Annotated in this window: 62 protein-coding genes, 1 tRNA gene and 2 pseudogenes (1 of these 65 cut by a window edge); 40 read left to right on the forward strand and 25 right to left on the reverse strand. The window is 69.9% G+C overall.

The features are described from left to right. Positions 1-93, forward strand: the final stretch of a protein-coding gene (locus ABZV38_RS08065; protein WP_356325755.1) for an N-acetyltransferase family protein. 447 nt of this gene lie to the left of the window's left edge; the window shows 93 of its 540 coding nt (coding positions 448-540); the start codon falls outside the window, past its left edge; its stop codon occupies positions 91-93. A gap of 70 nt (positions 94-163) precedes the next feature. Next, positions 164-1,243 carry a questin oxidase family protein gene (locus ABZV38_RS08070; RefSeq protein WP_356325757.1) on the forward strand — a complete coding sequence of 360 codons (1,080 nt, stop codon included), beginning with the start codon at positions 164-166 and terminating at the stop codon, positions 1,241-1,243. 4 nt (positions 1,244-1,247) lie between these two features. On the opposite strand, the gene ABZV38_RS08075 is transcribed toward ABZV38_RS08070, so the two are convergent. After that, positions 1,248-2,030, reverse strand: a complete 783-nt coding sequence (locus tag ABZV38_RS08075; RefSeq protein ID WP_356325759.1) for a class III extradiol ring-cleavage dioxygenase — start codon at positions 2,028-2,030, stop codon at positions 1,248-1,250. A gap of 142 nt (positions 2,031-2,172) precedes the next feature. Here ABZV38_RS08075 and ABZV38_RS08080 point away from each other — a divergent pair, with 142 nt between their 5' ends. Further along, complete coding sequence (locus ABZV38_RS08080; RefSeq protein WP_356325761.1) at positions 2,173-2,685, forward strand: MarR family transcriptional regulator; 513 nt, start codon at positions 2,173-2,175, stop codon at positions 2,683-2,685. Positions 2,686-2,838: 153 nt separating this feature from the next. Here the strand turns inward: ABZV38_RS08080 and ABZV38_RS08085 are convergent, their stop codons facing one another. Together ABZV38_RS08085 and ABZV38_RS08090 are read right to left on the reverse strand one after the other, a co-directional pair. Continuing rightward, complete coding sequence (locus tag ABZV38_RS08085) at positions 2,839-4,371, reverse strand: MFS transporter (protein ID WP_356325763.1); 1,533 nt, start codon at positions 4,369-4,371, stop codon at positions 2,839-2,841. A gap of 224 nt (positions 4,372-4,595) precedes the next feature. After that, on the reverse strand, positions 4,596-5,258 hold the full coding sequence (locus tag ABZV38_RS08090) for a helix-turn-helix domain-containing protein (protein WP_356326072.1): 663 nt from the start codon (positions 5,256-5,258) through the stop codon (positions 4,596-4,598). A 328-nt stretch (positions 5,259-5,586) separates the two neighbouring features. Here ABZV38_RS08090 and ABZV38_RS08095 point away from each other — a divergent pair, with 328 nt between their 5' ends. Next, complete coding sequence (locus ABZV38_RS08095) at positions 5,587-6,864, forward strand: M6 family metalloprotease domain-containing protein (protein WP_356325765.1); 1,278 nt, start codon at positions 5,587-5,589, stop codon at positions 6,862-6,864. 14 nt (positions 6,865-6,878) lie between these two features. Here the strand turns inward: ABZV38_RS08095 and ABZV38_RS08100 are convergent, their stop codons facing one another. Further along, positions 6,879-8,633: a class I adenylate-forming enzyme family protein gene (locus tag ABZV38_RS08100; protein WP_356325767.1), complete on the reverse strand. Its 1,755-nt coding sequence runs from the start codon at positions 8,631-8,633 to the stop codon at positions 6,879-6,881. A 195-nt stretch (positions 8,634-8,828) separates the two neighbouring features. On the opposite strand from ABZV38_RS08100, the gene ABZV38_RS08105 reads away from it, so the two are divergent. Beyond that, positions 8,829-8,904 (forward strand) — tRNA-Arg (locus tag ABZV38_RS08105). A 94-nt stretch (positions 8,905-8,998) separates the two neighbouring features. On the opposite strand, the gene ABZV38_RS08110 is transcribed toward ABZV38_RS08105, so the two are convergent. Then, positions 8,999-10,564, reverse strand: coding sequence for a tyrosine-type recombinase/integrase (locus ABZV38_RS08110; protein ID WP_356325769.1), 1,566 nt, complete (start codon positions 10,562-10,564; stop codon positions 8,999-9,001). A gap of 422 nt (positions 10,565-10,986) precedes the next feature. Here ABZV38_RS08110 and ABZV38_RS08115 point away from each other — a divergent pair, with 422 nt between their 5' ends. Beyond that, positions 10,987-11,946, forward strand: coding sequence for a recombinase zinc beta ribbon domain-containing protein (locus ABZV38_RS08115; RefSeq protein WP_356325771.1), 960 nt, complete (start codon positions 10,987-10,989; stop codon positions 11,944-11,946). Between the two features lie 16 nt (positions 11,947-11,962). Here ABZV38_RS08115 and ABZV38_RS08120 read toward each other — a convergent pair whose 3' ends face one another. Next, positions 11,963-12,937: a hypothetical protein gene (locus tag ABZV38_RS08120; protein ID WP_356325774.1), complete on the reverse strand. Its 975-nt coding sequence runs from the start codon at positions 12,935-12,937 to the stop codon at positions 11,963-11,965. A 201-nt stretch (positions 12,938-13,138) separates the two neighbouring features. Between ABZV38_RS08120 and ABZV38_RS08125 the strand changes: the two genes are divergently transcribed. The 8 genes from ABZV38_RS08125 to ABZV38_RS08160 all read left to right on the forward strand — a co-directional run bounded on the left by ABZV38_RS08125 (position 13,139) and on the right by ABZV38_RS08160 (position 17,631). After that, positions 13,139-13,537 carry a hypothetical protein gene (locus ABZV38_RS08125; RefSeq protein ID WP_356325776.1) on the forward strand — a complete coding sequence of 133 codons (399 nt, stop codon included), beginning with the start codon at positions 13,139-13,141 and terminating at the stop codon, positions 13,535-13,537. Positions 13,538-13,711: 174 nt separating this feature from the next. Beyond that, a complete protein-coding gene (locus ABZV38_RS08130) occupies positions 13,712-13,891 on the forward strand; it encodes a hypothetical protein (RefSeq protein WP_356325778.1) in 180 nt (59 codons plus the stop codon). Positions 13,892-14,057: 166 nt separating this feature from the next. Then, on the forward strand, positions 14,058-15,122 hold the full coding sequence (locus tag ABZV38_RS08135) for a ParB/RepB/Spo0J family partition protein (RefSeq protein WP_356325780.1): 1,065 nt from the start codon (positions 14,058-14,060) through the stop codon (positions 15,120-15,122). A 65-nt stretch (positions 15,123-15,187) separates the two neighbouring features. Beyond that, positions 15,188-15,388, forward strand: a complete 201-nt coding sequence (locus tag ABZV38_RS08140; protein ID WP_356325782.1) for a hypothetical protein — start codon at positions 15,188-15,190, stop codon at positions 15,386-15,388. Positions 15,389-15,648: 260 nt separating this feature from the next. Beyond that, positions 15,649-16,020, forward strand: coding sequence for a hypothetical protein (locus ABZV38_RS08145; protein ID WP_356325784.1), 372 nt, complete (start codon positions 15,649-15,651; stop codon positions 16,018-16,020). A 113-nt stretch (positions 16,021-16,133) separates the two neighbouring features. Next, positions 16,134-16,433 carry a hypothetical protein gene (locus ABZV38_RS08150; protein ID WP_356325786.1) on the forward strand — a complete coding sequence of 100 codons (300 nt, stop codon included), beginning with the start codon at positions 16,134-16,136 and terminating at the stop codon, positions 16,431-16,433. Beyond that, on the forward strand, positions 16,430-16,762 hold the full coding sequence (locus ABZV38_RS08155) for a hypothetical protein (protein ID WP_356325788.1): 333 nt from the start codon (positions 16,430-16,432) through the stop codon (positions 16,760-16,762). Before ABZV38_RS08150 ends, ABZV38_RS08155 begins: the two co-directional genes overlap by 4 nt. A 185-nt stretch (positions 16,763-16,947) precedes the next feature. Then, on the forward strand, positions 16,948-17,631 hold the full coding sequence (locus ABZV38_RS08160; protein ID WP_356325790.1) for a hypothetical protein: 684 nt from the start codon (positions 16,948-16,950) through the stop codon (positions 17,629-17,631). A gap of 12 nt (positions 17,632-17,643) precedes the next feature. On the opposite strand, the gene ABZV38_RS08165 is transcribed toward ABZV38_RS08160, so the two are convergent. The 5 genes from ABZV38_RS08165 to ABZV38_RS08185 form a co-directional block, all read right to left on the reverse strand. Continuing rightward, a complete protein-coding gene (locus ABZV38_RS08165; protein WP_356325792.1) occupies positions 17,644-19,572 on the reverse strand; it encodes a copper resistance protein CopC in 1,929 nt (642 codons plus the stop codon). Positions 19,573-19,792: 220 nt separating this feature from the next. Further along, complete coding sequence (locus ABZV38_RS08170; protein ID WP_356325793.1) at positions 19,793-20,002, reverse strand: hypothetical protein; 210 nt, start codon at positions 20,000-20,002, stop codon at positions 19,793-19,795. A gap of 14 nt (positions 20,003-20,016) precedes the next feature. Then, positions 20,017-20,274 (reverse strand): thioredoxin family protein, encoded by a 258-nt coding sequence (locus ABZV38_RS08175; protein ID WP_356325795.1) that lies wholly within the window; start codon positions 20,272-20,274, stop codon positions 20,017-20,019. After that, positions 20,271-20,948: a peroxiredoxin family protein gene (locus ABZV38_RS08180; protein WP_356325798.1), complete on the reverse strand. Its 678-nt coding sequence runs from the start codon at positions 20,946-20,948 to the stop codon at positions 20,271-20,273. Before ABZV38_RS08180 ends, ABZV38_RS08175 begins: the two co-directional genes overlap by 4 nt. Continuing rightward, positions 20,945-21,907 carry a cytochrome c biogenesis protein CcdA gene (locus ABZV38_RS08185; RefSeq protein WP_356325800.1) on the reverse strand — a complete coding sequence of 321 codons (963 nt, stop codon included), beginning with the start codon at positions 21,905-21,907 and terminating at the stop codon, positions 20,945-20,947. The genes ABZV38_RS08180 and ABZV38_RS08185 overlap by 4 nt, the downstream gene beginning before the upstream one ends. A gap of 141 nt (positions 21,908-22,048) precedes the next feature. Between ABZV38_RS08185 and ABZV38_RS08190 the strand changes: the two genes are divergently transcribed. From ABZV38_RS08190 to ABZV38_RS08210, 5 genes are all read left to right on the forward strand, one after another. Then, the gene (locus ABZV38_RS08190) at positions 22,049-22,327 is read left to right on the forward strand and encodes an SHOCT domain-containing protein (protein ID WP_356325802.1); all 279 of its coding nucleotides are present in this window, start codon (positions 22,049-22,051) and stop codon (positions 22,325-22,327) included. 233 nt (positions 22,328-22,560) lie between these two features. Continuing rightward, positions 22,561-22,716, forward strand: coding sequence for a hypothetical protein (locus ABZV38_RS08195; protein WP_356325804.1), 156 nt, complete (start codon positions 22,561-22,563; stop codon positions 22,714-22,716). Between the two features lie 14 nt (positions 22,717-22,730). After that, positions 22,731-23,012 carry a hypothetical protein gene (locus ABZV38_RS08200; RefSeq protein ID WP_356325806.1) on the forward strand — a complete coding sequence of 94 codons (282 nt, stop codon included), beginning with the start codon at positions 22,731-22,733 and terminating at the stop codon, positions 23,010-23,012. A gap of 50 nt (positions 23,013-23,062) precedes the next feature. Then, complete coding sequence (locus ABZV38_RS08205; RefSeq protein WP_356325808.1) at positions 23,063-23,416, forward strand: hypothetical protein; 354 nt, start codon at positions 23,063-23,065, stop codon at positions 23,414-23,416. After that, positions 23,331-24,116 (forward strand): hypothetical protein, encoded by a 786-nt coding sequence (locus ABZV38_RS08210; RefSeq protein WP_356325810.1) that lies wholly within the window; start codon positions 23,331-23,333, stop codon positions 24,114-24,116. Before ABZV38_RS08205 ends, ABZV38_RS08210 begins: the two co-directional genes overlap by 86 nt. A gap of 21 nt (positions 24,117-24,137) precedes the next feature. Here the strand turns inward: ABZV38_RS08210 and ABZV38_RS08215 are convergent, their stop codons facing one another. The 3 genes from ABZV38_RS08215 to ABZV38_RS08225 are packed head-to-tail and all read right to left on the reverse strand — an operon-like array spanning position 24,138 to position 26,774. Next, positions 24,138-25,394 carry an MFS transporter gene (locus tag ABZV38_RS08215; RefSeq protein ID WP_356325812.1) on the reverse strand — a complete coding sequence of 419 codons (1,257 nt, stop codon included), beginning with the start codon at positions 25,392-25,394 and terminating at the stop codon, positions 24,138-24,140. A 1-nt stretch (position 25,395) separates the two neighbouring features. Beyond that, positions 25,396-26,586, reverse strand: coding sequence for an MFS transporter (locus ABZV38_RS08220; protein ID WP_356325813.1), 1,191 nt, complete (start codon positions 26,584-26,586; stop codon positions 25,396-25,398). 41 nt (positions 26,587-26,627) lie between these two features. Continuing rightward, positions 26,628-26,774 (reverse strand): hypothetical protein, encoded by a 147-nt coding sequence (locus ABZV38_RS08225; RefSeq protein WP_356325815.1) that lies wholly within the window; start codon positions 26,772-26,774, stop codon positions 26,628-26,630. A gap of 103 nt (positions 26,775-26,877) precedes the next feature. On the opposite strand from ABZV38_RS08225, the gene ABZV38_RS08230 reads away from it, so the two are divergent. Beyond that, entirely contained in the window at positions 26,878-27,285 is a 408-nt protein-coding gene (locus tag ABZV38_RS08230; RefSeq protein WP_356325817.1) for a heavy metal-responsive transcriptional regulator, read from the forward strand. Positions 27,286-27,544: 259 nt separating this feature from the next. Here ABZV38_RS08230 and ABZV38_RS08235 read toward each other — a convergent pair whose 3' ends face one another. Genes ABZV38_RS08235 through ABZV38_RS08245 form a run of 3 tightly spaced genes read right to left on the reverse strand, consistent with a single transcriptional unit; the run spans position 27,545 to position 29,583 of the window. Then, positions 27,545-28,522, reverse strand: coding sequence for a M56 family metallopeptidase (locus ABZV38_RS08235; protein ID WP_356325819.1), 978 nt, complete (start codon positions 28,520-28,522; stop codon positions 27,545-27,547). Next, positions 28,519-28,893 (reverse strand): BlaI/MecI/CopY family transcriptional regulator, encoded by a 375-nt coding sequence (locus tag ABZV38_RS08240; protein WP_356325821.1) that lies wholly within the window; start codon positions 28,891-28,893, stop codon positions 28,519-28,521. The genes ABZV38_RS08235 and ABZV38_RS08240 overlap by 4 nt, the downstream gene beginning before the upstream one ends. A 45-nt stretch (positions 28,894-28,938) precedes the next feature. Continuing rightward, positions 28,939-29,583, reverse strand: a complete 645-nt coding sequence (locus ABZV38_RS08245; RefSeq protein WP_356325823.1) for a class I SAM-dependent methyltransferase — start codon at positions 29,581-29,583, stop codon at positions 28,939-28,941. 117 nt (positions 29,584-29,700) lie between these two features. Between ABZV38_RS08245 and ABZV38_RS08250 the strand changes: the two genes are divergently transcribed. The 4 genes from ABZV38_RS08250 (at position 29,701) to ABZV38_RS08265 (ending at position 32,311) form a co-directional block, all read left to right on the forward strand. Next, positions 29,701-30,462, forward strand: a complete 762-nt coding sequence (locus tag ABZV38_RS08250) for a cytochrome c biogenesis protein CcdA (protein WP_356325825.1) — start codon at positions 29,701-29,703, stop codon at positions 30,460-30,462. A gap of 35 nt (positions 30,463-30,497) precedes the next feature. Beyond that, positions 30,498-30,908 (forward strand): hypothetical protein, encoded by a 411-nt coding sequence (locus tag ABZV38_RS08255; protein ID WP_356325827.1) that lies wholly within the window; start codon positions 30,498-30,500, stop codon positions 30,906-30,908. 84 nt (positions 30,909-30,992) lie between these two features. Next, a complete protein-coding gene (locus ABZV38_RS08260) occupies positions 30,993-32,054 on the forward strand; it encodes a sulfite exporter TauE/SafE family protein (protein WP_356325830.1) in 1,062 nt (353 codons plus the stop codon). After that, positions 32,051-32,311, forward strand: a complete 261-nt coding sequence (locus ABZV38_RS08265) for a cation transporter (protein ID WP_356325832.1) — start codon at positions 32,051-32,053, stop codon at positions 32,309-32,311. Before ABZV38_RS08260 ends, ABZV38_RS08265 begins: the two co-directional genes overlap by 4 nt. Before the next feature lie 55 nt (positions 32,312-32,366). Here the strand turns inward: ABZV38_RS08265 and ABZV38_RS08270 are convergent, their stop codons facing one another. Together ABZV38_RS08270 and ABZV38_RS08275 are read right to left on the reverse strand one after the other, a co-directional pair. Further along, a complete protein-coding gene (locus ABZV38_RS08270) occupies positions 32,367-34,565 on the reverse strand; it encodes a heavy metal translocating P-type ATPase (RefSeq protein WP_356325834.1) in 2,199 nt (732 codons plus the stop codon). A gap of 17 nt (positions 34,566-34,582) precedes the next feature. After that, positions 34,583-35,293, reverse strand: a complete 711-nt coding sequence (locus tag ABZV38_RS08275; RefSeq protein ID WP_356325836.1) for a tRNA-dependent cyclodipeptide synthase — start codon at positions 35,291-35,293, stop codon at positions 34,583-34,585. A 77-nt stretch (positions 35,294-35,370) separates the two neighbouring features. Here ABZV38_RS08275 and ABZV38_RS08280 point away from each other — a divergent pair, with 77 nt between their 5' ends. From ABZV38_RS08280 to ABZV38_RS08345, 14 genes and pseudogenes are all read left to right on the forward strand, one after another. Continuing rightward, the gene (locus ABZV38_RS08280; protein WP_356325838.1) at positions 35,371-35,778 is read left to right on the forward strand and encodes a heavy metal-responsive transcriptional regulator; all 408 of its coding nucleotides are present in this window, start codon (positions 35,371-35,373) and stop codon (positions 35,776-35,778) included. A 43-nt stretch (positions 35,779-35,821) separates the two neighbouring features. Further along, entirely contained in the window at positions 35,822-36,157 is a 336-nt protein-coding gene (locus ABZV38_RS08285; RefSeq protein ID WP_356325840.1) for a metalloregulator ArsR/SmtB family transcription factor, read from the forward strand. Continuing rightward, on the forward strand, positions 36,157-36,852 hold the full coding sequence (locus ABZV38_RS08290) for a cation transporter (protein ID WP_356325842.1): 696 nt from the start codon (positions 36,157-36,159) through the stop codon (positions 36,850-36,852). Before ABZV38_RS08285 ends, ABZV38_RS08290 begins: the two co-directional genes overlap by 1 nt. Before the next feature lie 72 nt (positions 36,853-36,924). Further along, positions 36,925-37,113 (forward strand): hypothetical protein, encoded by a 189-nt coding sequence (locus ABZV38_RS08295; protein ID WP_356325844.1) that lies wholly within the window; start codon positions 36,925-36,927, stop codon positions 37,111-37,113. Positions 37,114-37,134: 21 nt separating this feature from the next. Then, a pseudogene (locus tag ABZV38_RS08300) lies at positions 37,135-37,401 on the forward strand (class I SAM-dependent methyltransferase); the annotation flags it as partial. After that, positions 37,397-37,674 (forward strand): annotated as a pseudogene (locus ABZV38_RS08305) (heavy metal translocating P-type ATPase); the annotation flags it as partial. The pseudogenes ABZV38_RS08300 and ABZV38_RS08305, both read left to right, overlap by 5 nt. A gap of 911 nt (positions 37,675-38,585) precedes the next feature. Next, positions 38,586-39,323 (forward strand): ParB/RepB/Spo0J family partition protein, encoded by a 738-nt coding sequence (locus ABZV38_RS08310; protein ID WP_356325846.1) that lies wholly within the window; start codon positions 38,586-38,588, stop codon positions 39,321-39,323. Further along, positions 39,320-40,768: a ParB N-terminal domain-containing protein gene (locus ABZV38_RS08315; RefSeq protein WP_356325849.1), complete on the forward strand. Its 1,449-nt coding sequence runs from the start codon at positions 39,320-39,322 to the stop codon at positions 40,766-40,768. The genes ABZV38_RS08310 and ABZV38_RS08315 overlap by 4 nt, the downstream gene beginning before the upstream one ends. 34 nt (positions 40,769-40,802) lie before the next feature. Further along, entirely contained in the window at positions 40,803-41,318 is a 516-nt protein-coding gene (locus ABZV38_RS08320) for a hypothetical protein (RefSeq protein WP_356325851.1), read from the forward strand. Between the two features lie 102 nt (positions 41,319-41,420). Next, entirely contained in the window at positions 41,421-41,969 is a 549-nt protein-coding gene (locus ABZV38_RS08325) for a hypothetical protein (protein ID WP_356325853.1), read from the forward strand. Beyond that, positions 41,953-43,506, forward strand: coding sequence for a terminase family protein (locus ABZV38_RS08330; RefSeq protein ID WP_356325855.1), 1,554 nt, complete (start codon positions 41,953-41,955; stop codon positions 43,504-43,506). Before ABZV38_RS08325 ends, ABZV38_RS08330 begins: the two co-directional genes overlap by 17 nt. A gap of 65 nt (positions 43,507-43,571) precedes the next feature. Continuing rightward, positions 43,572-43,898: a hypothetical protein gene (locus ABZV38_RS08335; RefSeq protein ID WP_356325857.1), complete on the forward strand. Its 327-nt coding sequence runs from the start codon at positions 43,572-43,574 to the stop codon at positions 43,896-43,898. 87 nt (positions 43,899-43,985) lie between these two features. After that, complete coding sequence (locus tag ABZV38_RS08340) at positions 43,986-45,092, forward strand: TIGR02391 family protein (RefSeq protein WP_356325859.1); 1,107 nt, start codon at positions 43,986-43,988, stop codon at positions 45,090-45,092. Between the two features lie 59 nt (positions 45,093-45,151). Beyond that, on the forward strand, positions 45,152-47,056 hold the full coding sequence (locus ABZV38_RS08345; protein ID WP_356325862.1) for a hypothetical protein: 1,905 nt from the start codon (positions 45,152-45,154) through the stop codon (positions 47,054-47,056). A gap of 376 nt (positions 47,057-47,432) precedes the next feature. On the opposite strand, the gene ABZV38_RS08350 is transcribed toward ABZV38_RS08345, so the two are convergent. From ABZV38_RS08350 to ABZV38_RS08360, 3 genes are read right to left on the reverse strand one after another with little or no spacing between them, the layout of a single operon-like run. Further along, positions 47,433-48,662, reverse strand: coding sequence for an MFS transporter (locus tag ABZV38_RS08350; protein ID WP_356325864.1), 1,230 nt, complete (start codon positions 48,660-48,662; stop codon positions 47,433-47,435). Beyond that, positions 48,659-49,126 carry an ArsI/CadI family heavy metal resistance metalloenzyme gene (locus ABZV38_RS08355; RefSeq protein ID WP_356325866.1) on the reverse strand — a complete coding sequence of 156 codons (468 nt, stop codon included), beginning with the start codon at positions 49,124-49,126 and terminating at the stop codon, positions 48,659-48,661. Before ABZV38_RS08355 ends, ABZV38_RS08350 begins: the two co-directional genes overlap by 4 nt. Before the next feature lie 57 nt (positions 49,127-49,183). After that, the gene (locus ABZV38_RS08360; RefSeq protein WP_356325868.1) at positions 49,184-50,575 is read right to left on the reverse strand and encodes an NAD(P)-binding domain-containing protein; all 1,392 of its coding nucleotides are present in this window, start codon (positions 50,573-50,575) and stop codon (positions 49,184-49,186) included. Between the two features lie 104 nt (positions 50,576-50,679). Between ABZV38_RS08360 and ABZV38_RS08365 the strand changes: the two genes are divergently transcribed. After that, entirely contained in the window at positions 50,680-51,045 is a 366-nt protein-coding gene (locus tag ABZV38_RS08365; protein ID WP_356325870.1) for a metalloregulator ArsR/SmtB family transcription factor, read from the forward strand. Between the two features lie 452 nt (positions 51,046-51,497). Next, entirely contained in the window at positions 51,498-51,764 is a 267-nt protein-coding gene (locus tag ABZV38_RS08370) for a hypothetical protein (RefSeq protein WP_356325872.1), read from the forward strand. Between the two features lie 25 nt (positions 51,765-51,789). Here the strand turns inward: ABZV38_RS08370 and ABZV38_RS08375 are convergent, their stop codons facing one another. The 3 genes from ABZV38_RS08375 to ABZV38_RS08385 are packed head-to-tail and all read right to left on the reverse strand — an operon-like array spanning position 51,790 to position 54,271. Beyond that, positions 51,790-52,851: an ArsO family NAD(P)H-dependent flavin-containing monooxygenase gene (locus tag ABZV38_RS08375; protein WP_356325875.1), complete on the reverse strand. Its 1,062-nt coding sequence runs from the start codon at positions 52,849-52,851 to the stop codon at positions 51,790-51,792. Beyond that, complete coding sequence (arsB, locus tag ABZV38_RS08380) at positions 52,848-53,966, reverse strand: ACR3 family arsenite efflux transporter (protein WP_356325877.1); 1,119 nt, start codon at positions 53,964-53,966, stop codon at positions 52,848-52,850. The genes ABZV38_RS08375 and arsB overlap by 4 nt, the downstream gene beginning before the upstream one ends. After that, positions 53,963-54,271: a metalloregulator ArsR/SmtB family transcription factor gene (locus tag ABZV38_RS08385; protein ID WP_327123727.1), complete on the reverse strand. Its 309-nt coding sequence runs from the start codon at positions 54,269-54,271 to the stop codon at positions 53,963-53,965. The genes arsB and ABZV38_RS08385 overlap by 4 nt, the downstream gene beginning before the upstream one ends. Positions 54,272-54,274 lie beyond the last annotated feature (3 nt).

Here is a 54,274-nt window from a genome sequence, read left to right on the forward strand (position 1 = left end):
CGCCACGTCGGTACGAACTCCGCGGTGGGCCGGAAGTTCGGCAGGTACTGGGACGTGGGCTGGTACGAGAAGCACCTGGGACCGGAGGCCTAGGACCCGGCGGTCGCGGCGTAGGTCCGCAGCCCGTTACGAGCGGCGGGCCCCGCGCCTAGCGTGTTCCGGCATGACGGACACGACAGGCAGGACAGACTCCATAGGCGGACCGGGCACGGTGCCGGTCGACCCCACCGGCACACTCGACGAGGCGCTGGACCGGCTCCACGCCGCGGGTCCCGAGCGGAACGGCTGGCTGAGCAATCACGGCCCGATGGCCGTCGAGGCGCTCGTACGGCACGGCCAGGCACCGGCCGTCCACCGTTGGCTCGACCACTACAGCCACAAGCTGGAGGACATGCCGGCCCCCGCGACCCGGATCACCGCGGAGAACTGGCACGAGGCCCTGGGCGACCCGCGCAGGATCGCCGACTGGACGATGTACTTCGAGCAGGAGACGGCCGGACGCCCCTGGCAGGAGGTCCTCACCGAATGGTGGCCGCGGCTGCTGCCGGGCATCGCCGCGGGCGCCACCCACCCCGTGATCCGGGTCGGCCACGCCGTGCGCACCCTGCTCGGCGGTGGAGCGACCGCGCCCCGGATCACCGAGCTCGCGCACGGCCTCGGCTACTGGGCCGCCCGCCACCAGCTGCTGCCCGCGCTGAACCCACCGGCCTCGCTCGTGCCCGCGACGAGTGCCGCGACCGCGCTGGACGCCGTACCGCCGGTGGCCGACCGGAGCGGCGGCATCCGCGACCGGCTGGCGCAGCTCATCGCGTTCCCGCTGTGGCCGCAGCAGTTCGCGGACGACCCGGACGTGGCGCGCGCCCGGCTGGCGGAGCTGGTCAGGGCCGCGACCCACCGCTACGCCACCCACGGCCATGGCGCACCGATCATGCTGGTGCACGCCGCGACCGCACCCAACGCCGTGCTGCGTACGCTGCCCGCCCTCCCCCGTGACCTGTGGCCCCAGAGCCTGGCCGCAGCCTGGGCCGCGAGCGCCGCGGTCACCGCCGCGTACAGCCCGGCCGACCCCGTCCCGTACACCGCATCACCGTCGGCAATCTCCGCGGACGAGATCTTCGCGCGGGCGGCGGCACACGGCGACGACCACACGATCAAGTTCACCGACACCGCGCTGGACGTCGGCGACACGACGGCCCTGGCCGCCGCGCTCCGCTCGATCGAATTGAACCCGCCGGCCCTCTGACCACTCAGCCGAACTGCACCGACCGCTTCGCGAGCCCCATCCAGAACCCGTCGATGACGCTGCGCCCCTGGTCGAGCTCACCCTCCGAGGCGCCCAGCGTCACGAAGAGCGGCGCGAAGTGCTCGGTGCGCGGATGGGCCAGCCGGCCGGCCGGGGACTTGTGCTCGAAGTCGAGCAGCGCGTCGATGTCCTGCGCCTGCAGCGCCCGGTGTCCCCAGTCGTCGAACTCCACCGACCAGCCGGGGTTGCCGCCGCCCGCATGCCGCAGCGCGGCGAGGTTGTGGGTGAAGAAACCGCTGCCGACGATCAATACGCCCTCGTCGCGCAGCGGTGCGAGCTTGCGTCCGATGTCCATCAGCTTCTGCGGGTCCAGCGTCGGCATGGAGATCTGGAGTACGGGGATGTCGGCGCCCGGGAACATCTCCACCAGCGGGACGTACGCCCCGTGGTCGAGCCCGCGGTCCGGGATGTCCTGGACCGGCGTACCGGCGCCGCGCAGCAGCTTGCGTACGTTCTCCGCCAGCTGCGGGGCTCCCGGGGCCGCGTACCGCACCCGGTAGTAGTGCTCGGGGAAGCCCCAGAAGTCGTAGACGAGCGGAACGGTCCCGGTCGCGCCCAGGGCGAGCGGGGCCTCCTCCCAGTGGGCGGAGACCATGAGGATCGCGGCGGGGCGGGGCAACCCGGCGGACCACGCGGCCAGCTGGCCGGGCCAGACCGGGTCGTCGGCCAGCGGCGGCGCACCGTGGGAGAGATAGAGGGCGGGCATGCGCTCCGCGGTGACAGTCATGACACTCCCCATCCACTACTACTGACGACACGTCTTCTGCGGAGGTCCTCGAAGTCCCGAAGCGAAGTTTCTTGAAGCTTCAAGTTCCTGGCCACAGAGACCTTAGCTCCATCTAGTTCAACTTTCAAGAAAAGGTCGTACAGTGGAGCACATGACCACGGCATCCACCGGCGGGGCCCGCTGGCTCTCCGACGAAGAACAGAGCGTCTGGCGCGCGTATCTCCACGCCACCACGCTCCTGGAGGACCACCTCGACCGCCAGCTGCAGCGCGACGCCGGCATGCCGCACATCTACTACGGGCTGCTCGTCCAGCTCGCCCAGGCACCCCGGCGCCAGATGCGGATGACCCAGCTGGCCAAGGACGTCAAGATCACCCGCTCCCGGCTCTCGCACGCCGTCGCCCGGCTGGAACGGAACGGCTGGCTGCGGCGCGAGGACTGCCCGTCCGACAAGCGCGGGCAGAACGCGGTCCTCACCGACGAGGGTTACGAGATGCTCCACCGATCCGCGCCGGGTCATGTCCGTGCCGTACGCCAGGCGATGTTCGACCGGCTCACGCCGGAGCAGGTGCGCTCGTTCGGCGAGATCATGCAGGTCATCGCTACCGGCCTGGAGCCGGACGGCACGGACGCGGATCTGCCCTGGCTGCGCTAGGGATGTCCTGGCGGCCACGCTCCGCCGGACACCCCCGGGCCCGCCCCGCCGACCCACCGCCTACCGACGCGGGTCTGCCCCGGCTCCGCCGAGCGGAACCGGGGCAGACCCATGTTCACGTCACTTCAGTGACTCCACGCCGCGCATCCCGCGTCAGTGTGCGACTACCGGAACCTTGAACTCGTCCTCGACCCCGTCGGCATCCCCCGAGCCGGAGCCCGAGGTCACCGCGGTCAGCGAAGGACGTCCGGCGTTGATGAACGTCACCGCGATCGCGGACGCCACCACGAGGATGCCGACCGCCCACCAGATGGCTCCGGTGAATCCGTGCACCAGCGACTGCATCTTCAGCAGCTGCGGATCGGTGGCGCCGAGCGCGGCGTGCGAGGTGGCGTACGCCGTCGCTGCCGAGGCGGCGACGGTGTTCAGCAGCGCGGTACCGATCGCGCCGCCGACCTGCTGCGAGGTGTTGACCATCGCGGATGCCACGCCCGAGTCCCGCGGCTCGACACCGTGCGTGGCCAGCGACATGGCCGGCATGAATGCCGTGCCCATGCCCAGACCCAGCAGGAGCTCCGCCGGGAGGATGAGCGCCGTGTACGAGGAGTCGAGCTGCAGCTGCGTCAGCAGCAGCATGCCCACGGCGGCGGTGAGGAAGCCCGGACCCATCAGCCTGCGGGCCGGGACGCGCGTCATCAGCCGAGCGCCGATCTGCGTCGAACCAGTGATCATGCCCGCGATCATCGGGAGGAAGGCGAAGCCCGTCCTGATCGGCGAGTAGCCCCTGACGACCTGCAGGTAGTACGTCAGGAAGAGGAACAGCCCGAACATCGCGATGATGGCCAGTCCCAGCGAGAGGTAGACGCCACCGCGGTTGCGGTCCATCACCACGCGCAGCGGCAGCAGCGGCGACTTGACCCTGGCCTCGGTCAGGACGAACGACAGGAGCAGCGCACCGGACGCGACGAACATGCCGATGGTCAGCGGGTCCGACCAGCCGGCGGACTCGGCGCGGGTGAATCCGTACACCAGCGAGACCAGGCCCAGCGCGGAGAGCACCACACCCGGGATGTCGAGCGACGAGCGGTTACGGCTGCCGGCCGGCTCACGGATCACGAAGTACGCACCCGCAGCCGCGACGATGGCGAACGGGATGTTGACGAAGAAGGTCCAGCGCCAGTTCAGCGTCTGGGTGAGCAACCCGCCGAGGATCAGGCCGACGGCGCCACCGCCACCGGCGATCGCCCCGAAGATACCGAACGCCTTGGCGCGCTCCTTGGCGTCGGTGAACGTCACAGCGAGCAGCGAGAGCGCGGCCGGGGCGAGCAGGGCGCCGAAGACACCCTGGAGCGCACGCGAGCCGAACAGCATGCCCTGGTTCTGGGCCGCGCCACCGAGCGCGGAGGCCAGCGCGAAGCCGATCAGACCGACGACGAAGGTGCGCTTACGGCCCCAAAGGTCGGCGATCCGGCCACCGAAGAGCAGCAGGCCGCCGAAGGCGAGGGCGTAGGCCGTGATGACCCACTGCTTGTTGGCATCGGTGATGCCCAGGGCCGTCTGCGCGTGCGGCAGCGCGATATTCACGATCGTGGCATCGAGCACGACCATCAGCTGCGCGAGCGCGATGAAGGACAGCGCTTTCCAGCGACTGGGGTCAGGGAGTCGGATATCAGCTGTTTTTGACATGGGAGAAGCCACCTAAGGACGCGCGTGGACGCGAAGGGTCATGAACCGTGACCGTGACCGTGAACGTGAACCGTCCCGGCCGGTGAACGGTGAGGGTGAAAGGTGCGAAGGGAGAGAGCTGGAAGAAGTGGCAGTGGACGTGAGGTCAGTCGTGAGGCGGGGATGGTGCGGGCGCGTCGGACACGCAGCCGGACAGCGTCTGCTTCAGCAGCCCGGCGCGGGCCTCATTGCCGGCGCCGCAGATCCTCCAAGGTTGCCGCCGTACCGGGAAGTTCGGACCGGGCCGGAGCCTCGAGGCCGTCCAGGAACAGCTGGAGATGACGGTGGGTGAACCGGTCGATGTCCAGGCACGCGGTGCCTGGCAACGGCCGGGTGAGCTGGAAGAGGCCGACCAGTACGTCACCGACGGCGATGTCGGTGCGCAGGCGCCCCGCGGACCTGGCGCGCGCCACGAGCCCTCCGACGGCCTCTTCGAGGCGGCGACGCTCGGCGAGCAGTTCGGGGTGGCACTTGTCGAAACCGCCGGACAGCATCGGGCAGAGCGCCCCGATGCGTTCGTCGGCTGCCGCGTGAACGAAGCGGCTGAGCGCAGCGAAGGGGTCGGCCTCCTCGGCCACCGCCTCCTCCGCACGGCCGGTGATGCGGGAGGTGACCGCGAGGACGACCTCATGGGTCAGCGCGGCCCGGTCGGGAAAGTTCCGGTAGAGCGTGGCGTTGCCGACGCCTGCACGGCGGGCGACCTCGTCGAGCGGCACGTCCGGCCCGAACTCGACGAACATCTCGCGCGCCGCCGCCACGATCCGCTCCCGGTTGCGCAGCGCGTCCGCCCGCGGGCGGGGCGTGCGGCGCGGCGCCGTCCCGGTGTCGGTCTCGGCGGCGATGCTCACGACGGTATCCACGACGGCAGTCCTTCCCTTCCGGCTCTTGCTGGCTCTTGCCGGCTCTTGCTGGCTCTTGCCGGCTCTTGCCGGCTCTTGCGGCGACCCCGATTGCGTACAACCGGGGAACACCTCCCCGCTTATGGGGACACGGGTTCAAACGGGGAATGGGTCCCCGGTTATTTCCCACCTTTGATGTGACCTGAGTCACATCGATCGAACAGGGAAATCCACCGATCGGCGCACCCAACGCGCGGCCGCGCACCGCCCGCCAGAAGGTGATCAGCAGAGCGCAGTCAGGCCGGCCTGCTGCCGCGGACCCCCGGAAGGCGACTCTATGCAGCAGCCCCGCCACCGGATACGCAGCCGCCGCCACACCCTCGCACTCGCTGGAGCAACCACCCTTGTCATCGCCGCCACAGCCTCGGCCAGCAGCACGCTCCCGCTCTCCGGTCACACCTCCGCCGGACCGGTGGCCACCGGGGAGGCGGCGGGGCTCGGCCCGTGCCGGATAACCGCGACGATGGGCGTACAGATGTCGGAGGGCATGCCGACGCCGGCCGGCTACTCCCGGTCCACGGGCGAGGTGCACGCACTCAACCTGATGATCGACTTCCCGGACGCGCCGGGACAGGGGTCGGCGATGGGCCGGCTCGCCGAGTTCTTCCCGCAGACCACCGCCTGGTTCCGCACCAGTTCGTACGGCCGGCTCATCTACCGGCCCGAAGCCCCTGTGAGGAACTGGCTGCGAATGCCGCTGCCGTTCTCGGCGTACGGGATAGACCGCGGCTCACCGTACGAACCGGGCTACCGCCATCTGGTGCAGGACATCGTGGCCACCGCCGACCAGAAGGTGGACTTCCGCGAATTCGACCTGGTCAATGTCCTGGTCACACCGAACGCCGGCCCCTCCGCACTGGACACCGTCCTGTCCGTGACCTTCTCCGGCAACGACGACGCCCCGCTCGCGGACGGCGTCCCGCTCGCCAACACATCCTTCATCTACAGCCGCCAGGACGACGGCTCCGGGTCGTACGCACAGAACGGCTACCGCGTCCTGCCGCACGAGAACGGCCATGTCTTCGGCCTGCCCGACCTCTACACCATGGCGGGCGGCAGCTCGGTCGGGCACTGGGACATCATGTCCGAGGACTGGGGGGCCAACAACGATCTGCTCGGCTGGCACAAGTGGAAGCTCGGCTGGCTCGACAACAATCAGATCAGCTGCGCCTCCAAACGCGGCACCACCGACCGCATCCTCGGGCCGCTGGCCACCCGGGGCGGGGTGAAACTGGCCTTCGTGCCGCTGAGCGCGGAGTCGGGCTACGCGGTGGAGGTACGGACCCAGGCGGGCAACGACCGGGCGGTCTGCAGGCCCGGCGTACTGATCTACAAGGTGAGCTCCGACGTGGACACCGGCCAGGGGCCGGTCTCCGTCGCGGACAGCACGAAGGGCAGCGGGGGCTGCACACGGTCTCCCAATGTGCACGCCGAACTCTCCGACGCCCCGTTCCGGCCCGGCGAGACATTCGCCGACCGGAGGGACGGGATACGCATATCGGTGGTCGACAAGGACTCCAAGGGCAACTACCGGGTCCGCATCACCCGCTCCTGATCACGCCCCTCCCCCTACCCGCTCCTCTTCCCCCTCCCCCGCACCTCGTCGTCGACCGGCCCGCGCAGCTCACGCTTGAGGATCTTCCCGGTCGGGTTCCGCGGCAGCGGTTCTTCGCGTACGAGGATATGGGCCGGGACCTTGAACGCGGCCAGGGTCCGCCCGACGTGCGCCCGCAGCCCGTCGGCCGTGACGGTGGCGCCGGGCCGCAGCCGGACGACCGCGGCAACCTCCTCGCCGAGGACCGGGTGCGCCACGCCCAGTACCGCCGCGTCCTCGACGTCCGGGTGATCGTGGAGCACGGCCTCGACCTCCACGCAGTACACGTTCTCACCGCCGCGGATCACCATGTCCGTGAGCCGGTCCACGACACTGACCCGCCCGTCACGCACCAGCGCGAGATCGCCGGTCCGGAACCATCCGTCCGCGAACGCCTCGGCCGTCGCCGCCTCGTTGTGCCAGTAACCGCGGACCAGCGACTGGCCGCGCAGCCACAGCTCGCCGACCTCGCCCTCGGGCAGTGCCTCACCCGCCGGTCCGGCGATCCGCACCTCGGTGGTGGGGGTCGGCCGGCCGACGCTGTCCGGGTGCAGCCGGTAGTCCGCGCCGAAGTTCGCCAGGACGCCGCCGCTGGTCTCGGTCAGGCCGTAGCCGTTGCGCGGCTCGATCCGCTCGCCGTAGCGGGCGGTGAGCTGCGCAACCAGGTCGGGCGGGGCGGCGGCCCCGCCGGTGTTCAGCATCTGGAGGCTCGCCAGCTCGTCGCCCGCCCGCGCGGCGGCGGCGAGCAGCTCGAGGGCAGTGGCAGGGACGCCTGCGTAGTGCGTGACACCGTGCTCGCCGATCAGCCGCAGCGCCTCCTCGTCGTCCCACTTCCGCATGAGCACGAGCGCACCACCCGCCGCCATCGCCGCGTAGAAACTGGTGAACGCGGCGACATGGAAGAACGGAAAGGTCATCAGGGTGACCGGTGCGGGCCCCTGTCCCGGGATGATCCCGCGGCGGAGCGCGGAGGCGGTCGCGTAGAACCGCGGGTTGAGTGCGGCGCCCACCTGGGCTAGATGGGTGGCTACGGCGCCCTTGGGCCGTCCGGTGGTGCCCGAGGTGTAGATGATCGTCGCATCGTCCTCGGGGCGGATCTCGACCTCGGGCGGTGCGGCGAGCGGGTCGGGCGCGGGCAGGTCCTCGTATCGCTCGGCCCCCTGCGGAACCTCTCCGTCCCGGTGGTGGAAGACGACCACGCGTGCCTCGGCCTTCTCCGCCCAGGCAAAGACCCGCGGCAGCCGCTCCCCGTCGACCAGCAGCACCCGCGGTCCGCAGTCGTCGAGCGCGTACGTGAACTCGTCCTCGGTCCACCAGGCGTTGAGCGGCACGGCGACGAGACCGGCCAGCTGTGCGGCCCAGAAGGCGATCTGCCACTCGGGGTGGTTGCGCATCGCGACGACGGCCCGGTCGCCGGGGCGGAGCCCGTACACCTCGGTCAGCCGGCACGCCAGCGCGGACGCGGCGGCGAAGAACTCCGCATACGAGTAGCTGCGCTCGGCGGCGATCAGGAACGGCTGGTCCCCGAAGGCCCAGGTGGTCTCCACGAATTCGCGGAGAGTCCTGGGCCCGTCCGCGTACACGAGCGCCCCGGCCTGCGGGCCGTCCTGCAACCGCACGACGGCGAACGGGGCTCCGGGTCCGGTCAGCGCTGCCTCGATGCGGGCGGCGGCGGACGGGGCACCGGCGCCGGGGGCCGGGCCGGCGGGGGGCGGGTCGGTGTGCGGCACGAACGACCTCTCTAAGCGCTTGCTCAGTACTTTCGTGACGCTATGCCCGCCTCCACGCCCCGTCAAGACACCCCGCTCCCCACACCCTGCGTGCACCCGGCATCACCTTCACCGATGCCCGACCGCCTGCCTCCCTCGCCCCTGCACCTCATCCGCTACCCTGTGTCCTGGACTGCCGTCAGCGGCAGATCCCCCGCCTTCGTAGCTCAGGGGATAGAGCACCGCTCTCCTAAAGCGGGTGTCGCAGGTTCGAATCCTGCCGGGGGCACCATGCCTGACCAGGCACGCAACACCAGAAAGGCCCCTCGGAGTTGAGCTCCGAGGGGCCTTTTGGGCTTCAAGGGGAACGAATGGGGAACGCGCCGTTATGCAGCGTCCTCCTGGGGAACGTCGGCAGCATCCTCTGGGGGAACGTCGGCCTTCTCTTCCGGCTCCGGGGCGAGGACCCGTTGCGCCGGCGACTTGCGCGGAACGAGAGCAAGCGGCGCCTCGGCTTGGGCTTCCTCGAACTGCGGTAGCACCGAGGTGTAGGTGTCAGCGGTCAGCGAGTAGGAGGAGTGCCCGAGCAGCACCTGGATGGACTTCATGTGCAGGCCGGCGGCCAGAGACAGCGTCGCCGCGCAGTGCCGCAGGTCGTGCAGGCGCACCGGCGGCAGGTTGAGCTTCTTCATCAGGCGCATGAACACCTGCGACAGGTACTCCGGGTGGTAGGCGGTTCCGTCCTCCCAGGTGAACACCAGGCCCGTGTTCTTCCAGGCTTTGGTGTTCGCGTCCCATTCGGCACGCTCCTTGTCCTGACGCTCACGCCATAGGTCCAGCAGGCTCCGCGTCTCCGAGTCGAGCTTGATCGTCCGCGCGCCGCTTTCGCTCTTGGGGGTGTCCTCCCACACCTCGTACGAGGACGCCACCAGCTGCTCACTGATATGGACAGTGCCCATCGTCAGGTCGGTCTCCGCCCACGGAAGGCCGACCGCCTCGCCGCGGCGCAGCCCCCGGAAGACCATCAGGTGGAACATCGGGTACAGGCGGTGCTCGGCGACAGCGTCCAGGAACTCCCCTGTCTGCTCCGGCATCCACACCATGACCTTGCCGGGCTTCTCGCCGGTCTGGCGCCACGCCTCGATCCGGGCCCGTGTCCATAGGACCGGTTTGGGGCGGATGTACTTCGGCAAGACGACGTGCTTCGCCCAGTTCTCGGAGATCAGCTTCTCCTTCACGGCGTCCTCCAGGGCGCCGGAGAGGGTGTTGAGCATTCTCACCTGCGTGCCGGGGCCGGCCACATGCCAGGGCTGGGCGCGGGCTCCCTTCAAAGCCGCCTTGGCGTCCTCCCACGCCTGGCGCAGCTCCTTGGGTCGGGGCCGCTCCCGTGAGTCCTTCCAAGCCGTGTGGGCGGCGCGTTCGGCCGCGAGGGCCTGGTGCGCCTTCACGTGGTTCTGTGCGTGGACTTCGTTGTCGGCCCACAGTTTCTCGAACATCGCCTGGACGTGGCGGGTGCGCAGCGATAGCAGCTTGGTTGCGCCGAGGTAGGGGATGAAGACCCGCTCGATGTAGTCCTCGTACCCCGCGCGGGTGGACCGCTTGAGGTCGACGCGCTTGGCGAACCAGCGGAGCAGGTAGTCCGCCACGGTCTCGTCGCTGAGGACGTCGACACCGCCCTGTGCGAGCTTCCACACCTTCTCGGCTTCGGTGGCCGCTTCCTTCTTCGTGCGGTAGCCGCCGTGCTTCCCCCGGGGGCGGCGCTTACCGTCCGGGAAGGGCGGCAGCTCGATGGAGTAGTACCAGGTTCCGTGGTCGCGCTGCTTGAGCTTGGGGCAGGTCTTGTCCAGGCGGACGATCTTCTGCTTGCCGTCGTTGTCCAGGACGGGCTTGCCGTGCTCGTCCACCAGCGGGCCCTTGCAAGAGCACCGTTTGTACGTCTTGTCTTCGAACATGGTCCCCACCCCTGCGCCTGGTCTTCACCGTGGGCGCACATTCTTCCCTAACGGGGCAGATGTGGGCTGCTTCTTACGAGATGGCCCGTGTATGGTGTGGCACATGTTGGCGCGGGGGAGAACGCGACGACAAACATGACGACGACGAGCACTACTGCGACTGTCGATCAGCGCGGGATGAGCCTGGACGAGGTCCTGGCACTGCCTGCAACCGTCAACGTCGTGACCGCGGCCCGCGCGCTGGGTATCGGCCACAACAAGGCGTATGACCTGATTAAAGCTGGACTGTTTCCTGTGCGAACGCTGTCAATGGGGAACACAGTGCGCATACCCACAGCAGCTTTGTGGGAGGCGTTGGGGGTCGGCTCGCTGCGACAGGGACTGGCGTCTGCGGGCCGCTGAGTTGAATTGGGATCGGTGGCATGCCGCGCTTGTACGGCTTCGACAACCAGGCCCTGACGCGTGTTCGCGCCCAGGAGCGGCAGGTCGTGCGCGAAGCCGTCGGCCGTATCCGTGCGGGACAGTCGCAGGCGGAGGTCGCGGCCTGGATGAACGCCGAGGGCCACCGCGGGACCATGGGCGGCGAGTGGACCTCCATGACGCTCGGCCGTCTGCTGGACAACCCTGCGATCGCTGGGCTTGAGCGCATTGCCGACACTGGCGAGCTGGTCGAGACCGGCCGCGAGGGGCTGATCACGCCGGAGGAGTTCGGGTGGCTGCAGGAGCGCCCTGGCCGGCGAGGCAGCGTCCGCGCGGCCGAACCGCGCGAGGGTGACTATCAGTACCTGCTCAGCGAGGGGCTGACCGAGTGCGCCGACTGCGGTCAGCGCATGGCCGGCAGTCGTACGGGGGCGGGGACGCCGTCGTACCGGTGCCAGTCCAACTTTGAGGGTCGCGGCGGGTGCGGGAAGGTCCGTATCAACGCTCCGCGCCTCGAGGACTACGTCGCCGAGTACGTGCTTGGTGAACTGTCGCGGCCGGGTGCGCAGGCCGCGCTGGAGTCGGCCCGCAAGACGATGGCTGCGGAGGCGCAGCAGGCGGTTGTCCGGATCGCTGCTCTGGAGGGGAAGCGCACCGAGCTGGCCGCGCCCTACACACAGGGGCAGCTTTCTCGGGACTCATTCGTCGCAGCGGACCGGCTGATCGGCCGGGACTTGAAGGCCGAGCGGGCGCGGCTGCGCTACCTGGAGCAGGGCGCCGAAGTGCCGTTGGGCGGGGTCGAGGATCTGGCCCGCTGGTGGGAGCATGCACCGTTCGCCTCCAAACGGGGCCTGGTGATGCTGCTGGTGGAGAAGATCCAGGTCCGCCCGGCGCGTGCCCGGGGTGTGCGGTCTGTGGACGACCGGGTGACGCTGATCTGGCGCACCGCCCTCGCCTCGTAGGCGGTACGCCCGACGGTCAGTCGTGCACGTCGTGGTCCGGGGACCCGGCCCACCAGTAGATGACCTCGTTCAGCGTCTCGACGCCCAGTTTCAGGCGCAGTTCGCGCAGCTGGTTGTTGAGCCAGGCCGCGCTGATGCCGACGTTCTTCGCCGCCCGCTTCTGGTTACGGCCCAGGCACAGTTCGCGCAGGATCGCCCGCTGGGTGGCGTTGGTGGTCAGGCCCTCCTCCTGGAAGGCCGCCCGGGCGCCCAGCCACAGGTCGGCGCGCTCCCAGAACAGGTCGAAGACGTGGGAGAGCCGTCCGACCACCAGCGGATCGGTGATCATGACGGCTTCGTCGGGGGATCCCTCGCCCTCGTCGGTGTACACGGGGACGAACGCCACGCGGCGGTCGAAGATGATGCTGCGCGGGAACCGGCCCTGGATGGTGCGAATTTCCCCGCCGACGGCGGCCATGTCCCTGGCCCAGTCGCCGATGGCTGTCACACGGCGTACGGAGGCGTTGTAGATCGTGCGCATCGCCAGGCCGCGACTCAGGCCGGCGCGGTCGCGTTCGAATGAGAGCGCCAGGTCCTCGGGCTTGCGGGAGCCTGGTTGGGCAGCCAGGACCTCTTTACGGGCGGCGCTGTGCTCGGCAGCGATGCGCTCGTTGATGAGTTTGCGGCCGACCAGGTGCTGCACCAAGTCGTCGGGGGTCCTGGTCTGGTGGTAGCGGTCGCGGAGATTCACCAGGAGGTTCGGCATCGCGTCCGCGTACGCGGTCAGCGCCTGCAAATGGGTGTGCATGATCTGCACCATCTGCAGTCCGGCGTGGCGCGGCTCGACGGGAGTGTAGGTGTCCGGCGTGAACGGATAAGCGACCGCCAGACCGGTACTCAAGAGGGAGTCAAGTCCCGCAGTGTCAGGGGCGAGTGACTGGCCGTCGAGTATGCGCTGGTACGCGATGACCGCAGATTCGGACAGATCCGGCAGGTGGGGAACATGTGACACCTAACGACCCCTGATTTGTGCGACTGGTGAAAATACCGCGTGGGCTGTTCTTGATCTTTTCACAAGACCTGTACAAAGTTGCGAGTCAGGCGCCGCTTGTATGCCGCACGTAGCTAACCGGGGGGTTGGGCAGCCCAGTTGCTGCCGCTACTGCCGTCGCGCGCCTGCTTCGCTCTCACATTGCTAAGTAGGGGTTCTCAGATGGATATTTCGCGAACTGTCCGCATCGTAGCTACTGGTGGGCTGGCCGTACTGGCCGGATTCTTCGCGGCCGGGCAGGTCCACGCGCAGGCTGACATCGTTGCCAAGGACACCACCTGGTCCGCTCCGGTGGACACCATCCCGGCCCCGCCGGCGGACACCACCCCGGCTTCGGATGACACCACCTGGCTGGTTCCGGTGGACGCCACCCCCGCTTCGGATGACACCACCTGGTCGGCCCCTGCGGACACCACCCCGGCCCCGAATGACACCACCTGGTCGGCCCCTGCGGACACCACCCCGACCCCGGATGACACCACCTCGAAGTCCCCTGTCGACGGCGGGCTCGGCGACGGCCCGGTTCTGGCCACCCCGAATGACACGACCTGGGGCTGGTAGTCCAACAACGGTGGCCGGCCGGGTGCTGTAGGGGTCCTACGGGCGCCCGGGAAGGTCGATTCGGCCACCCTCGGGGGAACTTGCACGGCCTCACTGCGCGCACAATCTGCGCGCGGTGCAGGTGTCAGGGGACGGCGATTGGGGCGGGGACCCTGCCCCAGGGGGAGGATCTAAGTGGCGATCGATCCGGCACGCATCCGCAGGCGCATGGAGGAGGCCGAGGAGTCCGGCCGCCGCGGTCTGGGGGTCGAGGAGGCTCGCGCAGCGTTGTGCGTGCTGGCCGTGGTGGTGGACGGGGGTCCGCAGGAAGAACCGTGCAGGTGCAGGGTGGCGCGGCTGGTGCAGGCGAGCTGATCGGCCCTCACGTGCGTTGGGGCGGGCACTGTTGGTGCCCGCCCCTACACGTGCTCTGACCTGGGGTTATGGCACAAATTTTTGTGGCCTTAACCATGAAAAGCGGTAGAATAAAGGCATGAGGAGGGGGGTGGCCCCCCTCCCGACCGGCCTCTTGGAGTACGTCGTGACGATCCGGACCATCGCAATCGACAAGATCCACCGCAATGAGCGTCAGCCCCGCGAGTACTTCGACGAGGCGGCCCTGAAGGAGCTCGCCGACTCCATCGTGCGGTTCGGCCTCATGCAGCCGATCGAGGTCCGCCGCGACAGAGACGCCGGCGGCTTCGAGATCGTCGCGGGCGAGCGCCGCTGGCGCGCCCACCAGGTCGCCGGGATCGCCCAGATCAAGTGCATCATCACCGACGACGACCTGAGCACCCTGGAGCGGTTCAAGCGGTCGGTCGCCGAGAACATCAACCGCGCCGACATGACGCCGATGGAGGAAGCCAAGGCGTTCCGCCGCATCCTGGACGACCAGGAGGACGCCGGGCCGGGCGACGTCGCCAAGGAATTCGGCAAGTCCACCCAGTACGTGAACCTGCGCCTGGCCCTGCTCGACCTCACCGAAGAAGTCCAGCAGCACGTCAACTCCGGCGCTATCGGCACCCAGGCCGCCGTGCAGATCGCGGCCCTGACCCCCGGCAACCAGCGGGCGGTGATGCACAAGTGGGCCAAGGGCGCCTTCAGTGGCGACAACGAGCTGGTGCACTTCGCCTACGCGCTGAAGCAGCAGCAGAACCAGACCTTCGCGCTGATCCTGGAGGACATGAGCGAGGAGGAGCGCGAGGAGCGGCAGCGCGAGCGCACCACCACCCGCAGGAACATCGACAACATCGAGCGGGTGCGGGGCCTGCTGGAGGACCTGGCCAAAGCCGACCCGCAGAAGCTCGCCCTGGCCCTGGAGGGCGAAGTCGGCGCCCGCCTGGAGCAGATGGACCGGGTGGCCGACGCTGTGCAGAAGGCCCGCTTCAACCTGCGGCAGGCCAAAGCCCACGCCGAGGCCCGCGACATCGTCCTCAACCCCGACGCCGAGGCCAAGCGCCTCGCCGCCCCGGCCCAGCCCATCCCGGCCCAGCCCACCCCGGCCGAGCCCGCCGCCCCGGCCAAGCCCAAGCCCGCTCCGCCAGTCAAGTGCACCGCCGCCAAGCCCACTCCCCCGGCCAAGCCGGAGCTCGTGCCCACCGCCTGACCCGCCAAGGCCCGCCCCCGCCCCGGGGGCGGGCCGCCCGCCTGTACCCAACCAAGGAGAGCCTCGTGAGCGACAGCACCGAAGGCCGCGACTGGCTGCGCATACAGCCCGGCGACTTCACCGGCCGCACCAAGACCAACCAGGACGCTCTCTTCCTCGTCGACGAGCCCGACGCCTGCGGCACCGCGGTCCTGGACGGCCTCGGCTTCGGCGCCGCTCTGTGGGCCAACCAGCCCGACACGCCCCCGACCAACCCGGAGGCATAGATGTGCCACAACACTGGATCGTGGTACGTTCTGCGCGTTGTTTGGGAACGGCTGCAGCCGCGGGACCGGCCCATCAACAACGCCGTGGCATGCGGCATCCCCCTTCGGTGTCTGGCGGGTGGCAACCCCCCCGCGCCCTACCCGCCAGACGCCGGCGCCGCCCATGCGGAGCCACTCGGGGACGCCGCTCCACGCACCCGCGATTGGACCCGCCCGGCCCTCCAGGCCGGGCGGGTCGCCGCGTACTCAGGAGAGACAACGTGACGACTGCGACCTATCGCACCGACGGCGCCGCCGACCCTGAGCTGTACGAGCGGCTCATGCGCGAACGCTATGGACCGCTGCCCAAGCTCCTGGCCGAACTAGTCCGGCCCAGGCCCGAACCACCCGTCCGGAGAAGAACGAAGATGCCCGCGCTGTCACCGACCATCTACGAGCCCAACCCCGACCCGAAGGCCGACGAGCACTACGCCGACCTGGCGGCCGGGATCGAGGAGGCCGGGATCGGCCGCCCCCGCCCCGCGCGGAGTGCCGAGCCGGAGCGCATTCCGCCGTTCCCCGGCGCGACCTGGTGCAAGTCCTGCGACAGCTGGTGCACGTCGCAAGGCGTATGCCGCTGCAACAACCGGTAGGCGAGGGACAGTTGCGCTACTTCCACGGCGGTGTCCCCGGGCTTCGGCCCGGGGGCCTCGTCACCCCGCACCCCCCGAGGGTCCTCGATGGCTGCCCCGTCTGCGCACAAGGCATGACCGCCACTCTCGACGGCAAGCCCATCGACCCGCCCACGGGCCGCCCCGACCGGGTCTACATCACCACCGACCGCGACTACGGCCGCTTCTACGCCTCTCGCTACTGGTACGGCGACCTCTACACCGTCGAGCCCGTCGGCGAGATCGAGCCCTCCGACGAGGATCCCTTCCCCACCTGGTGCGTGCCCGCCGCCCGCGTGGTCTCCGTCTACGACCGGGCAGTTCAGCTCAACCCCGGCCAGCGCCGATCCCTGCTGCGCCGGTGGACCGAAGCCGACCGGGAGGCAGGCCGATGACCGTGCCCCGCTCCGAGCGGCCGACCGTGGAACAGATGCAACACCTGATCGGCCACACCGACCACCGGGTCCTCAGCGCCGCCGAGCACGCACGGCTCCGCGCGGGCTTCGAGCACCTGGTGGCCAGCCAGGCAGGCCAGCAGGCCAAGGTCGACGACCTCAACCGGCGACTCGCCGCCGGTACTCGCCCGGCCCTCGACTTCGGCTGCGCCACCTGTCAGGCCGCCGCCGGATCCCCCTGCACCCGCCGCTACGGCCAGCCCATGCACGGCTTCCATCGCCCGCGCCTCACCGCGGCCGCCGACGCCGCCGAGGGGAGCCCAGCATGACCGGCACACGCCAGCAGCCCCCCTTCTGTGGTCGTCGTCACGTCGCAGGTCTGGCCGCGTCACATATCCTAAACACCTTAGGTGCATCGGTGATTCGTGCCGAGCGAGACCGAACAAGGAGATCAGCCGTGGCCAAGAAGCCGACCAGGACCAGTGGTGCTGCGGAGGGGAAGAAGGTGCAGCGCATGGCTGCCCGGGAGCGGGTGGCGGCCGCGCGGGCTGCAGAGGCGCGGCAGGAGCGTCGACAGCGTGTGGCTTTTATCTCCGCGACAGGGGTGATCTGTGCCGCCGTGGTCGGAGGCGTGGTGTGGGCCGTCTCTGCCGATGGCGGTTCGGGTGGTGCCGCGGCTGCGGGGATGCTGCCAAAACCGGTCACGTATGGAACTACGACGGCTCTGCCGCCGTGGTCGGCCCCGGCGAATGCCCAGGCGGGGGCGAAGGCGGCGGGGCTGAAGGTTGCGACGATGGAAGGGACCGCCAACCACTTTCACACGCATCTGGACGTGATTGTGGATGGGAAACCGGTGGAGGTGCCCGCGAATCTGGGGATCGATGCGCAGGCTCAGGCGATGTCGGAGCTGCACACGCATGACGCGAGCGGGGTGCTGCACATCGAGGCCCCGGCGAAGCGCCGTTACGTGCTGGGGCAGCTCTTCAACGAGTGGGGTGTGCAGCTGGAACCCCGTCGGATCGGCGGGTTGAAGGCGACCGGGGCCAAGGAGCTGACGGCGTACGTGGACGGCAAGAAGGTGGCCGGTGACCCGGCGGCGATCGAACTGACCGGGCACCGGGAGATCACGCTCGTCTTCGGGCCGGTAGGCGCGAAGGTGAACGTGCCGTCCTCATACGACTTTCCGAGCGGTACGTAGCCGTAGCCGCCGTCAGTGCTCGTGATGCTCCGCGTCCGGCTCCGGGTAGACGAAGGTGCGGGTGACGAGGTGGTTGGGGGCGGTCAGGGTCTCGTGGAGGATCCGGCCGTCCTCGTCGAGCGTGAGCTCGAGCTGGGTGTGCTCGGCGGGGTAGGCGAGGGCGATGCGACGGTGACTGTTGTCGCCGGGCAGGCGCGTGGTGATGGGGGCGGTGCCGCTGCCGTACGGATCGGCTGCGAGGAACTTCTTGCCGGTCATGGGGAGTTGCTTGCGGATACCGGGGCCAAGGATCGTGTTGCTGGTGACCAGTTCGTGCAGGGTGAACTGGGGGACGGCCGTCATGACGGTCACGGTCTTTTGCAGGAGATCCGCATCGGGGCGGGGCGGCCAGCTGATACTGAGTCCGGCGCGGCCTCCGGCCCACTCGTCACCGGCTGAGGCAGTCAGGGTGAGGCGGCTGGTGCCGCTCTGCCAGGTGATCGGGGCGTAGAAGCAGCCGGTGCCGCATCCGCGCAGGTTCAGGCGGCGGGCGGTGCCGTGCGGGTCGGCAACGGTGGCGGTGAGGCCGTACTTCTTCGTGCCGTCACCGATTTGGGGTGTGGTGAGGTCGATGACGAGCTGGCCGGTGCTGGCGCGGGCGCTGATGCCGATCTCTCCTGCGCGGGTGCCGGTGGGCACGATCGGCCCGTTGGCGGGTGGCGCGAAGGGCAGGGGGCGGTTGGCGTCGGCGGGGACCGGCAGCACGGTGAGTGTTGCGGACAGGGCGAGGACCACGGCGAGGGCGGAGGCTTCGGCGCGGGCCGGTCGCTGTGCGGCCGCGTTGCGGCGCAGCCTCCGGCGGGCGGTGAACGCGAGGGCGGCGGCGGTAGCGACGAGGACCAGTTTGCCGAGCAGGACCTGCCCGTACGTGGTGGTGGCGAGGTCACTGAGCGGTACGAGGAGCAGTCCGGATACCAGGCCGGTGGCGGCGACTGCGGCGAACAGCCAGGCGGCGAGGCGGGCATAGGAGAGCAGAAGTGCGCGGGCAGCGGCACGCTCGGCGCGCCAGACGACGGCCGTACGCAGCACCTGGATCAGGGTGCCGGCCCACAGGGCGGCGGCGGTCAGGTGGACGAAGGTGAGCAGAGGGCCCGCGAGCGGGTGGTCGGCCTGCGGATGGGCGCGCAGGGCCTCGGCCACCAGCACACCGGTCAGTGGTAGGGCGGCCCAGGCGGGGCGGCGTACGAGAACGGTCACGGCGGCGAGTGTGAAGCCCGCCACTTCGATCAGAGAGAGCACGCCGGGGCGGGTGCTGAATGCGGCGCCGGGTGAGCTGTCGCCGGCCTGGAGAGCCGTCAGGGCGACTGCGGCTGCGCAGCCGGCCAGCGCGGCGGGAAGGCTCCAGCGGCGTGGGCGGTTCCCAGGAGCGTCGGAGATTTGGCGGGCGAGGCGGCCCACGATCAGGTCGCCGAGCAGCAGGGCGAGGGAGCCGAACAGTAGCCAGCGCAGCACCGTGGTGGGGATGGCGTCCTTGGCGGCTGTGGCCTGGCCTGAGGCGAGAGCGACGGTGTGCGGGCCGATGGCGAAGCGATAGCTGCCCATCATGATGTCGCCGTCGCGCGCGGTGACCTGCCAGTTGACGGTCTGGACACCCTCCGTGAGGGTGGCGCGCACGGGGATGGTGACGGTCCGGTCGCCCTGGCTCAGCGCCGGAGTGCCCAGCTGCGCGGCCGGGGCCAGGTGCACGGTGGAGCCGGTGACGCTGACCGGCTGGTCGAAGACAAGGACCAGCGCGGTGGGCGAGTCCGCCACCGTCGCGTCCGCCGCCGGACTGGTGAACAGCAAGGTGGCGTGTGCGGACGCAGGCGCGGCGGTGACCAGCAGCAGGGCCAAGACAAGCGAGACGAGCGCGGCGGCGGAGCCCAGCAGGGAGCGCCGGGCGCATGGTGCGAGTGGTGTCACCGGTTAAGGGTCTCCGGTCCAGTGTTTCGTGCGGCGGTCGGGGTGGCCTTGTCCCGCAGGTCCCGCAGCTCTTCGCGGGCGCGGCGGAGTTCTTCTCGCAGTTCCTCATCGGCCGCAGGCGCTCCGTGGCAGGAGCGGCCCTTGGCCATTGGGCGTACGCAAAACCACCAGGTCAGAGTGGCAGCGAGGGCGGTCGCTGCGAGAGGGAGCCAGATGCCGTTCATGCCGGGCGGTCCTGCACCGTGGTGTGATGCGCGCTCTGATCGCTGCGCAGGGCGTCGATCTCCTTGCGCAGCCGGGCCAGTTCCTGCCGGTCGGCGGTGGCGGGGTCGTTCTGGGCGTCGCGCTTGGGGCGCATCATGAACCACATCATCACGCCCATCCCCACCGGGCAGGCGAGGGCGGGCAGGAGGTAGAGCAGCTTGTCCATGACAGGACTCCTTGTTAGGGGTGGGAGATGCGGTTCAGTTCGCGGCGCAGTGCACGGGCAGAGGGACGTCCGTGGGCGATGAGCTGACCGTCGTGGAGCAGGCCAGGGGCGAACAGCAGCCGGTGCTCGGCGGCGAGCTCGCGGCCCCCGACGGTGTCGAGTGAGACCTCATCCAGCTGATGCGGGAAGTCGGCAGCAAGGTCGGCGAGCAGCTTCTTGGCGCGTTCGCACCAGGCGCAGTCGGCCTGGGTGAGCAGCGTGAGGGCGATCACGACGCGGCCCCGACCTTGAGGTCGGCGAGGAGCTTGTCGACCGCGACGTACATCGTGTAGTCCGGGGCGCCGCCGTAGTCGGCACGCCACCGGATGGTGCCGTCGGGACCGACGAGCAGGAAGCTGTGACCGTCGCGCGAAGTGCCCATCATCCCGTAGTCGTTGGCCTGGTACGCCTTGGAGACGGTGAGATCGGGGTCGGACAGCACGGGCGTGGTCAGGCCCATGTCGCGGGTCTTGCGGGCGATCAGGTCGGCCGGGTCGGTGGTGATCGAGACGACCTGGTCGATGCCGGCGGCCTTGAGCATGGCGGCCGACTTCTCCAGGTTGGTGAGCTGGTCCCAGCAGGGCTGGCAGGTCAGGCCCTCCTGGAAGTAAAGCAGGACGTTTTTGCCTTGGAAGTCCTTGAGGCCGACCGGCTTGCCGGTGCTCGACTTGAGGGTGAAGGCGGGAGCGGTCCTGCCGATGCCGGGACTGCCGACGTCGTACGAACTCCCGCCGCTTCTCGTGTTCTTGGCGGGTGAGGTGGAGAAGATCACGTAGAGAACGACGAGCGCAGCCACGGCGGCTGCCACGCTGACGATCCACGTCACCCGGCGCCGTCTGGCCTGCCGTGCCGTGGCGATCACGGTGTCCGGCCGCCTGAACGGTGGCCTCTTGCTGGTGATGCTCATACGGGGCGGTCCTCTCCGGCGGAGACGGTCGTGGCCGTGGGTTGCGGGTCCTTGCGGCAAGGGGGTGGGGAAGCCCCCGCCTCGGCGCCGGGGGAACGCCGGGCGGGGGCGGCCAGATGGGCGCGAGCCTGCCGCGCGAGGAAGGCGGCCACCGCAGCCAGGAGAAGTGCGATGCCCCAGCCGGGTAGCCATCCAAGCGCCTTGGTGACCACTGAGGCAGCGTGCTGCAGGTCGGCAGCGACGCGTACGCGCCAGCCACCGGAGGCCATGTCCGGTCCGGTGAACGCCTGTACGAGGGTGAGTGCGCCCATCACTGCGAGCAGTACGCCCGAGGCGGCACTGCCCAGGGCCATGCGACGGCGGAACCTGCCCAGCCGCACGGTCACCTGGCGGCCGTGCAGCAGACGGGAGGCTCCCCAGTCACGTCGGTCCCACACCAGGGCGAGCAGGCACAGCGGGGCAACCATCCCTGCGACGTACGTGAGGGAGACCATGAGCGCCGCCGGGAACGAGGCGGTAGCTCCGGAAAGTACGGCGACCCCGGCCAGGACCGGCGCACAGCAGGAGCTGGCCGCGCCGGAGAACAGCCCGAGCCCGTACACCGACCCGAAGCCGTGCCCGGACGGCGCCCGGCCCGCCGGCATCGGCAGCTGCGGCTTCCACCCGGCCAACAGCGCCAGACCGCCCAACAGCATCGCAATGCCACCGAGGGAGAACACCAGCAGGTGGTGCCCGGATACCAGCGCGACCAGGGCCGTGGCGCCGAGCCCGATCGGCACGATCACGGTGGCGACTCCGGCGGCGAAGACGAGTGTGGCGGCCAGCACGCCCGTACGTCGGCGGAAGCCGGTGGCCAGATACGCGGGCAACATCACCGACACGCAGCACGGCGCGAGCAGCGCCACCATCCCGCCGAGGAACGATGCCAGCAGTGTCGTGCCGAACAGCAACTGCCCCATGCCGACGTCTGCCTCTCTCCAAGACCTGAACTCCTAAGGAGATTAGGTTATGGAAAAGAGGATGTCTAGCCGCCCCCTCGCGTGGGGTCGGCCCGCTGCACACTGGAACTACGCAACCACCCGGCCGTGTACCGGTCGACTGTGCTTGCCGAAAGGGTGATCGCGATGATGTGGGGGTACGGCTGGGGCTTGGGTTACTGGCTCAGCATGGGTATCACCATGCTTCTGTTCTGGGGGCTGATCGTCGTCGGCGTCATCGCGCTCGTCCGCTACGTCGGCGGCACCCGGAAAGCGGATACGCCCGGTCCGGTCGGCGGGCAAGCACGCGCCGAGGATGTACTGGCTGAGCGGTACGCCCGCGGGGAGATCGACGACGACGAGTACAAGCGACGGCTTGAGCTGCTGAGGACTCACCAGTGAGCGAGATGCCCTACGGGGGTCAGCCGAGATACGGCCGGAAGGGATAGCAGCACGGTCTTGATCGGGTGACCGCTGCCTCTGGGGGCTGCTTGATGTCGGTCACGGGCGTCGAGCGTAGGGGCCGTATGGCCGGTGTGTGCGGGGTTCCCCTGGGCCGTCGTCGGCTGGTGATCATCCTGGTACGGTCCCGCGCAGAAGTGATCGTTTTCGTACCAGGGGCGGGGACCGGCGGCGTGACCTCGATAGAACGGACCGCGTATCCGCGGTTCAAGCGGCTGATGTCTGCGCGGGAGATGCATGTCTTCTTCACCCCCAAGCCCGAGGAAGCGGCCTGGGCGCGGGAGCGGGCCGTTCCGGTGAGCAGCTGCTCGCTCTGGCTCTGGCGCTGAAGTGCTACCAGAAGTTGGGCTACTTCCCGAAGGCGGACGAGGTTCCCGAGACGGTGGTGGAGCATGTGCGCGGCGCGCTGGAGCTCGCCGAGGGCACCGGGCCGCACTACGAGTCGGCCAACACCGCCAAGCTGCACCGCAAGCTGGTGCGTGAGCGGCAGGGTGTCTCCTGCGACCAGGAGCGGGCCCGTCAGATCGCCGAGGAGGCGGTCCGGCGGGCGGGCGGCGCTGGTGAAGAACAATCCGCCGGACCTGATCAACGTCGCGTTGGAGGAGCTGGTCCGGGCGACCTGTGAGTTGCCGGCGTTCCGCACCCTCGACGAGAGCCGCCCGGGTCCGCCGGGAGGTGAACGAGGACATCTTCGCCGCTGCCAGGTCCCGGATGACGCTGGAGGACCGGGCCCGTCTGCTGGCCCTGCTGGACGTGGGCGGGCTGGATCGCAAGGGCGGGCTGAACCGGCTGAAGAAGCCCGCGAAGCGCCCGAGCTGGAATCATCTGAAGGAGCAGCACAAGCACCTTCAGTGGGTGGATGGGCTCGGGGGCACCGACGCGTGGCTGGAGGGGTTCGCGCCGGGGAAGATCGCCGATTTCGCGGCCGAGGCCGGCTTTGGACGTGGCGGAGCTGCGGGACTACGAGACGGGCAAGCTCATCGCGCTGCTGGCCTGCCTGGTGCACGCGGCCCGCCGGCGGGCCCGTGACGATCTGGCGGAGATGTTCTGCAGGCGGGTGGCGACCAAGCTGAAGAACGCGAAGGACGAACTGGAGGAGATCCGCAAGCAGCAGCAGGCGCTGGTGGAGCGGATGATCGGCACTTACCGCACGGTGCTGGAGCGGATCGACCCCGCCGACCGCGTCCCGCGTGGCCCGGACGGGGCCCTGGTGCCGTTCCCGGCGGGAAAGAAGGCCCGCCGGAAGGCGGCGAGGGAGCTGGCCGCGAAACGGGCCGCCGCGCTGGCGATGGCGCAGAAGGCGGTTTTGACCTCCGGCTCGTTCGAGGCGGTCAGTGAGGACCGGCGGGTGCTGGACGCCCTGGCGCACGCGCGGGCACACCAGAGCGCGACCCGCGAGTACGTCTCGGAGCTATACGAGGGGCAGCCGCTGGATCTCGGCTTCGCGTCGCAGAACTGGCAGCGGGCGGTGCGGGACCGCAAGCGGCCCGGCATGCTGGACCGCCGGCGCTTCGAGACGCTGGTGTTCACCTACCTGGCCGAGCACCTGCGGACCGGCGATGTGGCCATCACCGGCTCGGATACCTTCGCCAACGGGCTGGAGCAACTACCCGACTGGGAAGAGTGCGGCCCCAAGCTGGCGCAGTTGTGCGAGGAGACCGGGTTGCCGGGCAGTTCGAGATCGGGCCAGATACCCGAAGCGGGCAGGACGGACCCCCGGCCAGGGTGAGGCTGCCGGGCCGCAAAGGGGTCAGCCCGGGCGGCGGGCTGCCCCGAAGTGGGGCCGCTCGGTGGCGAACAGCGGGACGGCGAGGGCGGCGGCCGCCAGTGCGGTCAGGCCGAAGAGGACCAGCGCGGTGGAAAAGCCGAGGGGCAGGGCGGTCTGGAAGAGCAGGCTTCCGGCGCCGAAGGCGGTGAAGAGGGTGAAGACGTTCAGTCCCATGGCCTGGCCGCGGTGGCCGGGCAGGTCGGTGACGATGCCGCCGAGCGGCGGCTGGGTCATGTCGTAGCCGAGGGAGAGCGCGGCCACCACCGTGACGCCGGCGGCGAGCGGCAGCGGGGCGGCCAGGAGCAGGGCGCAGGTGGCGCCGAGGGCGACGCCGGCGGGGATGATGCGGGCGCGGCCGTAGCGGTCGGCGAGGTGGCCGATGGCAGGGCCGAGGAGGAAGCCGGGGATGCCGTAGCCGAGCAGGGCCAGCCCGATGCCGACCGAGCCGAGGTCGAACCGGCGCTCCAGGTACAGGCCGAGCCAGGTGTAGACCCCGGAGTGCAGGACCGCGTTGAGGGCGACGTAGCCGTAGGTGCGCCGGCCCCGGGGCAGACGCAGCAGGGCGAGGTAGCCGGCGGCGACCCTACGCACCGGCGGGCGGGCCGTGCCGGCTGCGGTGGCGGGTGCGGGCAGGGTGCGCAGCGCCCGGACGGCGGCCAGCAGCAGGAGCAGCCCGGCGGCGGCCGCGGCGAGGAACAGGCCCTGCCAGCCGACGGCGGGTTCGGCCAGCGCCCCAGCCGAGGAGCCGACCGCGATACCGCCGGCCATCGCGCCGAACAGCCAGCCCAGCACGCGCCCGCGCTGCGCGAACGGCACCAGGTCGCCGACCAGGGCCAGCGCGATGGGCACCACCCCGGAGGCGCCGATCGCAGTGGCCAGGCGCAGGGCGATGAACGCCCCGGCGGTCGGGGCCAGCGCGGTGGCGGCGGTCAGAGCGGTGAAGGCGGCCAGCGAGGCGAGGATGACCGGGCGGCGTCCCAGCCGGTCCGAGGCCGGGCCCCACACCAACGTCATGACGCCGTAGGGGATCAGGTAGGCGGGCACGGCAAGCCCCACCATGCCGGGGGTGCTCCCGAAGGCGGCAGCCAGCCGCGGCAGGACCGGCGCGATCATGAACGCCTGGGCGAAGATGACGAACGCCGCGCAGGTCAGCAGCGCCAGCACGCCGCGCGGCAGACCACCTCCAGAACCCGGCCCTGCCGGGGCAGTTGTGGGCTTCGGGGCATGGGACGGGCGCATTTCAGGGGTTCTCCTTCGGCGGGGGGCGGTGGCCGGCCAGGCCGGCGCGGCCGATCAGTGCGGCGGCCGCGAGCAGTACGGCACCGGCGGCGTAGACGGCAGCGATGCCGGCGGCATCCGCCAGCAGACCGCCCAGAGCGATGGACGCGAGGCGGCCGAGCTGCCAGATCAGGTCGAAGGCCGCGAAGACCCGTCCGCGCGCCTTTGGCGGAGTCTCGGCCTGGAGCAGGGAGTTGAAAGTGACCGCGCCGGTGGAGGTGCCCACCCCGTACCCGGCCAGGCTGCCCAACGCGAGGGCCGGGACGCGCACCAGGGCCAGGACCGCATCCACCGCGGCGCGCAGCAGGTACGGGCCGAAGATGAACGCCGGGCGGCGCGGATCGGACACCAGGCGGGTCAGCAGCAGCGGACCGAGCGCCGCACCGGCTCCGATGCAGGCCAGCGCGATCCCGTACCCGGCCGGGCCCATGCCCAGCCGCTGACGGATCAGCACGACCAGCAGGGCGCCGGTCGCCCCCGCCGACAGCGCCGCCAGCGCCTGGCCCGCGGCCAGGGCCCGCAGCACCCGGTGCCCGGCCAGCACCGCGACACCTTCGCGGGCCTGGTGCCACCACCCGGCACGGGCCGCCTCCGCCGGGGGGCGCGGCAGGCGCAGCCGGGCCAGCACCGCGGCGGAGGCGGCGAAGCTGGCGGCATTGATCCAGAATGCCGGGCCGTAGCCGATTAGCGCCACCACGACCCCGGCAGCAGGCGCCAGCACGATCTGGGAGAGCACCGCGGCGGTCCAGATCCCGGAGTTGGCCGCGATCAGCTCCTCCTCGTCCACCAGCGCGGGCAGGACCGAAGCGGCGGCCGGGTTGAAGAACGCGGATGCCGCCGACATGCCGAACGCCAGCGCGTAGATCGCCGGGACGGAGCCCGCAGCCAGCGGCAGCGCGGCGGCGAGCAAGATGCGCGCCACATCGGCGGCCACCATCACCTTCACCGGCGAGAGCCGGTCGACCACTACCCCGGCGAACGGGGCCAGCAGCAGCACCGGCACAATCTCGGCGGCGACCACCCCGGCCACTCCCAAGCCCGAGCCGGTCAGATCCAGCACCAGCAGACTCAACGCGACGGTCGCGACGGCATCGCCCCACGCGGACGCGGTCCGCGCCGCCCACAGGCGGCGATAGCCGGGGCGGGAGAACACCTGACGCAGCCCGGTGCCCGACCGCCCCGGCCGGGTGCGGCTCAGCGGACCTTCTCCATCGTGTGCCCGCAGCAGCAGGTCGGACTCTGTTCTCCGCCGTGGCCCGGGGTCGCGCCCTTGGTCACGGTGATCTCGCACCCGCAACTCGCATCCGGGCACCGGTACACCTCGCCCTCGACAAGCGGCATGACCTGGGCCTCCTTCCTCTCTCGCGTCGTACGCTGAAGACGCTAAAACCTTCACCCTGGGTGAAGGTCAAGGCGAGCGACGATCAAGCGGAAGGATGCGGAGATGGCCGGGACGATGACCGTGGGGCAGCCCGCCGAGGCGGCCGGACTTACCCGCAAGGCGGTGCGGCTGTACGAGGAACGCGGTCTGCTGCCGCCCGCCCCGCGCACCCCGGCCGGCTACCGGCAGTACGACCAGGACGACGTCGACGCGCTCACCTTCATCCGCCGCGCCCGCGCCCTGGACCTGCCCCTGGACGACATCGGCACCATCCTCACCCTGCGCCGCGGCGGCGCCACCCCGTGCACGGCGGTGAGGGGGCTGCTCGACACCCGTATCGCCCAGATCGACCAGGCCATCACTGACCTGCAAGCCCTGCGCACCAGCCTCGCCGTCACCCGCCGGGCGGCAGCCGCCACCGGCACCGAGATGGAGCCGACCGGAACGGTCTGCCCGATCATCGACCGCTGACGCAGACGGGCGTCGTCAGCGGCGGCTGGCGCTGGAGGCGGTGCAGACCGGTGGCCCCAAAGGGTCAGCGCGGGCTGTCAAAACTTCTGACAGCAGCACCGGTTTCCTGTTCCGTTCCTACTCGGACCTCACCATCACCCACCCACCAGGAACGAAAGGTCAGACTCAAGAAGCTCTGCTATCCCTTTCGGCCGTATCTCGGCTGACCCTCCTAACGAGACAGTACGACTGCTCACGGCCGGACGGACCTGTGGGAAGGTCAGCGCATGGTCGTGACCTGAGACGGCGGGGTGCCGTCGGGGCAGTAGTTCAGCTGCATCGCGGCTGCCGCCGGGCCGCCGAGGACCAGCAGCGGGAGGGCAAGTGCGGCCGCTGCGGTCAGCGAGCCCGCCGCGATGCGGGCCCGGTTGAGCGGGCGATGTGGCTCGATCAGGCGGCGCACTCGCTGGGCAGCGGTGGAGCCGCCCGCCGCGAGCCCCGCGGCCGGGGTGCGCCCGCCGGCCACCGCAAGCAGGGCTGCGGCCGTGGTCAGCCGCCCGCTCCGGGCGGCAGCGACATCGTCGGCGCGCATCTCCACCAGGCGCGCGATCTCGGTCTCAGCGGTACGGAACAGCGGTACTCGGGGGAAGGCGCGGGCCAGTGTCTGCGCCCAGGTCAGCACCGCGTCGTGGCGCTCGGCCTGGTGGGCGTCCTCGTGGGCCAGCACCGCCGTCAACTGTTCGTCGTCCAAGGCCTGCAGCGCACCGGTGGTGATCACGGTGCGGCGGTGGCGGCCCGGCACGCAGTACGCCGCCGCCTCCGCATGATCCAGGACGACTACGCCGCGTACCGCATCGCGGCGGCCGACCAGGTCCAGCACCTCGCGGTGATCGCGGCGCTCCCGCCGGATCTGCAGTACGGCCGCGCCTGCACACCAGGCGGTACGCCCGAGGACTGCCAGAGCCAGCACGGCGCCCGCTGCGCCCGCCGCAGCCCCGCCCGGCGAGGCGTACTGCGCGGTCAGTGCCATCACACACGCCTGCAACATGGACGCGAGGTCGGCACTGACACGCACGGTGGGCACGGTCAGCGCGAGCCCAGCCATGACAGCACCAGCCAAGGAGGACACCCCGAGAACCTGCCAGACCGCGATACCCAGACGGGGTGCCCGCTCAGCCCAGCGCGCACCCCGCAGCAGCCGGGGCATCAGCGTGCACAGCAGAGCGGTGTAGCCGAACAGCACGGCGGCGACGATCACTTTGACGACTCCCGCGCTGCAGCCTCGCCCAGCAGGCGCTGCAGCTCCTCGGCCTCACCGGGCTGCATCACCTCCTGCACGAAGCGGGCCAACGTCGCGGACCGGTTCCCGGCCGCCGACAGCGCCTCGCCCATCAGCCCCGCGACGTACGTCTCGCGGGTGCGAGTCGCGCCGTACTTATAAGCCCGGCCGTCCTTCTCCTTCGACAGCCAGCCCTTGCGGTACAGGATCTCGGTCACGGTGTGCACGGTGTTGTACGCGGGCTCAGGATCGCGGCCGAGCCGGTCGAGCACCTCGCGTACGCGCAGCGGCTCGCCTGCCTCCCACACCGCGTCCATGATCGCGGCCTCCAGCTCCCCGAACTGCGGCATGCGGACTCCTCCCGTCTCGGTACGACTCCAGACATCCTAAGCGGCCTAGGTGGCGACGTGCGGGCGAGCGGTTCCGATGATCGAGGGGGAGGCCGGACTGCTCCTGCCGTTGATCAGGAAGTCGAAGCGGTGGATCTCCTCGACGGTGAACCCCGCGGCAGTGATCGCGCGCTCCGTGTCGCGGGTGAGGTTGCAGCCTCCGCCGACCAGCCGCCACGGCGGATTCAGGACCCGCTGTAGCCGGAAATCGCGGGGCTTCTGCGACCGAACGTGTTCGTAAAAGCGCAGCGCCCCGTTCGGCTTGAGGACGCGCGCGGCCTCGGCGAGCGCAGCCGACGCGTCGGCGATCGTGCACAGCACGAGTGAGAAGACGGCCACATCGAAGCAGCCGTCCGGCACGGGAAGCTCCTCGGCCCGACCAGGCAGAACCTGAACCGACACGGCGGCGTCGGTGGCAGCCTGCTCGGCCAGGGCGCGCAGCCGGGGCTCGGGCTCCACCGCGACGACCTGCTCCACCTCAGGCGGATAGTGCCGGAAATTCGCCCCCGTGCCCGCCCCGATCTCGATCACCCGGCCACGCACCCCTGCGAGGAGTTCCTGACGGTGCTCGACCGAGCCGTGCGCCTCGGCGAAGGCGTTGATGCGCGGATAGAGCCGGGCGAACAGCGGATGCGAGACCGTCTTGGCCATGCCGAGCTCCTCCGGTACGGCGGAAGGGAACCCCTCCCGCATCACCTAACCAAGTTAGGAGTAATCTCGCGGGGCGTCCAGCGCGACGCGCGCCCCTTGATGCCCGGAGGTCCGTCCGTGAGTGTTGCTCTGTCCGAACTCGTCTCCAGCGGGCCCCTGTTGCTGGCGGCGCCACTGGCGCTGCTCGCCGGTGGAGTGTCATTCTTCTCGCCCTGCTGTCTGCCGCTGGTGCCCGGCTATCTCTCGTACGCCACCGGCATGTCCGCTGCCGACGTCCAGGCGGGCCGGCAGGCCCGGGGCCGCATGGTGGCCGGAACTGCACTGTTCGTCCTCGGTTTTGCCGCGCTCTTCGCCAGCTACGGCGCGGCCTTCGGCTATGTAGGTAATATCCTGCTCGCCCACCAGGAGCTGCTCAGCCGGATCCTGGGGTCGCTGACCATCCTGCTGGGGCTGCTGTTCCTAGGTGCCTTCGAGCGCATCCCGATCGCTGGACGCACCTTGCGCATCGCCTACCGCCCGAGTGCGGGCCTGGCCGGTGCACCGCTGCTGGGTGTGATGTTCGGGTTGGGCTGGACGCCGTGCATCGGGCCCACCCTGGCCGCGGTGCTCAGTCTGTCTGCCACCACCGGTACGGCCGGACGCGGTGCGCTGCTCGCGTTCGTCTACAGCGTCGGCCTGGGCCTGCCGTTTCTCGCGGCCGCCCTCGGCTTCCGCCGGGCGATGCGGGCGTTCGGCTTCGCGCGACGCCACGCCAGGACCGTCATGAGGTTCGGCGGCGCGATGCTCGTGATTGTCGGCATCCTGCAGGTCACAGGGCTGTGGGCGTACTTTACCGGGGAGCTGCGCTACTGGGTGGCCGACTACCAGCTGTCGTTGTGAGGGGGCGGTGCGGGAGCGGGTTAGCATCCCGTTCCATGGCCCCGTTCGTGCGACTTACCTCGGCCCGGCTGTGGGCCGGGCTGCTTGTCGTGCTCGCCCTGGCCATCTGCACGACGGGGATCGCTCAGCCCGCCATGGCGGCGCCGATGGACATGATGGCGACGGACACGGCGCCGACAGGCGCGGTTGCGATGGCGCGGTCCGCCATGGGTTCCGACGGGCCGTACGCCGGGGAATCCGTCGGGCCGGTGTGCTCCATGGGTGACATGGAGTGCGCACCCCAGGCCCAGCACCGACCACTGTCCGTCCCGTTTCCGCCCGCCGACGGCATCCTCGCCCGGGCTGTGGACCGTGCCGTGATGTCGGTGGACGTCGAGCGGGCGCCTCCCTCACCCGCCTCCCGTGGGGGACCTGACCTCGACAGGCTGTGTGTGAGCCGGACCTGATCGCGCCTCGTGTCCGAGGCCCGATCCGATTCGGCACGCCGTCATGCGCGCGTGCCCCTCCTGTCGTAGCGGAGACCCACACGCATGCCCTCAACCCTTGCCCTTTTCGCCACGAGCGTCGGTACCGGCCTGCTCGCGGGTGGCGCCTCGTGTGCCGCCGTCCAGGGCGGCCTGCTGGTCGGCGCCGTCAGCCGCCGTAGCCCGGACACCGGGAAGCCCGGCTCGGGACTTGCTGAGCCGCTGGCCCCGGTCGGCGCGTTCCTCACCGGAAAGCTGCTCTCCCATACCCTCCTCGGCGCGCTGCTGGGCGTCTTCGGCGCCGCCTTGCAGCCCAGCCCCCGCACCCGGGCGGTCCTGCTGATCGCCGCCGGCGTCCTGATGGTGCTGTTCGCCCTGGACCTGCTCGGGGTGAAGGCCGTGGCCCGGCTGGTGCCCCGTCCTCCGGAGTCCTTCGGACGTCTGGCGCGCCGCCGCTCCAAGTCCGACTCCAAACTCGCGCCCGCGCTACTCGGGTTGGCAACCGTGCTCATCCCATGCGGGGTGACGCTGTCGGTCGAACTCGTCGCCATCACCTCGGGGTCGGCCGTGGCGGGTGCGGCCGTGCTGGCCGGCTTCGTGCTCGGCACCGCCCCGCTGTTCGCCGTGCTCGGCTATCTCTTCCGCCGCAGCAGCCGGGCCTTCTCCGGGCGGCTCGGCATCGTCACGGGCGTAGTCGTCCTCGGGGTCGCGGCCTGGACCGTCGTCTCCGGAATCCAGGCCGGCGGCTGGTACTCCACGGTCGACACCACCACCCCCGCCGCAGTCGCGGAACCCGACCCCGCACAGCCCAGCGCGCCCGCGCAGAAAGGCCCGGTGACCATCGACGCCTCCGGGAAGCAAACCATCGTCCTGACCGTCACGGACTTCTACAAGCCCACCGCCTTCACCGCCAAAGCCGGAGTGCCCACCACCCTGATCCTGCGCGGCAAGGACTCCGGCGGCTGCGCCCGCGCCTTCACCATCCCCGAACTCGGTGTCCAGGAGATCGCCAAGCGCGACGGCGACACCAATATCGACCTGGGCACCCGCAAGCCCGGAAAGCTCCTCTTCTCCTGCGCCATGGGCATGCAGGGCGGCGCCATCAACTTCAAGGCAGGTACGGCATGAAGTGGCTGCGCGGCAAGGACCGTACGGAAGCCAGCGGTCCCCAGGTCGTCCTCAAGATCGAAGGCATGCACTGTTCCAGCTGCGGCCTGCTCATCGACGACGAACTCGAAGAAGTCCCCGGGGTGCGTTCGTCCCGTACGGACGTACGCAAGAGTCGCTCCATCATCCACTTGACTGGCGAGGGGTCTGCGGATCACGCCACGCTGATCGGCGCGGTCGAGCGGGCCGGCGACTACAAGGCCACCGTCATCAAGTGAGAAGGACGACGGGGCGGCCGGGACTCCTGTTCCGGCCACCCCGTCGACTGTGCGCTCAGCGCAGGGGCTGGAACCGGCGGAGCCGCAGGCTGTTGGAGACGACGAAGACCGACGAGAACGCCATCGCCCCTCCCGCGATCATCGGGTTGAGCAGGCCGAGCGCGGCGAGCGGCAGCGCGGCCACGTTGTAGGCAAACGCCCAGAACAGATTGGCCTTGATCGTACGGAGAGTGCGGCGGGCCAGCCGGATCGCATCCGCCGCCGCCCGCAAATCGCCCCGCACCAGGGTGAGATCGGAGGCGGCGATCGCCGCGTCGGTGCCGGTGCCCATCGCCAGTCCCAGGTCCGCCTGGGCCAAAGCCGCCGCGTCGTTAACACCGTCGCCGACCATCGCCACCACTCGGCCCTCGCCCTGCAGCCGCTCGACCTCGGCGACCTTGTCCTCGGGGTGGACCTCGGCGATGACCTGGTCGATACCGACCTCGGCGGCGACCGCACGGGCAGCGGCGGCGTTGTCGCCGGTCAGCAGCACGGGCGTGAGCCCGAGCCGCTTGAGGTCGGCCACCGCCTCCGCGCTGGTCGCCCTGACGGTGTCGGCGACCACCAGCGCACCGCGCACCTGCCCATCCCAGGCAACGAAGACGACGGTACGACCCACGGCCTCGGCTGCATCCCGTGCACGGGCCAACTCGCTGGACAGAACAAGCCCTTGCCCCTCCAGCCAGGAGACACGGCCCGCCAGCACGCCACGCCCCTCGACCTGGCCGGTCACGCCACGTCCCTGGGCGTTGGCGAAGCCGGTCACCACAGGCAGGTCCTGGGACGCTTCCCCTGCGGCGGTGGCGATCGCGGCGGCGATGGGGTGCTCGCTGGCGTCCTCCAGCGCACCCGTCAGTCGCAGAACCTCGTCGGCGTCCTCGCCGTCGGCGGGTACGACGCCGACGAGCCGCATCTTCCCCTCGGTGACGGTGCCGGTCTTGTCCAGAACGACGGTGTCGATCCGACGAGTCGATTCCAGTACCTCAGGGCCCCGGATCAGTAGCCCGAGCTGCGCACCGCGCCCCGTGCCGACCATCAGCGCGGTCGGAGTCGCCAGCCCGAGTGCGCACGGGCAGGCGATGATCACCACGGCGATGGCGGCCGTCAGAGCGGTGGCGGCCGAGGCCCCGGTCAGCAGCCAGACACCGAAGGTGACCAGGGCGAGCGCGATGACGACGGGCACGAAGACCGCCGAGATCCGGTCCGCCAGGCGCTGCACTTCGGCCTTGCCGGTCTGGGCCCGCTCCACGAGGGCGGCGATCTGCGCCAGCTTCGTATCTGCCCCGACCCGCGTGGCCCGTACGACGAGTCGGCCATGGCTGTTGATCGTGGCACCGGTGATCTGCGAGCCCGCCTCCACCTCCACCGGCACGCTCTCCCCGGTCAGCAGCGACTCGTCGATCGCCGAAGCACCCTCGACGACCTCCCCGTCCGTGGCGAGCTTCTCCCCGGGCCGTACGACGAACAGATCCCCGACCGCCAACTCCTCTACCGGGATACGGACTTCATGCCCGTCCCGCAGCACCGCGACATCCTTGGCGCCCAGGTCCATCAGCGCCCGGATCGCTTGGCCCGCCCGCCGCTTGGCGCGTGCCTCGAAGAACCTGCCGGCCAGCAGGAAGGCCGTCAGGACGACGGCGACCTCCAGATATAGATGCTCGCCACCCGCAATCAGGGTGCCCGCGCTCCACAGATAGGCAGCGAGCACCCCCAGCGAGACGAGGGTGTCCATCGTCGCGGCACCGTGCCGCAGATTGAGCGCCGCCGCCCGGTGGAACGGCCACGCGCCCCACGCCACGACGGGGGTCGCCAGGATCAGTGCGCCCCACTCCCAGCCCGCGAAGTGCAGAGCGGAGATCATCGACACGAGGACCACCGGAAGCCCGAGCAGCGCCGAGAGGATCAGGCGGCGGCGCAGTCCGGCGATGTGCGCGCCCTCGGCGTCGACGGCCTCCTCCTCTGCGGCCGGGGCTTCGGTCCGAGGCAGCTCGGCGCCGTAACCGATGGCGTCGACGGCTGCTATCAGATCCGCCACCTCGACCGCCGAGTCCTCCCGCGTGACGTGCGCGGTCGCGGTCGCGAGGTTCACCGTCGCGGTCACTCCGGGCAGCTTGCCCAGCTTCCGCTCAACCCGCGCCACACACGAAGCGCAGGTCATCCCGGTGATGACCAGTTCTATGGACTGCTCGGAATCGACCCGAGTAGTGATAGCCATAGCAGCTCTCCTTTCTCTCAGTCTTGTACGGCTGGTACCACGACGGCGAAGCCCTGCCCGGCGGTGGGACGCCAGCTCAACTCGCCCCCGTACAGGCGGCGCAGGACGGCAGGTGGCTCGTGGTAGCAGAAGACCGAGGTTCCGGTGCCGACAATTGCCGGGGTGTCGATGAACAGCGGCAGCTCGGCCAGGAAGTACCGCACCGCCTGCTCGACCTGCCCCTCGTCCGGCGCTTGACCGGCGGGCAGTTTCCCTGACAGCACCCAGCCGGTGGCCTCACGGCAGGCGCCCCGGAAGTCGGCGTCCTCGCTGTACCGGCGCAGCCCGCTCTCATGGAGGCGGCCGAACGCCGCATTGTTCTCCAGCTCGGCCCAGCCCAGCACCCGCCGGTCCGCGTCGGCCACCCCGAGGGATCCCAGCGCGGTGACGATCTTGTTGCGGGTGTACTGACCCTGCCTGCGCGCCTTCCACGCGGCCTTCTCCGGGGCGTACCCCAGCGCCTCGAAGGTGAACGCACTCTGCGCGTCCGGCACGAAGAAGTCCACCCGCTCGAACCGATCGAGCCCCCACGCCGCCAGCTCGCGAATCCGGGCCGTGGAGAAGTAGCTGTTGAACGGGCTGATCCCGAAGCACGCGTGCTCGGCCCGCTCGACCGCTTCGGCGCACCGGCCGCTCAACGGAGTCACCGCCATCGCCGCCGTACCGCCATCGCCTTGAACTGTGCTCATGACCGGACGCTAGAACCTTGCCCATAGGGCAAGGTCAAGCGCAGACTGGAACCCTTCCCACGAACGGAGCCCCCATCATGCTCACCGTCGGCCGCGTCGCCGCCCAGGCCGGGCTGAGCCCCAAGGCCGTCCGCCTCTACGAGGCCAACGGCCTCATCGACCCGCCCGAGCGCACAGCCGCTGGCTACCGCACCTACACCAACGACGCCGTCCCCGTCCTCGGCTTCATCCGCCAGGCCCAGGCCCTCGGCCTCAGTCTCAAGGAGATCAAGGACATCCTCGACCTCCAGCGCCGCGGCGAGCAGCCCTGCGGCCTCGTCACCGATCTCCTCGACCAGCATCTCGCCGATATAGACCGCCGCATCGCCGACCTCGAAGCCCTCCGAACAACCCTCCAGTACGCCCGCGCTCAGGCCGACCAGGCGGTCGGCCGGGGGGAGGACGCCGTGGTCTGCCGCATCATCGAGAATGCCCCCAGCCTATGAGTACATAGCTTCCTGAATTCAGGATTTCTTGTATTCTCGTGGCATGCTGAACCTTGCGACAGAGGTCGAGGTGCTGGCCCGTTTCGGCCGTGCGCTCGCCGATCCGATCCGCTGCCAACTGCTGCTCGCCCTGCACGAGGCTCCGGCACACCCCGCCGACTTGGCCGACCGGATGGGCATCTCCCGCACCAGACTGTCGAACCACCTGGCCTGCCTGCGCGACTGCGGTCTGGTCGTTGCCGTCCCGGTGGGGCGGCGTACGCGTTACGAGCTGTCCGACGCGCGGCTCGGACACGCACTCGACGATCTGCGGTCCGCGGTCGTCGCCGTGGAAGCCGACCGCAGCTGCCCGGACGCGGCCGACAAGGATTGCTGCTGATGACCGCCGCACCGAACTCCCTGGCGCCGGATCGGCGGGCCGCACTCACCCGCCGGATACGGTTCCTGGTTGCCACCACCATCACATACAACCTCGTCGAAGGGATGATTGCGCTCGCGGCCGGAGCTACGGCCTCCTCTACTGCGCTCATCGGCTTCGGCCTGGACTCCGTCATCGAGGTCTCCTCCGCGGCCGCCGTCGCCTGGCAGTTCTCCGCCACCGACCACGCCGTACGGGAAACGCGGGAGCGCACCGCACTCCGGATCATCGCGATGTCCTTCTTCGCGCTGGCGGCGTACATCGGTGTCGACTCGATACGAGCACTCACCGGCAGCGGGAAGGCAGACCACTCCCTCGTCGGCATCGGCCTGGCCGCCGTCTCCCTCGCGGTGATGCCGTTCCTGTCCGCCGCCCAGCGCAAAGCCGGGCGAGAGCTGGGCTCTGCATCTGCGGTCGCGGACTCGAAGCAGACCCTGCTGTGCACCTATCTGTCGGCCGTACTGCTCGTCGGCCTCATCGCCAACGCGGCGTTCGGCTGGACGTGGGCCGACCCGGCTGCTGCCCTGGTCATCGCCGCGATCGCGGTCAAGGAAGGCCGCGATGCCTGGCGGGGCGAGAGCTGCTGCGCCGCTCCACCGGCGGCAATGGGCGCTCCTCAGGAGGGCGGCTGCCGCGGAGGCTGTGACTGCTGCTGACGTCGGGGCGGCGCCGGTTTCTACCCTGAGACTCGATCCCGCGTGGGGCTATTGCAGAGCACAGGAGCACCGATGCCAGACCAGGAAGGGGAGCTGGTCGAGGCGCAACGAGCGCACTGGCAGCAGACCTACGCCGCCCATCCGGGCATGTACGGCGACGAATCCTCCGCCCCCGTAGTCCATGCCTCCGAGGTGTTCCGCGCGTCCGGCGCGCAGGACGTTCTGGAACTGGCCGCCGGACACGGCCGCGACGCCCTGTAATTCGCGCGCTGCGGCTTCACCGTCCAGGCCACGGACTTCAGTCCCACCGGCCTGGAACAGCTTAGGTCCGCCGCCGGACGACTTGGGCTCGGCGCATCTGTGAGCACCACGGTCCACGACGTACGCGAGCCACTGCCGCTGCCGGACGCCTCGGTGGACGCGGTCTTCGCGCACATGCTGCGGTGCATGGCGCTGTCCACCAAGGCGATCGAGCAGCTCGTCGCCGAGGGCCGCCGCGCCCTACGGCCCGGCGGTACCTTCGTCTTCTGGCTGTTGGTGCTGAAGTAGTGCTGATCTCGTCCTCGCTCTACGTAGCGGTGTCCTCCGGCGGCCTCTGACCTCACGTTGGTGCGAGGCTCGGACGCGATCCGGCTGCCCCGCCGCACGCTGCGAACGATCAAGGCCAATCTCTTCTTGGCCATCGCCTACAACGTCGCCGCCCTGCCTCTCGCCGCCCTCGGCCTGCTCAACCCGATGATCGCCGGTGGCGCGATGTCGTTCTCGTCCGTCTTCGTTGTCTCCAACAGCCTGCGGCTCCGCCGCTTCGAGCCGCTGCGCTGACCTGCCCGCCTTCGCAGTGGCTCAGGCGATGACGCGCTGCCCAGGCGAGTGCTGAGTAGCGTGGAAGATATACGGTTCTGCGGGCCCTCCGCGGAGCCGACCGGATCCTACGGAGGAAGGTGCCGCGATGCTTCACCGAATTCTCGTCCGCGCCGGCGTCCTCGCGGGGACAGCCCTCGCGGCCACCATCGGGACCTTCGGCCTCGCCCAGGCCCAGGCCACACCGCCGCCCGCAACGCCTGTGGCCACAGCCTTGGCCCAGACACATGACTGCACCTGTTGTGGTAACGCGGGCGCAGACTGCTGTCAAAAGTGCTGTGACAAGGCATGTTGCGCTGATTGCGAGACCATGGCGACAAACGCCACGATGACCGACTGCTGTCAAAAGATCTAGCGTTGCTGAACCCCACCTGGCCCCTCGGCGGCAACGTCGTTGCCATTGCCGTCACCAGGCAGCTTCCCTCTGTCAGGACCGGCTGCCGCCGCCCATACCGCGCATCATCACGGCCATCATCGCAGCGCAGGCGAGCACGCCGATGAGAGAGGGTCCTGGCTGAGGAGGCCGACGTTGACCAGCACGATGGCAATCAGCAGCGCCGGGACACAACAGGCGATCGTAAGCCAGAAGCACCTGCGCCAGCTTGGGGTGCGGAGTGTGGTCAGCCGAGTCGGGTGGGAAGCCGCGGAGGGTGGCCACGCGGCGCTGATACTCGGCGTTGTCGATCTCACCACGTGCGTGCCGCTCTCCTCCCCGCGCACAACCCGGCGCAGGTCGAGCGGCGCGGGTTCTGCTGCGCGCGGCCCGCAAGCCGGCCGCCGCCGAGGCGCAGCTGGAGCTTGCGCGGGCGTGATCCTCTATCGTGGGCGGGCGTAGGGCGCGGGGGCACGCTCCTACACGAAGGACTCATCCTGTGAGTGCTGCGCCCACCCGCATTCCCGAGTCGCTGCTGTCGCTGGCGGTACCGGTCGACGACCTGGTGGCGTACTACCGCAACCCGCGCACCGGCGACGTCGACGCCATCGCCGAGTCGCTGCGCGTCAACGGCCAGTACAAGGCCATCGTCGTCAACCGCGGCACCCACACCGGCCGCCCCAACGAGATCCTGGCGGGCAACCACACCTGGGCCGCCGCGCAGCAGCTCGGCTGGGACCAGATTGCGGCCACGTTCGTCGACGTCCACGACGAGGACGCGGCCCGCATCGTCGTCGTCGACAACCGCACCTCGGACCTGGCCGGTTACGACAGCGAGCTGCTGGCCGACATCCTCGAAGAGCTGCCCGACCTGGACGGCACCGGCTACGACCAGGGCGCCCTGGACAAGCTGCTGGACCACCGGTCCCTGCCCGCCACGATCGACCTGCCTTCCGACGGTGCGGGCACCGGGGCGATGGCCAAGCTGGAGTACCTGCAATGGGGTTACCTGCAGTGGTCCACCACCCGCGTGCAGATCACGGCCGCCGAGGTGGAGACCCTGAACCGCATCTACGAGCGGTTCCTCACCCAGGCCCGCTCCGATCTCGGTTTCGGCTGGCACCTGCTGCAGGAGGCCCACTCCGACACCGCCGAAGCGCCCGGCGCCGATGACGACGACCAGACCAGCGCCCCCGACGCCGGCGACGCCGAGGACGAGGACGGGGACGACGCATGAGCAGCGCCCCCACCACGACGTTCCACGAGGCGTACCCGCTCAAGGACTTGCGCCCGGCCGACTACAACCCGCGGCACCTCTCCGATGAGGCCTTCGCCCGGCTCCAGGAGTCCATCGGCCGCCACGGCGTCGTCAAGCCGGTCATCCTCAACGCCGACGGCACGTTGGTCGCAGGCCACCAGAGAACCAAAGCCATGACCGCGCTGGGGATGACACACACCCCGGCGGTCATGCTCGGCACGAAGGTCCGCCTCACCGACGAAATCCAGTTCAACCTTCTGCACAACCGCGTCGAGACCGAGGCGTCGGTGGTGTACGCGCAGCCCGGCCCCATCGGTGTCTGGTCCTATATCCCGTGGCAGACCATCGAAGTGGCTGTCTCCCGCAACAAGCCGTTCCAGCAGGCCATCAACTACATGACCGGCGGCCACGGCCCGTGGGGCTCCGTCGTCATCGACGACCAGGGGCAGATCGCGCTCAACGCCGAGTACGCGGTGGTCGCGGCCGCCAACCACTTCGACGTCCTCGCATGGACCTGCGCATCCTCGGACGCCGCGGTGCTGGTCGCCGACCTCACCGGCGAGTACGGCGTGTACGACTGGACCGGCCTGGAGGACCAGGCGCCGGTCTACAACCAGCACATCATCCAGCCCAAGCGGCTGCGCCAGTACACCTCGCTGCGCAAGGCCGGAAAGCTCGCCTACAAGTCGGAGGTGTGGGAGAAGCTTGCGCTGCCCCGGCTGCGCAAGCGCCCCGAGACGCGGGTGGTGGACTTCGGTGCGGGACACGGCGACTACGCGAAGAAGCTGCGCCCCGAGGGCTACCAGATCGACGACTACGAGCCCTTCCGCACCACCCCCGGCAAATACGCGGTGGATATCAGGGGCGTCGTATCCATGATCCGCACCGTCGAGAAGCGGCTGGCCCAGCACGGCCTGTACGAGATGGTCGTCCTCGACTCCGTCATCAACGCGACGACGTCGCTGGATTACCAGCACTGGGTACTGACCACCGTCAACGCGTTGTGCGCCGGCGACGGCACGGTGTGCATCGGCACCCGCAACCTGCTGGCCGAGCAGGCGTTTGAGAACAAGCAGCATGCCACCAGCGCCAACGACGCCACCCGGCTGTCGTTCCTCGACAGCGAGAACGTCGACATGCGGTTTATGCAGGGCAAGTGGATGCGGATCCGGTACCACACCCCCGAGTCGCTGGCCGAGCTGCTCGGTGCGTATTTCGGTGATGTGACGGTCGCCGGTCGCTCGAACGCGACGCTGCGGGCCATATGCAAGGACCCTCTGCCGCTCTCCGACCTCGATTACGAGAGAGCTCTCGGCGAGGAATTCAACATGCCCTATCCGAACGATTTCAGACACGGGCGCCATAAGCGACTTGTGGAAATTTTGGTAAAATTGGTTAAAGAAAGGAATAACCGGGCCGAGTAATTCACGGCCCTATTCAGAGGGGGGAAATACCGTAATGCCGCAACCGCCCATCCGGGTTGGGATCACCGCCGCCGCACCGTACCTGATCATGTGGCTGGCAGGGGTTCGTCACGTCAACCTGGACAAGCACTGCCTGGAAACCTTCGGCGAGGCCGACCGGGCCCCGCTCAACCCGCGGGCACCTCAACAAAAAGTCACGCTGCCGGCCGACAACCGGCCGCTGGCCTGGTACCTGTGCGCCCTGCCCCACCCGTGGGACTGGGCCTCCAACGCGCACCTGGCCTTCGACTACGCCGAAGGCCACCAGTGGGAAGGCCCGGCCCTGGTGCCGGGCCTGCGCGTGACGCTCGACAACGCCCGCCCCATCACCGGATGGGGCGAGCACTCCATCCCCGCCAACGCACCGCGCCGCCACCAGTACCTGTACCGCACCTGCCGCAACTGGCAGTTCGCGTGGTGGCTGCGCACCAACCACAAGGCACCCGACGCACCGCCACCCGGCCAGCTGCCGCCCGACCCTGACGCACCCCAGCAGCTGACCTTCCTGTAGCACCACCTGCACTACGGCCCGGCGGCCACACCAGGTCGCCGGGCCGTAATGCCATCATGTTTCCTGGCGCGGGGGCGCGCAGCAGCGAGAGGACCACGGCTGGTGGGACGCCCCGACAAGGCCGCGCGCGCCGCCATCGCGCAGCGGCGAGCGGACGCCATCGACCTACGCCTCGCCGGTGTCGACTGGCTCACCGTCGGCCGGAAACTCGCCGCCGACCCGGCCATCAACTCCGACCGCATCGCCTACCCGCAGGGCTACGGCGTCGACCGGTACAAAAAGGGCCTGGAGCCGCCGGCCGACGACCAGCTCATCAACGCCGCCTGCAAGGACGTGCGCCAGGCACTCAAGGAGCGCACCACCGAGCAGGACGAGAAGGCCGACGAGCTGCGCGCCGTGGAGAACCTGCGCCTGGACCGGCTGTTCTTCGTCGCCTACCGCCAAGCCGTCAAGGACGGCGACCTGCCCGCCATCGACCGGGCGCTGCGCATCATGGAGCGCCGCGCCCGCATGAACGGCCTCGACAAGCCCGCCAAGACCGAGATCGTCGCCCCGGCCGCTTCGGGCAGCGAACTGACCGCCATCGCTCTCGACGAACTCGAAGCCCTGATCGGCATATCCGAGGAGGCCGCACATGGCTCCGATGACTAGCAGCGACCGCGAAACCAAGCTGCTGAACGCCTACCGCACCAGGCTGCCCGCACAGCGCCGCGCCATGGCCGCGAAGGCCTCCCCACAGCTGCGCGTCCAGCTCGCCCGCATCGAGCGCCACATCGCCATGGCCGCCTCCCCGGGAGCGATGGCCGCCGTCCTGACCGAACGCCGCGAGATGCAGGCCCGCCACCTCCACCTCATCGACCAGGCGTGGATCGACATGGCCGAGGGCCGCGCCGACCGCGTCATGATCACCATGCCGCCGCGTCACGGCAAGAGCCGCCGGGCCTCACGCTGGGCACCCCTGTGGTACCTGCGCCAGCACCCCGACCGCCGCATCATGATCGCCTCCTACTCCGGTGACCTCGCCGAGGAACACTCCCGCTGGATCCGCGACGCCATCGAAACCTGGGGCGACGAGCTCGGCATCCACCTCAACCCCTCCAGCCGGGCCGCCATGCGGTTCGACATCGCAGGCCACCAAGGCGGCCTCGTCGCCGCGGGCATCGGCGGCAGCCTCACCGGCAAGGGCGCCACCATCGCCCTCGTCGACGACCCCGTGCAGGACATGGCCTCCGCCGACTCCCCGAGCATGCGCCGCAAGACGTGGGAGTGGTGGCAGTCCGTCCTGCAGACCCGCCTGGAGCCCGACGGGGCGATCTGCGTCATCCAGACCCGCTGGAACGAAGACGACCTCGCCGGCCGCATCCTCGCCGACGCACAGGCCAACGAGTGGCACGTCATCGACCTGCCCGCCCTCGCCGACTCCCCCGACGACCCCCTGGGCCGCACAGCCGGTGAACCCCTATGGCCCGAACGCTTCGACGCCGACCACCACGCCACGACCCGCCGCCGAGTCGGCGAACGCGTATGGGCCGCCCTCTACCAGCAAAAGCCGCGTCCCCCCGAGGGCGGTGTGTGGCAGCGCGCCTGGATCACGGACCACCGCATCACCACCGTCGAGTTCGGCGGCCTCGACATGGCCCGCGTCATCGTCGCCGTCGACCCCGCCGGCGGAGAGTCCTCAGTGGGCGACGAGACCGGCATCATCGGCGCAGCCCGTGGCTTCGACGGTCACCTGTACGTCCTCGAGGACCGCTCCGCGTCCATGGGCGCCAACGACTGGGGCCTCAGCGCGTGCCGCCTCGCCCTCGCCCTCAAAGCCGATGCGATCGTCGTGGAGTCCAACTACGGCGGCGACATGGCCCGCCAAGTCCTCTCCCAGGCATGGGAGCAGCTGCGCCGCGACGGCACGACCGCCGGGCAGCTCATGCCCAGGGTCCTCGAAGTCACCGCGAAGGTCGGCAAACGCCTGCGGGCCGAACCCATCGCCCAGCTGTACGAGCAGGGCCTCATCCACCACGTCGGCGCCCACGTCCGCCTCGAAGAGCAGATGGCCACCTGGGTCGTCGGCATGGACTCCCCCGACCGCATGGACGCCGCCGTCCACGGACTGACCGAACTCGCCGACCCCGACCAGCTCGCCGCAGTGGCCGGACACATCCACGACGACCGCCTCGGCGGACGCCGTTAGACCCCCGGAAACGGCCCCATAAAGGGAAACGCCCCTGGCCATATCGGGCTGCTAGCCTCCCGGCCATGACAATCTGGGGGAGATCCGACGTCCGAATCGGCGCCGCAACCGTGGTGTTGGCGGGCGCTGTTGCCGCCGCCGTCGTGCTGTGGCCCACGCCCGCAGCACCGACGCATGAGCAGATCTCGGAGCAGATCAAAGCCTCCGCGCAGGCCCATGAGGACGCCTCAGTGGAGGCTGGGCGCTACGCCCGGGCGAACCTGCGGGCCACCGCCAAGACGCCCAACGACGAGTCGTGCCAGTCCGCGTGGGACAACCTGCTCGACTCGGAGCAGAAGGGCCTGCTGCACGGGACGTGGATGCACGCCTGCACCGACCCCGCCACCCCGTAGCCCTGCCCAGTAGTAGCCTGCGGGCATCGTTCAGGGTCAGACGCCGGGGGGCAGCACGTGATTGAACGGACCATCGCGCCAGAGGGAATGCCGCGCCCCACGGGGGAAGAGGGCCACGTTCTCCTCGACGCCATCTGGTCACTGTTCACTGAGCGTTTGATGTGGCCCGTCTTCGACGACATCGACCGCGCACTGTACGGGCAGGGGTTGGAGTGGGAGAGCGCGGTGCAGCAGCTGTGTCCTGCGCTTCTGCGTGGCTTGGACCCGAATGTGCTGCACACCCCGCAGCCCGACCAGCAGCTCTCGCTCACCGTCGCGGGCGCGGCGAACTGCACCGGGGCATTCCGAGTCCTCACGGCGTATCTATACATGGTGCGCCAAGCGGCGACGATCGAGAGGAACTGGCGCCCTCCGAACCCTGGAGAGATGCCGCAGCTCACGAACGAAGACCTGGCGGCGGCGCACGGCGACAGTCTCACAAACACGGTGCGCACTTTCGTCGCGGCCATGCAGCTCGGCATTCAAGAGCCGTGCTTCCAGGGAGGCGGCAGCAGCCCAGACGAGCTGGAGTGGCGCCTGTACTTCACCCGCGGCATCCGGCCGTTCGCCGCCGTTACGAACCTGCAGGAGTACTGGCTGATTCGCGCGCATGTGCTGGGCGCCGAGCGCACCGAGGCCGATCTGCGCCTGTTCTCCAAGCGTGAGCCGGAGGTGATGCTGCAGCCACCGCTGTTCGCCGAGCCTGCCCCCGCCGCGGGATCTCCGGAGCCCATATCTGTCACCTGCAACCTGCATCCGCTGATCGCGGAGGTCGCCGAGGAGAGGTACAACCGCGGCGCCTACAACGACGCGGTAAGGAGTGCGTTCCAGGCGGTGGAGCACCGGGTGGACACGCTGGTCGGCGGCAGTAACGCCGTCGGTAACGCGCTCATGGGCGTTGCCTTCAACGTCAAGCCAGGCCCCCCGATGCTGACGGTGACCCGGTCCACGGGCGGCTCCCTGGAGAGCGAGCAGACCGGCATGCAGTTCCTGTTCAAGGGTGCGATGGGCGCACTGCGTAACCCTCGCAGTCACGGGCCGGACGAGAAGGATGACCGCGACGAGGCCGAAGAGATGTTGGTGTTCGCCAGCTTCCTCATGCGGCGTCTCGACATCGAGGACGACAAGCGCAAGGCCGCCGGTTCGGGTTCGTGATCGCACGCTGCCTCTAAGCTGGCTGCGGGCGTGGGGCCTTGCATGCCTGGAGGCATCCGTTGAGGCTGCGCGAACTGGTCATCGACGCCTGGTCGTGGATCAACTACAAGCCGGCCATGGCCGATCCGCAGCGCCCCGGCCACCGTGCTTTCCCCGAGGTCAACCACTCGTGGGTGCCTGAGTCGGACCGGCGCCGTTTGGCCGTGTACAAGCTCTTGGCGGCGTACGACAACAACCAGGCCGGGCAGCTCGCCGCCGTCACCGGTGACGACCACGGCTTGGAGCGCCGTGAGTTGGGCGACCCGGCCAAGCTCATCGACACGACGCTGGGCTACCTGCTGGGCGCGGAGCAGACCATCGTGGTGCCCGGTGCCGAGCACGCTGAGCACCGCGGGCCCGCCGGCACTGATGGTGACGAGGGTGACGCCCCGCCGCCCGGTGCTGTTCAGGCAGCCGACCTGCAGGAGCGGCTACGCACCTGGGCGGAGAAGGAACTGTGGCCGTTGCGGATCCAGCAGGCCGAACGGTGCGCGGTGCGCTGCGGCGACGCCGTGTACACCCTGGCGTGGGAACCGGCCAAGGAACGGGTGCTGCTGCGCACCTACGACCCCGGGTTCTACTTCCCGGAGTGGAACGACGGTGAGCAGGACAGCTCCGAGTACCCCTCCCGGATCCACTTCGCGTGGGAGCTGCCCGCCGATCCGGCGCGCGGCCTGAAAGACCGGGTGCGGCGCATCACTTACGAGCTGGGGCCGATCGGTGCGGCGACCGAGCCTGGCATCGCCAAGGACGGACGCGCTATCCGTGAGCAGGTAGCGGGCGCCGACGGAGACCCCGTGCTGACCGTCGGCGACACCCTGCACCCGGTGGCCGGCACAGTGCAGCGCACCTACCCGTGGGCACCGGGCCGCCCGTCGAGCACCACGTGCTACCTGACGGATGCCGAATGGCTGCTGGAAGACCTCGGCGCCTCCCACGACCTGTACTCGCTGCCCCCGGACAAGGCCGCCTACCGGGTGCGCTCCGACGGGCAGGTGTTGGACCGCCTCGACCTGATGTGTGACTTCATTCCGGTCGTGCACGTCCCGAACACCATCCCCGACGGTGGAGAGCACTGGGGGAAGTCGTCGCTGGGCAGTGTGCTGCAGTTGCTGGACGAGCTGGCCGCCACCGACACCGACAGTGCGTCCGCGTCGGCGACGACCGGTACCCCGATCGTTGCCCTGTCCGGGGCGCGCCTGCCCATCGACCGCACCACCGGGCAGCCGCTGCCGGTGCGTGTGGAGGCAGGCACGGTGTGGCAGCTGTCCGACACCGGGCGCATGGACGCCTTGAACACCTCGGCGCAGCTTGCCGAACTGCGGCAGCGCATCGACCACATGCTCACCCGGCTCGCCTCGAACACCCGCCTGACCACCGCTGGGCTGGGCAGCCTCGACCCGGCATCGGTGCCTTCCGGGTATGCGCTGCAGCTGGCCTTGGGACCGCTGGACTCCCTCATCGCCGCGATGCGTCTGGCCCGCGCCCACAAGTACGTGCTGATGCTGCGCATGGTGCAGCGTCTGCACCAGGCCGGGCAGGTGTGGCCCGCCGGCGAGTCGCTACCTGCACGCCTGGTGTGGGGTGCGCACACCCCTACCGACCGCACCACCGTCCTCGCTGACGTCGTGGCCGGTTACGGGGCGAATGTGTTCTCGCTGGAGACGGCTGTGCGGATGCTGCAGGAGGCCGGATACCCCGTCGAGGACGTCGCGGAGGAGGTCGAGCGCATCCAGCGCCGCTCCTTCGACCAGGCCGCCCGTCTCGCCGACGCCACCGGCGACAACGCGGTGGTGCGCGAGTACCTGGGGCTGCCGGAGGCCGACCCGGGCGTGCCGCCGGTACCGCTCATCCCCGGCCAGACCCCGCCCTCACCGGCGGCCGAGACCGGCGACGTCGACCCGGGCAGTTCCGAGCCGAGCTGAGCGTCAGGCCAGCTTCGCCCGGAATTCGTTGTAGACCGCCCTGCAGGTCCTGCGCGACCTGCTGGATCTGCTCGGCGGTCACCTGGTTGACGTCGTCCAGGTGTGCGCACCTTGCTTCGATGCATTACGTGGCGGCTGGCCAGGAGCTACGCCTGATTCAGCCGCGCCGGGGCTTCTGCGTCGGTGGTTGCCCAGTCGTACACGAAGTCGACACATTCGCAGGCTTTTCGGCCGCGGCTTCGACGGCCGACGTGAATTGGTTTTGTCGCGTCGGTACCCGCCCGGCGTGGTTGCATGCTTGCGGCCTGCTGAAGGTTGGACGTCGCGCTGGGCCTTTACGGAGGGTATGTAGGTCGGCCCGGGCGGCTAAGGGGCTTCAGTGTGGGGGCGCGGCTTGTCTCGTGGGCGTCGTCCGGAGTGCGATCAGGGATGCCGCTGCGGAAACGGTCGCGAGTGCGAGGAAGACGTGGGGGTATCCGCCGAGCGGCGCGGCCAGGGCGGCGCCGGCGAAGGGGGCGAGTGCAGAGGCGGTGGTCGCGGGTGCCGCTAGGAGTCCGGACAGGCGGCCGTAGTGGCTGGTGCCCCATCGGTCGGTGATGGCGGTGGCCTGCAACAGGGTGAGGTTGCCGCGGACTGTCCCGGCCGCGACGGACAGTGCGATCAACAGGGCGTACGGGCCGGCGACGAGTGCGAGTGCGGCGGTGGTGACGCCTCCGAGGGCGATGAGTGTGGTGGTGCGCGCGGTCGCTCCGGTGCGGCGGGCAAGCGTGGAGTAGAGGGTGCGGCCGAGGGTCTGTCCCGCGCCGCCCAGACCGAGTGCCCAGGCGGCCTGCCTGGTGGAATAGCCGCGTTCGAGCATGAGCGGGACCAGGGCGACGACGACCGCGTAGACGGCGAAAGCCGAGAGAGTCAGGGCGGTGGCCAGCATCCAGAACGGTCGGCTACGGGAGATCGTGGCAGCGGAGCCGCCGGTGTGGGCAGGCGCAGACTGCGCCTTCGGCCATGGAGCTTTGAGCGCCAGGGCATGCGCAGGGACCGTCACGGCAGCGAGAACCAGGGCGAGAACGATGTAGGTCGTGCGCCACGACATGCGATCGGCGAGAGCGGCGGTCAGCGGTGCGAAAACTGTGGAGGCGAGCCCGCCGGCCAGGGTGACGATGGTGAGGGCGCGGACGTGGTCGGGTGCCCACCAGCGGGTCAGTGCGACGAAGGCGGGCTGGTAGAAGGTGGCCGCCATGGCGAACCCCGCCAGGAGCCAGCCAGCGATGAACACCGGCAGGTTGGGGGCGGCGGCGACGGTGAGGAGGCTTGCAACGCCGAGGACGGAACCGGTGGTCATGACGGTGCGCGGGCCCCGGCGGTCGATGATCCGGCCGACACGGATCCCGGTGAACGCGGAGATGAGCAGGGCGGCGGAGAACGCGGCCGTTGTGGCCCCGGTGGGCCAGCCGGTGTCGGCGGTGATGGCTGGGTTGAGCACGGGGAAGGCGTAGTAGACGATGCCCCAGCTGGTGATCTGTGTGATGCACAGGGCTGGGAGTACGGCGCGGGGCCGCGACCGGTCCCCTGCTCCTGTCGCGGCCCCGCGGGCGTCGAGCTCGGTCACGGGCAGCAGCCACCGGCCTGGACCGGCGTACCAGAGCCTGCTTCGGCGACGGCCGGGTCCGCGCAGCAGGCGCTGCCCTTCTGTTTGGCCATCGAGTCGGCGTCGGCCTTGACGACATACACCTCCCACGGCTCCTGACCGGGTCCGTGGACCCAGACCTTGTCCTGGAGGGCGTAGCAGCAGGTGGTGTCGTTCTCGACGTCGGTCGCCAGCCCCTGATCCGCGAAGCGGGTGGTGGCGGCGTGGACGGCTTCGGTGGTGTCGACCTCGACACCGAGGTGGTCCATGCGCGTGTCCTCGTCCGACGTGCCCTGGATGAGGACGAGTTTGAGCGGGGGTTCGGTGATGGCGAAGTTGGCGTAGCCGTCGCGCAGTTTGGCCGGCTCGGTACCGAAGAGCTTGGTGTAGAAGGCGATCGAGGCGTGAAGGTCGGGGACGCGCAGGGCGAGCTGTACTCGGGACATGACGATCCTCCTGACGCGGGGTGGAAGCACCCCGGCGATTGGCCGGGGCGCCGGGGTTCAGGCTGAGCAGCAGCCGCTGGAGGACGTGTCCTCGGTGGCTGCAACCGGCAAAGAGGTACCGATCTGTACGAGAGCGGGTGCCGGTGTGGCGCAGCAGCCTGTGCCGTCGGCCTGGCCGGCTGCCGGGTCGTCGAAGAGTCCGGCGCCGCCGCAGACTCCGGTCTCGGGGAGGGTGAGTTCGACGCGGTCGGCGGATTCGGTGTCCCCGGCGATGGCGGCGGTGACGGAGCGGACCTGCTCGTAGCCGGTCATGGCGAGGAAGGTCGGGGCGCGGCCGTAGGACTTCATGCCGACCAGGTAGATGCCGGGTTCGGGGTGGGACAGTTCGCGGTGGCCGTGGGGGTAGACGGTGCCGCAGGAGTGCTGGTTGGGGTCGATCAGCGGGGCGAGCTCGGTGGGGGCCTGGAGGCGCTCGTCGAGGCCGAGGCGGATCTCGGAGAGGAAGGACAGGTCGGGGCGGAAGCCGGTCAGCACGATCACCTCGTCCACCGGGTCCAGCCGCCGTCCGTCCTCGCCTACCAGGATCAGGCGGCCGTTGTCGTCCTGCTCGATGGCCTCGGTGCGGAAGCCGGTGACCGCGTCCGCGTGTCCGTTGTCTACCGCGGCCTTCGCGGCCAGGCCGAGAGCGCCGCGGGCAGGCAGCTGGTCGGCGGTGCCACCGCCGAAGGTGGAGCCGCTGATGCCGCGGCGCAGGATCCACACCGCATGCGTGCCGGGCTCGTCCTTCGCGACGTCGGCGAGAGTGGCCAGGGCGGTGAACGCGGAGGCGCCAGAGCCGATCACGGCAGTCCGCTTGCCGGCGTAACGGGCGCGGACGGCCGGGTCCTTCAAGTCCGGGACGCGGTAGGCGATGCGGTCGGCCGCCGTCTTCTCGCCGAGGGCGGGAAGACCGCTGGCGCCGGCCGGGCTCGGGGTGGTCCAAGTGCCGGAGGCGTCGATGACCGCGCGGGCGAAGACACGCTCCTCACTGCCGTCGGCAGTGGTGAAGTGGACGACGAAGGGCTGGGTTTCGCGGTCGGCGTCGACAATGCGGTCGCGGCCGGTGCGCGAGACGCCGGTGACAGTGGCACTCAGACGGACGCGCTCACCCAGGACATCGGCCAGCGGCTGGAGGTACTGCTCGGCCCAGTCCCCGCCGGACGGATACGTCGCCGCGTCGGGCTTGGTCCAGCCAGCCGGCGCCAGGAGCTTCTCGGCGGCCGGGTCAGTGACCTCGCCCCAGGTGGAGAACAGCCGCACATGTGACCAGTCACGTACCGCGGACGCTGCGGCCGGTCCTGCTTCCAGGATCAGCGGTTCGATGCCGTGCCCGACCAGGTGCGCGGCGGCGGCCAGCCCGGCGGGGCCGGCGCCGATGACGACAACCGGCAGGTCTGCAGTGGTGGTCATGGCGGTGATGTCCTCCGAGATAGGCGACCGAGCCGGCCGCTGTTTCGATTGCTGTCGATATCTGGAGCTTGCCACTCAGCATCGACGAGTGTCAACATAGACACATGTCGAAATCAGAGGTTGCGGAACTGCCGGTCCTGGACACGGGGGCCGTGGTGCCGTGCTGCCCGCCGATCACTGCCGGCGAGCTGTCGCAGGACGACGCGGAGAAGATGGCCCTGATGTTCAAGGCGCTGTCGGACCCGGTGCGACTGCGCCTGTTCTCCAAGGTCGCGTCGCACGCGGGCGGCGAGGCGTGCGTGTGCGACATCTCCGACGTGGGCGTCTCCCAGCCGACCGTCTCCCACCACCTGAAGAAGCTGCGCGAGGCCGGGCTCCTGACCTCCGAGCGGCGCGGGACTTGGGTCTACTACCAGGTCGCCCCGTCTGTCGTGGCGGCCATGTCCGCCATGCTCGACCTGCGCTCCTGAGTATGCGAATTCCACCGACCACCGGGCCGTGAGATGGGCAGATCCGCCAGTACCGGCAGGCACGGGCCCTACGGCAGACCGCCCACCATGACGGAGATCGCGGAGCCGGACAGCACGCACAGTCCGGATAACGGCAACAGGGAACAGTGGCTGACGCCGAGGGTGAAGGGCATCGGCTCGGCCCGACCTCCAGGGGGATCTCGGCCGGCTCATGGGCGCGGTGGCGGCGTTCGAGGTCGGCAACGTCGCCGCCACCCTGCTTATCCTGCGCGCCACCGATCTGCTGACACCTGATCACGGCGCGAAGACCGCGACCACGATCGCGCTGGGCCTCTACACCGCGTACAACGTCGCCGCCACGATCGCCTCCGTTCCCGCCGGCCGCCTGACCGACCGGCTCGGCGGGCACGGGCCTGTTCGCCACCACCGGTGCGGCAATTGCCCTGCTCGCGGTGCCCTTCGTGCTGGCCGGGGTCGGGATCGGGGCGGTCGAGACCTCCCAGCACTCCGCGGTAGTCGCGCTGGCACCGAAGGGTCTGCGCGGCTCGGCGTTCGGGATGCTCGCCACCGTGCAGTCACTGGGCAACCTCGCCGCCTCCGCCGTCGCGGGACTCCTGTGGAGCGCACTGTCGCCCACCTGGGCCTTCGCTTACCTGACCGGCTGGATGGTGCTTGCCCTCATCGGCCTGCTGATTTCTCTGAGGCGCCCATCTCGCTGAACACGGGCCGTCCCGGCGACGGGAGTCAGGCCAACAGCTCGGCGATGGCCGCAGCCGCTTCGCGGGCCGGGCGCCCCACGCCAATGAGCGTGGCGGAGGCAGGTCCCGTCCAGTCCCCGTAGCCGAGCAGGTGGAGCCGCGGTTCGTCGGCTGCCTGGGTGCCGCGGGTGGCAATGTGCCCCCGTACGCCGCGCAGGCCCAGAGGGGCGAGGTAGGACAGGGCGGGGCGGAACCCGGTGCACCAGATCACCGTGTCCGCGCGAACGGTCGTGCCGTCGCTCCACCGCACACCGTCCGCAGTGAGGCGCTCGAACATCGGCTGGGCCTTCAGCAGTCCGGCGTCGCGCGCTGCGCGAACCGGTGGGACGGCGACGATGTCGCCCAAGGAAGCGACGCCACCGGTGTCCGTGCGGCCTTCGTCCAGGGCGCGGCGGCGGGCGGTGGCCGCGTCGAACAGGGCGCGGCCGTCGATGTCGTCGGCGAGGAAGCGGGGTGGGTGCTGGGTGACCCAGGTCAGGTCGAGGGCGTCGTGGGAGGCGAGGGCGGCGGCGATCTGTGCGCCGGAGTTCCCGCCACCGACCACGACCACTCGCTGTCCGGTGAAGTCGGACGGACGGCGGTAGCCGGTGGTGTGGAGCTGGCGGCCGGTGAAGACCTCCTGGCCGGGTACGGCGGGCAGGAAGGGGCGCCACCAGGTGCCGGTCGCCGAGACGACCGCCCGTGCCGACCAGTCGCCGGTGTCCGTCTCCACCCGCAGTCGGGTGCCGTCCCGGCGCACCGCCTGGACGCGGACCGGGCGGTGTACGGGCAGGTCGTAGCGTTGCTCGTAGTCGGCCAGGTACTCCACCACGTGGGCGGCGTCCGGGTACTCCTGGCCCAGTTGGGCGGGCATGAGCCGACCGGGCAGGGACGAGAACGCGGCCGGGGAGAACAGGTGCAGGGAGTCCCAGGTGTGCTGCCAGGCCCCGCCGGGCGTGCTCTGGGCGTCGAGGATGACGAAGTCGAGCTTGTTGCGGCGCAGGTGGTAGCCGGCGGCGAGTCCTGACTGCCCGCCGCCGATCACCACCACGTCCACGGTGTGCGTCACGGGGCCGTCGTCAGGGAGCCCACGCTGAACCTCTTGCGCCAGGCGAGCGCGACGTAGACCAGGCCAATCAGGACGGGCACCTCGATGAGCGGTCCGACGACGCCAGAGAGTGCCTGGCCGGAGGTGACGCCGAAGGTGGCGATGGCGACCGCGATGGCCAGCTCGAAGTTGTTGCCCGCTGCGGTGAACGCCAGTGTCGCGGTGCGGTCGTAGGCGAGACCCAGGCCCTTGCCGAGCAGGAACGTACCGAAGAACATGATCGCGAAGTACACCAGCAGCGGCAGCGCGATCCGCACGACGTCCAGCGGCTGCGACGTGATCGTCTTCCCCTGCAGCGCGAAGAGGATGACGATCGTGAACAGCAGCCCATACAGCGCCCACGGGCCGATCCTCGGCAGGAACTTGCTCTCGTAGTCCGAGCGGCCCATCTTCTGCTCGCCGATGCGGCGGGTGAGGAAGCCGGCCAGCAGCGGGATGCCGAGGAAGATGATGACGTTCAGCGCGATGTGCCAGACGGAGACGTCCAGGCCCTGGCCGTCGCCGAGGTTCATCCAGCGCGGCAGCAGGTCGAGGTAGAACCAGCCCAGCAGGCCGAACGCGATGACCTGGAACACGGAGTTGAGCGCGACCAGGACGGCCGCGGCCTCGCGGTCGCCGCACGCGAGGTCGTTCCAGATGATGACCATGGCGATGCAGCGGGCCAGACCGACGATGATCAGGCCGGTGCGGTACTCGGGCAGGTCCGGAAGGAAGATCCACGCCAGCGCGAACATGACCGCGGGGCCGACGATCCAGTTGATGACCAGCGAGGACACCATCAGCTTTTTGTCACTGGTGACGGTGTCGAGCTTGTCGTAACGGACCTTAGCGAGGACCGGGTACATCATCACCAGCAGGCCGAGCGCGATCGGGAGGGAGATCCCGCCGATCTCGATCTTCGCGAGCGCGTCGTTCATGCCCGGGATGAGGCGCCCCAGGCCCAGGCCGACGGCCATGGCGAGCAGGATCCATACCGCGAGGTAGCGGTCCAGGGTGGAGAGCTTGTTGACGATCGAGTCGTCCCCGGCCGGGCCGGCGCCTTGAGCGGAGGCGGTGGTGGGCTCGGTGGAGGTCACGGGCAGGCCCTCTTGTTCTCGGCAGCGGTACGGGCGGACTCGGCCAGCGCGGCGAACTGCTCGGACAGTCCGGCCAGGACCTCGGGGCGCAGCTTGTAGTAGGTGAAGCGACCGCAGGGCTCGGTGTCCACCACACCGGCCTCGCGCAGAACCTTCATGTGGTTGGAGAGGTTGGTCTGCTTGGCGCCGGTCTCCTCGACCAGGTGCGTGGTGCACAGGGTCTCGCGGGCGAGCAGGGTCACGATCTTGAGCCTGAGCGGGTCGGCCAGAACCCGGATCAGATCAGTGTCGACTGACGTCATCATGGA

It is taken from the genome of Streptomyces sp. NPDC005181 (genome assembly GCF_040608395.1).
In the GTDB taxonomy this organism is placed as follows: Bacteria; Actinomycetota; Actinomycetes; order Streptomycetales; family Streptomycetaceae; genus Streptomyces.

Excerpts from the sequence above, each read along its gene's own strand:
- ABZV38_RS08245 (WP_356325823.1), bottom strand. The coding sequence starts at position 29,583 with ATGGCCAAGACGGTCTCGCATCCGCTGTTCGCCCGGCTCTATCCGCGC.
- ABZV38_RS08280 (WP_356325838.1), top strand. The coding sequence starts at position 35,371 with ATGCTCACCGTCGGCCGCGTCGCCGCCCAGGCCGGGCTGAGCCCCAAG.
- ABZV38_RS08335 (WP_356325857.1), top strand. The coding sequence starts at position 43,572 with ATGACAATCTGGGGGAGATCCGACGTCCGAATCGGCGCCGCAACCGTG.
- ABZV38_RS08085 (WP_356325763.1), bottom strand. The coding sequence starts at position 4,371 with ATGTCAAAAACAGCTGATATCCGACTCCCTGACCCCAGTCGCTGGAAA.
- ABZV38_RS08185 (WP_356325800.1), bottom strand. The coding sequence starts at position 21,907 with ATGGGGCAGTTGCTGTTCGGCACGACACTGCTGGCATCGTTCCTCGGC.
- ABZV38_RS08230 (WP_356325817.1), top strand. The coding sequence starts at position 26,878 with ATGGCCGGGACGATGACCGTGGGGCAGCCCGCCGAGGCGGCCGGACTT.
- ABZV38_RS08215 (WP_356325812.1), bottom strand. The coding sequence starts at position 25,394 with ATGCGCCCGTCCCATGCCCCGAAGCCCACAACTGCCCCGGCAGGGCCG.
- ABZV38_RS08125 (WP_356325776.1), top strand. The coding sequence starts at position 13,139 with ATGGATATTTCGCGAACTGTCCGCATCGTAGCTACTGGTGGGCTGGCC.
- ABZV38_RS08160 (WP_356325790.1), top strand. The coding sequence starts at position 16,948 with ATGGCTGCCCGGGAGCGGGTGGCGGCCGCGCGGGCTGCAGAGGCGCGG.
- ABZV38_RS08385 (WP_327123727.1), bottom strand. The coding sequence starts at position 54,271 with ATGATGACGTCAGTCGACACTGATCTGATCCGGGTTCTGGCCGACCCG.
- ABZV38_RS08355 (WP_356325866.1), bottom strand. The coding sequence starts at position 49,126 with ATGTCCCGAGTACAGCTCGCCCTGCGCGTCCCCGACCTTCACGCCTCG.
- ABZV38_RS08180 (WP_356325798.1), bottom strand. The coding sequence starts at position 20,948 with ATGAGCATCACCAGCAAGAGGCCACCGTTCAGGCGGCCGGACACCGTG.
- ABZV38_RS08255 (WP_356325827.1), top strand. The coding sequence starts at position 30,498 with ATGGCCCCGTTCGTGCGACTTACCTCGGCCCGGCTGTGGGCCGGGCTG.
- ABZV38_RS08240 (WP_356325821.1), bottom strand. The coding sequence starts at position 28,893 with ATGCCGCAGTTCGGGGAGCTGGAGGCCGCGATCATGGACGCGGTGTGG.
- ABZV38_RS08095 (WP_356325765.1), top strand. The coding sequence starts at position 5,587 with ATGCAGCAGCCCCGCCACCGGATACGCAGCCGCCGCCACACCCTCGCA.
- ABZV38_RS08320 (WP_356325851.1), top strand. The coding sequence starts at position 40,803 with ATGCCGCAACCGCCCATCCGGGTTGGGATCACCGCCGCCGCACCGTAC.
- ABZV38_RS08270 (WP_356325834.1), bottom strand. The coding sequence starts at position 34,565 with ATGGCTATCACTACTCGGGTCGATTCCGAGCAGTCCATAGAACTGGTC.
- ABZV38_RS08365 (WP_356325870.1), top strand. The coding sequence starts at position 50,680 with ATGTCGAAATCAGAGGTTGCGGAACTGCCGGTCCTGGACACGGGGGCC.
- ABZV38_RS08330 (WP_356325855.1), top strand. The coding sequence starts at position 41,953 with ATGGCTCCGATGACTAGCAGCGACCGCGAAACCAAGCTGCTGAACGCC.
- ABZV38_RS08110 (WP_356325769.1), bottom strand. The coding sequence starts at position 10,564 with ATGTTCGAAGACAAGACGTACAAACGGTGCTCTTGCAAGGGCCCGCTG.
- ABZV38_RS08225 (WP_356325815.1), bottom strand. The coding sequence starts at position 26,774 with ATGCCGCTTGTCGAGGGCGAGGTGTACCGGTGCCCGGATGCGAGTTGC.
- ABZV38_RS08070 (WP_356325757.1), top strand. The coding sequence starts at position 164 with ATGACGGACACGACAGGCAGGACAGACTCCATAGGCGGACCGGGCACG.
- ABZV38_RS08295 (WP_356325844.1), top strand. The coding sequence starts at position 36,925 with ATGCCAGACCAGGAAGGGGAGCTGGTCGAGGCGCAACGAGCGCACTGG.
- ABZV38_RS08155 (WP_356325788.1), top strand. The coding sequence starts at position 16,430 with ATGACCGTGCCCCGCTCCGAGCGGCCGACCGTGGAACAGATGCAACAC.
- ABZV38_RS08170 (WP_356325793.1), bottom strand. The coding sequence starts at position 20,002 with ATGGACAAGCTGCTCTACCTCCTGCCCGCCCTCGCCTGCCCGGTGGGG.
- ABZV38_RS08150 (WP_356325786.1), top strand. The coding sequence starts at position 16,134 with ATGACCGCCACTCTCGACGGCAAGCCCATCGACCCGCCCACGGGCCGC.
- ABZV38_RS08260 (WP_356325830.1), top strand. The coding sequence starts at position 30,993 with ATGCCCTCAACCCTTGCCCTTTTCGCCACGAGCGTCGGTACCGGCCTG.
- ABZV38_RS08115 (WP_356325771.1), top strand. The coding sequence starts at position 10,987 with ATGCCGCGCTTGTACGGCTTCGACAACCAGGCCCTGACGCGTGTTCGC.
- ABZV38_RS08275 (WP_356325836.1), bottom strand. The coding sequence starts at position 35,293 with ATGAGCACAGTTCAAGGCGATGGCGGTACGGCGGCGATGGCGGTGACT.
- ABZV38_RS08285 (WP_356325840.1), top strand. The coding sequence starts at position 35,822 with ATGCTGAACCTTGCGACAGAGGTCGAGGTGCTGGCCCGTTTCGGCCGT.
- ABZV38_RS08340 (WP_356325859.1), top strand. The coding sequence starts at position 43,986 with ATGCCGCGCCCCACGGGGGAAGAGGGCCACGTTCTCCTCGACGCCATC.
- ABZV38_RS08360 (WP_356325868.1), bottom strand. The coding sequence starts at position 50,575 with ATGACCACCACTGCAGACCTGCCGGTTGTCGTCATCGGCGCCGGCCCC.
- ABZV38_RS08075 (WP_356325759.1), bottom strand. The coding sequence starts at position 2,030 with ATGACTGTCACCGCGGAGCGCATGCCCGCCCTCTATCTCTCCCACGGT.
- ABZV38_RS08265 (WP_356325832.1), top strand. The coding sequence starts at position 32,051 with ATGAAGTGGCTGCGCGGCAAGGACCGTACGGAAGCCAGCGGTCCCCAG.
- ABZV38_RS08290 (WP_356325842.1), top strand. The coding sequence starts at position 36,157 with ATGACCGCCGCACCGAACTCCCTGGCGCCGGATCGGCGGGCCGCACTC.
- ABZV38_RS08315 (WP_356325849.1), top strand. The coding sequence starts at position 39,320 with ATGAGCAGCGCCCCCACCACGACGTTCCACGAGGCGTACCCGCTCAAG.